Source organism: Methylorubrum sp. GM97, from assembly GCF_024347855.1.
Lineage (GTDB): Bacteria > Pseudomonadota > Alphaproteobacteria > Rhizobiales > Beijerinckiaceae > Methylobacterium > Methylobacterium extorquens.
In genome coordinates, this window is record NZ_AP025942.1 from 5,050,943 (window position 1) to 5,107,775 (window position 56,833).

General features: G+C 69.4%; 48 protein-coding genes and 3 pseudogenes (1 of these 51 only partly in view). 25 read left to right on the top strand and 26 right to left on the bottom strand.

The genetic code is table 11. The annotated features are described in order from the left end of the window. Nucleotides 1–279: 279 nt before the first annotated feature. Nucleotides 280–1,239, bottom strand: coding sequence for a LysR family transcriptional regulator (locus MSPGM_RS23425; protein WP_003601639.1), 960 nt, complete (start codon nt 1,237–1,239; stop codon nt 280–282). A 96-nt stretch (nt 1,240–1,335) separates the two neighbouring features. Here MSPGM_RS23425 and MSPGM_RS23430 point away from each other — a divergent pair, with 96 nt between their 5' ends. Then, nucleotides 1,336–1,587, top strand: coding sequence for a hypothetical protein (locus tag MSPGM_RS23430; protein WP_003601638.1), 252 nt, complete (start codon nt 1,336–1,338; stop codon nt 1,585–1,587). 142 nt (nt 1,588–1,729) lie between these two features. Here the strand turns inward: MSPGM_RS23430 and MSPGM_RS23435 are convergent, their stop codons facing one another. Next, entirely contained in the window at nt 1,730–4,909 is a 3,180-nt protein-coding gene (locus MSPGM_RS23435) for an efflux RND transporter permease subunit (RefSeq protein ID WP_003601637.1), read from the bottom strand. 2 nt (nt 4,910–4,911) lie between these two features. Continuing rightward, nucleotides 4,912–6,017, bottom strand: a pseudogene (locus tag MSPGM_RS23440) (efflux RND transporter periplasmic adaptor subunit). Nucleotides 6,018–6,264: 247 nt separating this feature from the next. On the opposite strand from MSPGM_RS23440, the gene MSPGM_RS23450 reads away from it, so the two are divergent. Together MSPGM_RS23450 and MSPGM_RS23455 are read left to right on the top strand one after the other, a co-directional pair. Next, nucleotides 6,265–6,678, top strand: a complete 414-nt coding sequence (locus MSPGM_RS23450) for a hypothetical protein (protein WP_003601635.1) — start codon at nt 6,265–6,267, stop codon at nt 6,676–6,678. A 99-nt stretch (nt 6,679–6,777) separates the two neighbouring features. Continuing rightward, nucleotides 6,778–7,299 (top strand): hypothetical protein, encoded by a 522-nt coding sequence (locus MSPGM_RS23455; protein ID WP_003601634.1) that lies wholly within the window; start codon nt 6,778–6,780, stop codon nt 7,297–7,299. Nucleotides 7,300–7,311: 12 nt separating this feature from the next. Here the strand turns inward: MSPGM_RS23455 and MSPGM_RS23460 are convergent. Next, nucleotides 7,312–9,149: pseudogene (locus tag MSPGM_RS23460) on the bottom strand (pyrroloquinoline quinone-dependent dehydrogenase). Nucleotides 9,150–9,339: 190 nt separating this feature from the next. Between MSPGM_RS23460 and MSPGM_RS23465 the strand changes: the two are divergent. Beyond that, nucleotides 9,340–9,612, top strand: coding sequence for a hypothetical protein (locus MSPGM_RS23465; protein WP_003601632.1), 273 nt, complete (start codon nt 9,340–9,342; stop codon nt 9,610–9,612). Nucleotides 9,613–9,655: 43 nt separating this feature from the next. Here the strand turns inward: MSPGM_RS23465 and MSPGM_RS23470 are convergent, their stop codons facing one another. The 6 genes from MSPGM_RS23470 to MSPGM_RS23495 form a co-directional block, all read right to left on the bottom strand. After that, on the bottom strand, nt 9,656–10,801 hold the full coding sequence (locus MSPGM_RS23470; RefSeq protein ID WP_003601631.1) for a sensor histidine kinase: 1,146 nt from the start codon (nt 10,799–10,801) through the stop codon (nt 9,656–9,658). A 299-nt stretch (nt 10,802–11,100) separates the two neighbouring features. Next, nucleotides 11,101–11,487, bottom strand: a complete 387-nt coding sequence (locus MSPGM_RS23475) for a hypothetical protein (protein ID WP_003601630.1) — start codon at nt 11,485–11,487, stop codon at nt 11,101–11,103. Between the two features lie 141 nt (nt 11,488–11,628). Further along, entirely contained in the window at nt 11,629–13,980 is a 2,352-nt protein-coding gene (locus MSPGM_RS23480) for a xanthine dehydrogenase family protein molybdopterin-binding subunit (protein ID WP_003601629.1), read from the bottom strand. Further along, on the bottom strand, nt 13,977–14,453 hold the full coding sequence (locus tag MSPGM_RS23485; protein ID WP_003601627.1) for a (2Fe-2S)-binding protein: 477 nt from the start codon (nt 14,451–14,453) through the stop codon (nt 13,977–13,979). Before MSPGM_RS23485 ends, MSPGM_RS23480 begins: the two co-directional genes overlap by 4 nt. Nucleotides 14,454–14,879: 426 nt before the next feature. Further along, entirely contained in the window at nt 14,880–15,224 is a 345-nt protein-coding gene (locus tag MSPGM_RS23490) for a hypothetical protein (protein WP_003601624.1), read from the bottom strand. A gap of 255 nt (nt 15,225–15,479) precedes the next feature. After that, on the bottom strand, nt 15,480–15,677 hold the full coding sequence (locus MSPGM_RS23495; protein WP_003601622.1) for a hypothetical protein: 198 nt from the start codon (nt 15,675–15,677) through the stop codon (nt 15,480–15,482). Between the two features lie 346 nt (nt 15,678–16,023). Here MSPGM_RS23495 and MSPGM_RS23500 point away from each other — a divergent pair, with 346 nt between their 5' ends. Then, complete coding sequence (locus MSPGM_RS23500) at nt 16,024–16,269, top strand: hypothetical protein (RefSeq protein ID WP_003601620.1); 246 nt, start codon at nt 16,024–16,026, stop codon at nt 16,267–16,269. A 158-nt stretch (nt 16,270–16,427) separates the two neighbouring features. Here MSPGM_RS23500 and MSPGM_RS23505 read toward each other — a convergent pair whose 3' ends face one another. After that, nucleotides 16,428–19,376, bottom strand: coding sequence for a phosphoenolpyruvate carboxylase (locus tag MSPGM_RS23505; RefSeq protein ID WP_015857564.1), 2,949 nt, complete (start codon nt 19,374–19,376; stop codon nt 16,428–16,430). 126 nt (nt 19,377–19,502) lie between these two features. Between MSPGM_RS23505 and MSPGM_RS23510 the strand changes: the two genes are divergently transcribed. The 7 genes from MSPGM_RS23510 (at nt 19,503) to MSPGM_RS23540 (ending at nt 26,170) form a co-directional block, all read left to right on the top strand. Further along, nucleotides 19,503–20,069, top strand: coding sequence for a hypothetical protein (locus tag MSPGM_RS23510; protein ID WP_003607132.1), 567 nt, complete (start codon nt 19,503–19,505; stop codon nt 20,067–20,069). Further along, entirely contained in the window at nt 20,066–20,938 is an 873-nt protein-coding gene (locus MSPGM_RS23515; RefSeq protein ID WP_003607133.1) for a hypothetical protein, read from the top strand. Before MSPGM_RS23510 ends, MSPGM_RS23515 begins: the two co-directional genes overlap by 4 nt. 8 nt (nt 20,939–20,946) lie before the next feature. Further along, nucleotides 20,947–22,620, top strand: coding sequence for an SDR family oxidoreductase (locus tag MSPGM_RS23520; RefSeq protein ID WP_015857565.1), 1,674 nt, complete (start codon nt 20,947–20,949; stop codon nt 22,618–22,620). Further along, nucleotides 22,617–23,057, top strand: coding sequence for a cupin domain-containing protein (locus tag MSPGM_RS23525; RefSeq protein WP_003607598.1), 441 nt, complete (start codon nt 22,617–22,619; stop codon nt 23,055–23,057). Before MSPGM_RS23520 ends, MSPGM_RS23525 begins: the two co-directional genes overlap by 4 nt. 134 nt (nt 23,058–23,191) lie before the next feature. Next, a complete protein-coding gene (locus tag MSPGM_RS23530) occupies nt 23,192–24,409 on the top strand; it encodes a Gfo/Idh/MocA family protein (RefSeq protein WP_015857566.1) in 1,218 nt (405 codons plus the stop codon). Nucleotides 24,410–24,506: 97 nt separating this feature from the next. Continuing rightward, nucleotides 24,507–24,950, top strand: coding sequence for a DMT family transporter (locus MSPGM_RS23535; RefSeq protein WP_003601895.1), 444 nt, complete (start codon nt 24,507–24,509; stop codon nt 24,948–24,950). A gap of 332 nt (nt 24,951–25,282) precedes the next feature. Continuing rightward, nucleotides 25,283–26,170 (top strand): LysR family transcriptional regulator, encoded by an 888-nt coding sequence (locus MSPGM_RS23540; protein WP_003601894.1) that lies wholly within the window; start codon nt 25,283–25,285, stop codon nt 26,168–26,170. A 5-nt stretch (nt 26,171–26,175) separates the two neighbouring features. Here the strand turns inward: MSPGM_RS23540 and MSPGM_RS23545 are convergent, their stop codons facing one another. Next, entirely contained in the window at nt 26,176–27,198 is a 1,023-nt protein-coding gene (locus tag MSPGM_RS23545; RefSeq protein WP_003601893.1) for a zinc-binding dehydrogenase, read from the bottom strand. A gap of 361 nt (nt 27,199–27,559) precedes the next feature. On the opposite strand from MSPGM_RS23545, the gene MSPGM_RS23550 reads away from it, so the two are divergent. Further along, a complete protein-coding gene (locus MSPGM_RS23550; RefSeq protein WP_003601892.1) occupies nt 27,560–30,769 on the top strand; it encodes a GAF domain-containing protein in 3,210 nt (1,069 codons plus the stop codon). 67 nt (nt 30,770–30,836) lie between these two features. On the opposite strand, the gene MSPGM_RS23555 is transcribed toward MSPGM_RS23550, so the two are convergent. The 7 genes from MSPGM_RS23555 to MSPGM_RS23585 form a co-directional block, all read right to left on the bottom strand. After that, a complete protein-coding gene (locus MSPGM_RS23555; protein WP_003601891.1) occupies nt 30,837–31,121 on the bottom strand; it encodes an SH3 domain-containing protein in 285 nt (94 codons plus the stop codon). Nucleotides 31,122–31,132: 11 nt separating this feature from the next. After that, nucleotides 31,133–31,906, bottom strand: a complete 774-nt coding sequence (locus tag MSPGM_RS23560; RefSeq protein WP_003601890.1) for an SDR family NAD(P)-dependent oxidoreductase — start codon at nt 31,904–31,906, stop codon at nt 31,133–31,135. Further along, nucleotides 31,903–33,189, bottom strand: coding sequence for a beta-ketoacyl-ACP synthase (locus MSPGM_RS23565; protein ID WP_003601889.1), 1,287 nt, complete (start codon nt 33,187–33,189; stop codon nt 31,903–31,905). Before MSPGM_RS23565 ends, MSPGM_RS23560 begins: the two co-directional genes overlap by 4 nt. A 126-nt stretch (nt 33,190–33,315) precedes the next feature. Beyond that, the gene (locus MSPGM_RS23570) at nt 33,316–34,461 is read right to left on the bottom strand and encodes a beta-ketoacyl-ACP synthase (protein WP_003601888.1); all 1,146 of its coding nucleotides are present in this window, start codon (nt 34,459–34,461) and stop codon (nt 33,316–33,318) included. Then, a complete protein-coding gene (locus MSPGM_RS23575) occupies nt 34,458–34,922 on the bottom strand; it encodes a 3-hydroxyacyl-ACP dehydratase FabZ family protein (RefSeq protein ID WP_003601887.1) in 465 nt (154 codons plus the stop codon). The genes MSPGM_RS23570 and MSPGM_RS23575 overlap by 4 nt, the downstream gene beginning before the upstream one ends. A 28-nt stretch (nt 34,923–34,950) precedes the next feature. Next, nucleotides 34,951–35,247, bottom strand: a complete 297-nt coding sequence (locus MSPGM_RS23580; protein ID WP_003601886.1) for an acyl carrier protein — start codon at nt 35,245–35,247, stop codon at nt 34,951–34,953. Between the two features lie 205 nt (nt 35,248–35,452). Further along, the gene (locus MSPGM_RS23585) at nt 35,453–35,941 is read right to left on the bottom strand and encodes a hypothetical protein (RefSeq protein WP_003601885.1); all 489 of its coding nucleotides are present in this window, start codon (nt 35,939–35,941) and stop codon (nt 35,453–35,455) included. 189 nt (nt 35,942–36,130) lie between these two features. Between MSPGM_RS23585 and MSPGM_RS23590 the strand changes: the two genes are divergently transcribed. Together MSPGM_RS23590 and MSPGM_RS23595 are read left to right on the top strand one after the other, a co-directional pair. After that, nucleotides 36,131–36,448 carry a diguanylate cyclase domain-containing protein gene (locus MSPGM_RS23590; protein ID WP_003601884.1) on the top strand — a complete coding sequence of 106 codons (318 nt, stop codon included), beginning with the start codon at nt 36,131–36,133 and terminating at the stop codon, nt 36,446–36,448. Between the two features lie 42 nt (nt 36,449–36,490). Beyond that, nucleotides 36,491–37,570, top strand: coding sequence for an AI-2E family transporter (locus MSPGM_RS23595; protein ID WP_003601883.1), 1,080 nt, complete (start codon nt 36,491–36,493; stop codon nt 37,568–37,570). Between the two features lie 4 nt (nt 37,571–37,574). Here MSPGM_RS23595 and MSPGM_RS23600 read toward each other — a convergent pair whose 3' ends face one another. After that, nucleotides 37,575–38,444, bottom strand: coding sequence for a Kdo hydroxylase family protein (locus MSPGM_RS23600; RefSeq protein WP_015857569.1), 870 nt, complete (start codon nt 38,442–38,444; stop codon nt 37,575–37,577). Between the two features lie 229 nt (nt 38,445–38,673). Between MSPGM_RS23600 and MSPGM_RS23605 the strand changes: the two genes are divergently transcribed. The 3 genes from MSPGM_RS23605 to MSPGM_RS23615 are packed head-to-tail and all read left to right on the top strand — an operon-like array spanning nt 38,674 to nt 39,868. Next, nucleotides 38,674–39,108: a DNA-directed RNA polymerase sigma-70 factor gene (locus MSPGM_RS23605; RefSeq protein ID WP_003601881.1), complete on the top strand. Its 435-nt coding sequence runs from the start codon at nt 38,674–38,676 to the stop codon at nt 39,106–39,108. Between the two features lie 4 nt (nt 39,109–39,112). After that, nucleotides 39,113–39,526, top strand: coding sequence for a cupin domain-containing protein (locus tag MSPGM_RS23610; protein ID WP_003601880.1), 414 nt, complete (start codon nt 39,113–39,115; stop codon nt 39,524–39,526). Between the two features lie 45 nt (nt 39,527–39,571). Then, a complete protein-coding gene (locus tag MSPGM_RS23615) occupies nt 39,572–39,868 on the top strand; it encodes a hypothetical protein (protein ID WP_003601879.1) in 297 nt (98 codons plus the stop codon). Nucleotides 39,869–39,942: 74 nt separating this feature from the next. On the opposite strand, the pseudogene MSPGM_RS23620 reads toward MSPGM_RS23615, so the two are convergent. Further along, nucleotides 39,943–40,412 (bottom strand): annotated as a pseudogene (locus MSPGM_RS23620) (Hsp20 family protein). 182 nt (nt 40,413–40,594) lie between these two features. Here MSPGM_RS23620 and MSPGM_RS23625 point away from each other — a divergent pair. After that, nucleotides 40,595–41,587 carry an alpha/beta fold hydrolase gene (locus MSPGM_RS23625; protein WP_015857570.1) on the top strand — a complete coding sequence of 331 codons (993 nt, stop codon included), beginning with the start codon at nt 40,595–40,597 and terminating at the stop codon, nt 41,585–41,587. Between the two features lie 705 nt (nt 41,588–42,292). Next, nucleotides 42,293–44,692: a hypothetical protein gene (locus MSPGM_RS25435; protein WP_003604404.1), complete on the top strand. Its 2,400-nt coding sequence runs from the start codon at nt 42,293–42,295 to the stop codon at nt 44,690–44,692. 166 nt (nt 44,693–44,858) lie between these two features. On the opposite strand, the gene hisN is transcribed toward MSPGM_RS25435, so the two are convergent. The 5 genes from hisN to MSPGM_RS23655 all read right to left on the bottom strand — a co-directional run bounded on the left by hisN (nt 44,859) and on the right by MSPGM_RS23655 (nt 50,734). After that, nucleotides 44,859–45,650, bottom strand: coding sequence for a histidinol-phosphatase (gene hisN, locus MSPGM_RS23635; RefSeq protein ID WP_003604405.1), 792 nt, complete (start codon nt 45,648–45,650; stop codon nt 44,859–44,861). Nucleotides 45,651–45,705: 55 nt separating this feature from the next. Next, nucleotides 45,706–47,739: an AI-2E family transporter gene (locus MSPGM_RS23640; protein WP_003604406.1), complete on the bottom strand. Its 2,034-nt coding sequence runs from the start codon at nt 47,737–47,739 to the stop codon at nt 45,706–45,708. A 240-nt stretch (nt 47,740–47,979) separates the two neighbouring features. Further along, nucleotides 47,980–48,762: a LamB/YcsF family protein gene (locus tag MSPGM_RS23645; protein ID WP_003604407.1), complete on the bottom strand. Its 783-nt coding sequence runs from the start codon at nt 48,760–48,762 to the stop codon at nt 47,980–47,982. Nucleotides 48,763–48,772: 10 nt separating this feature from the next. Then, nucleotides 48,773–50,071: a nicotinate phosphoribosyltransferase gene (locus tag MSPGM_RS23650; RefSeq protein WP_003604408.1), complete on the bottom strand. Its 1,299-nt coding sequence runs from the start codon at nt 50,069–50,071 to the stop codon at nt 48,773–48,775. 159 nt (nt 50,072–50,230) lie between these two features. After that, entirely contained in the window at nt 50,231–50,734 is a 504-nt protein-coding gene (locus MSPGM_RS23655; protein ID WP_003604409.1) for a pyridoxamine 5'-phosphate oxidase family protein, read from the bottom strand. A 149-nt stretch (nt 50,735–50,883) separates the two neighbouring features. Between MSPGM_RS23655 and MSPGM_RS23660 the strand changes: the two genes are divergently transcribed. From MSPGM_RS23660 to MSPGM_RS23680, 5 genes are all read left to right on the top strand, one after another. Beyond that, nucleotides 50,884–51,156, top strand: a complete 273-nt coding sequence (locus MSPGM_RS23660) for a hypothetical protein (protein WP_003604410.1) — start codon at nt 50,884–50,886, stop codon at nt 51,154–51,156. A gap of 91 nt (nt 51,157–51,247) precedes the next feature. Beyond that, the gene (locus MSPGM_RS23665) at nt 51,248–52,375 is read left to right on the top strand and encodes an Mrp/NBP35 family ATP-binding protein (protein ID WP_015857573.1); all 1,128 of its coding nucleotides are present in this window, start codon (nt 51,248–51,250) and stop codon (nt 52,373–52,375) included. Next, nucleotides 52,372–53,016, top strand: coding sequence for a molybdenum cofactor guanylyltransferase MobA (gene mobA / locus MSPGM_RS23670; protein WP_003604671.1), 645 nt, complete (start codon nt 52,372–52,374; stop codon nt 53,014–53,016). Before MSPGM_RS23665 ends, mobA begins: the two co-directional genes overlap by 4 nt. A 323-nt stretch (nt 53,017–53,339) precedes the next feature. Beyond that, complete coding sequence (gene gyrA / locus MSPGM_RS23675) at nt 53,340–56,075, top strand: DNA gyrase subunit A (RefSeq protein ID WP_003604672.1); 2,736 nt, start codon at nt 53,340–53,342, stop codon at nt 56,073–56,075. A gap of 221 nt (nt 56,076–56,296) precedes the next feature. Continuing rightward, nucleotides 56,297–56,833, top strand: the 5' portion of a protein-coding gene (locus MSPGM_RS23680) for an outer membrane protein (protein WP_003604673.1). 288 nt of this gene lie beyond the right edge of the window; 537 of the gene's 825 nt are visible here — the first part of the coding sequence; the start codon lies at nt 56,297–56,299; the stop codon falls past the right edge of the window.

Here is a 56,833-nt window from a genome sequence, read left to right on the forward strand (position 1 = left end):
GCATACTTTCGGAATTTGGTGGAAAAGATGCTGGCTTTCTATAATCTAGGCCAATCTGGGCGGGCACAAGGCGTCGGTTCAAGTCCGGCCACTCCGACCATTCATTGCCGAGACCGCATTCCCGCCGGGGAACGATGCCGTCTCGCACCCCCCCTCTCTCTGCCGCCGTGATGCTCGCGACCGCCTTCAGGCCGTTGCCGAGGCGATGACGCCGGTGCACGGCTGATGCGGGAAGCCCACGGCGCCTGAGCGACGCCGCCATCCGTCATCCCGAAGGGATCAATCGGATGTCGCGTGAGAGCCGTCGGTCGGCGGCCGGGGATCGGATTTGCGTAGCTTTATGATGGTCTCCCGCAGCCAGCGCTGACTGGGAATGGCGTCGTTGGACGTGTGCCAGATCATCGAGATGGAGACGTCCGGCAGCGTGATCGGTGCCGGGCTGACGGTCAGGCCCATGCTGTCGGCGAAGAAGCGCGCGAGCCGGGCGTGCATCGTGGCGATGACGGGGGCTTGCCGCACCACGAAGGGCATCACCGAGAACCGCGGCGAGGTCAGCGCGATGACGCGCTTGCGGCCGATCTTGGCCAGCGCGTCGTCCACCACGCCGTGGGCGCTCTCGACCAGGCTCGTGAGCAGGTGCGGGAGCCGCACGTAGTCGTCGAGCGAGATCGGCGCCGTCACCCCAACCAGCTCGGCGTTGAAGATGCAGAGGTAGCTCTCCTTGTTGAGGATGCGTCGCTTGTGGTGCGTCTGGCCCTGCTCGAACACGCCGATGCCGAGATCGACCCGCCCCGTATCGAGGTCGTCGAGGATGCGGTGCCGATCGACCGTGTGCAGCAGGAGCTTCACCCCCGGTGCCACCGCCTGCAGATGCGCGATGAGGGTCGGCATCAGGAGCACCTCGGTCGAGTCCGGGATGCCGAGGGTGAAGGTGAGGTCGGCCGTGGCCGGATCGAAGGCAGCCGGCGGCGTCGTGATCTCCTGAATCTGGGACAGTGCCGCTTGCACCGGCCCCAGGAGCGCCAGCGCGCGCGGCGTCGGCCGCATGCCGTCGGGCCCCCGCGTCAGCAGCTCATCCGAGAAGGCGGTGCGCAGCCGCGCCAGGGCATGGCTCATCGCGGACTGGCTGATGCCGATCCGTCCGGCTGCGCGGGTCACGCTCCGCTCCGTCAGCAGCGCGTCGAGGGCGACGAGCAGGTTGAGATCGAGCCGGGATAGATGCACGTGATCGATGCGCATTATGAAATCGATCCATTTGATTCATGGGCCATGACCCAGCACATACAGTCTCACGAAGCGACGGGGAGCCCGCCGCACGAAAAGAGGCTGATCTCGATGTCCAAGACCTTTCTCTCGCTCACCACCGCCGCGTTGGCCTTCACTGCGCTTGCCACGGTGCCCGCCCGCGCCGCGGAAATCGGCGGCGCCCACAACGTCAAGACGGTCGGCGCGCTGACCCTGGAAACTCAGGGTGTGGCCACCAGCGATCTCTCGGTCCACCGCCAGGGCGGCTTCGCCCTCCCCGGCTCGGTCCAGTGGATCGATACACCAGCCGATCAGGTGAGAACCCGGCAGGCCGCCTTCTGAGCCGGCGTCGTGAGACGCCTAGACGGAACAGATGACCCTCCGGCGCCAGATGGCGCCGGAGACGTTTTAAAAGGGTACAGGATAGGCCCGCGGGCCAACGCCCCGTCAGAATAGGAAGCGGGATCTCGCATCCGTCCGACGGTCACAGCGCGCCTTCCGCGGGCTTGAACCGGGCGAAGCGCAGGGCCAGCATCGGCAGCACGGCGAGGTTGAGCAAAGTCGAGGTCGCGAGGCCGCCGAGGATGACCAGGGCCATCGGGCCCTCGATCTCCCGGCCGGGTTCACCCGCACCGAGCGCCAGCGGCAACAGCCCGAGGCCGGTGACGAGGGACGTCATCAGGATCGGCACGAGACGGTCGGCGGCGCCCTCGATGGCGGCCGCGAGGTTCCAGGGCCGCCCTTCCACCAGCACCAGATGCTCGTAATGCGCGACCATCATGATGGTGTTGCGCAGCGAGATGCCGAACAGGGTCACGAAGCCGACGATCGAGCCCAGCGAGATCACCGCGCCGCTCAAGGCCACCGCCAGCACGCCGCCGACGAAGGCGAAGGGCAGGTTGACGAGGACGAGGGCAAGATTGGTCAGCGAGCCGGTCACGACGAGGAGCAGGAGCACGATCCCGAGACCGGCGAGACCTGCGTAGAGCGCGAGTTCGCGCCGCGCCTTGGCCTGCGTCTCGGCCGCCCCCCCGAATCCGATATCGATGCCCGAGGGCTGCGCGACCTCGCGGGCGATCTTCCGTTTCGCGGCCTCGGTGAAGGAGGCGACGTCGCGCCCCTCCACATTCGCGGTCACGACCCGCACCCGCTGCGCGCCGATATGGCCGACGGCGTAGCGGCCGGCGGTCTCGTAGATGTCGGCGACCTGGGCGAGCCGGATGTAGCTGCCGCTCGGCGTGCGCAGCGGCAGGTTGCCGAGCGTCGAGAGGCGCGTGCGTACGATCGGTTCGAGCACGACGACGACGTTGAACACGGCGTTGCCCTCGTAGGCTTGGCCGACGATGTCGCCCTGATAGGCCGTGCGCACGATTTCCAGGACTTCGATCGCGTCGAGGCCCCAGTGGCGCAGGTCGGTCGGGCGCAGGCTCACATTGACCTGGGGCAGGCCCGGCGGCGACTTGAGCTGGACGTCGGCCGCACCGCGCACCTCGGCGAGTTCGCGCGCCACGTCGCGGGCGGTGGCCTCGATCCGGTCGAGATTCGTGCCGGTGACGCTGATCACGACCGGCGCGGTGAACCCTGAGACGACCTCCTCGATGCGCTCGGTCAGGAAGGTCTTGAGCGAGAAGCTCGCGCCGGGCGTCGCCGCCATCAGTGCGCGGATGCCGGCCTCCGCCCGCTCCTGCCCCTCCCCGTCGAGGCCCGGTTCGAGGTCGATATGGATCTCGCTGTCATGCGTGCCGCCGAGATCGTAGCCTGCCTCGGCGCGCCCGACCTGCTGGGCCACCGCGCGCACGCCGGGCACCGCCTTCAGCCCCGCCGTGATGCGCCCGCCGAGCCTCAGCGTCTCCTGAAGGGAGGTGCCGGGGGCCGAGGCCATGTGCAGGATGAGATGCCCCTCCTTGAGGTCCGGCAGGAACACGCCGCCGAAGAACGGCACCGGCAGGGCTGCTACGAGCGTCAGGGCGAGGCTGGTGCCGAAGACGAGACGCGGGTGACGGTTGAGCCGCGCGAGCCCGCTGATATAGACGCCCCGCACGCGGCGGCTGACCGGCGGCTCGCGGCTCGGCAGGTTGGTGCGCCCGGCGAGCAGCAGGCGGGCCAGTGCGGGCGTGACCGTCAGCGCCACGGCGAGCGAGGTCAGCACGGCGAGGATGTAGGCCAGCGCCAACGGGCCGAACAGCCGACCGGGCACGCCGGTCAGGGCCAGCACCGGCAGGAACACGAGCAGCACCGCGAAGGTGGCGTAGGCGACCGAGACGCGCACTTCCAGGATCGCGTCGAGCACCACCCGTGCGCCGGGTAAGGGCGCGGCGGCGCGGCGGTTCTCGCGCATGCGGCGCATGACGTTCTCGACGCCGATCACCGCGTCATCGACCACTTCGCCGATGGCGATGGCGAGGCCGCCCAGCGTCATGGTGTTGAGGCTCTGGCCGAACAGGCCGAGCATCAGCACCGCGCCGATCAGGGAGAGCGGGATCGCCGTGGCGCTGATCAGCGCCGTACGCCAGTCGGCCAGGAAGACGAACAGCACCACGACGACGAGGATGCCGCCGAGTGCCAGCGCCTGGACCACGTTGTCGGTAGCCTGCGTGACGAAGCTCGCCGGGCGGAACAGGTCGGTGCGCAGGGTGGTGCCATCGCGCTCCAGCCCGGGGCGCATCTCGGCGAGCGCCGCCTCGACGCCGGCCGTCACGTCGAGGGTGTTGGCGCCGTATTGCGCGCCGACCATCAGCAGCACGCCCGGTTTGCCATCGACGAGGGCCGCGCTGATCGCCGGCTCCGGCGCCACCGCCACGTCGGCGACGTCGCCGAGCACCACGCTCGCCCCGCCCTCGTTGATGAGCACGGTGCGCGCCACCGCCTCCGGGGTCAGGGATTGCCCTTCGGTCTGCAGGGTGATGCGCTGGTTGACGGTATCGACGAAGCCCGCCCCGCGCACGCCCGTCGCCTTGCGGCCGGCCGAGAGCACGTCGTTCAGGCCGATGCGGAAGCGCACCAGATCCTGCGGCCGGACCTGGATACGGATCGAGCGGAGATCGCCGCCATAGACCAGCACCTCGCCGACGCCGGGGGCGGCGAGCAGGCGCAGGCGCAGACGCCAATCGGCCACCGTGCGCAGGTCCATCAGCGACTGCGTCGGGGAGGTCAGGCCGATGAGGAGGACCGAACTCGTCGAGGAGGTCAGCGCCGTCATGGTGGGGGGCAGCACGCCCTGCGGCAACCGCGCGGTGATGGAGGCCAGACGCTCGTTCACGAGCTGGCGGGCCCGGTAGATGTCGCTGCCGGAGGCGAAGGTGGCGGTGATGACCGAGAGGCCCTGGATCGAGTTCGAGCGCATCGTCGCCAGTCCCGGCAGGCCGCTGATCGCGACCTCCAGCGTCTGCGTCACCAGGGTCTCGACCTGTTCGGGGTTGAGGCCGGGCGCCTCGGTCTGCACCGTCACCGTGGGCGGAGCGAATTCCGGGAAGACGTCGTATTTGGCCGAACCCAAGGCGACGATGCCGTAGACGGCGAGCGCCAGGACCAGCGCCAGGACGATACCGGGCCGGCGCACCGCGAAGGCGACCAGGGCGGCCTGAGGGCCCAAGGTCACGGGCGCAGGGGAGAGGCCCGGCGGATCGTCGCGCGCCGGTCCGCGTGCGGGCCGTTGGTCGAGCATGCTCAATCGTCGTCCGCATCCGAGGACTGGATCTGCCCCTTCAGCTCCTCGGAGAGAACCGCCTGCGGCCCGGTCACGACGATCTCCGCCTCCGCGCCGAGATCGTCCACGACGTAGGCGTCGGCCGAGATCGGCGCGTCGGCTCGGAGGGGATGGCGCGCAAAGGCGTCGTCGCCGACGCTCCGGTAGATCCAGGCGCCGCCCTGCCAGTGCACCACGGCGCTTTCCGGCACGGCGATGCCCGTCGTCTCGCGCTCCGAAGTCAGGAAGGCGAGCGTGCTCATGCCCGGCAGGAGCCCGCTGTTGCCGGCCACGGTGTAGAAGTAGCTGACGCCCTGAATGCGCTGGTCGGTCCGGGTCGCGGGCGAGACGTAGCGCAGCGCGACGCGCTCGCTCTGCGGCGGCACCTCGGCATGGGCCGTGCCGGGCGGCGCCCGCAGCGTCTCGCCGGGCGGCAGCGTCACCTGCACCAGGAAGTCGGTGCGCTCGATCAGCCGGGTGATGACGGGCGAACGCTCGATGATGGCCCGCCCGATCACCGTGCCCCATTCCTGCTGCGCGGTGGCCGCGAGGGTCCGGACCTGCGACTGCGCCGCGGCGAGCGCCGCCTCGTCCGTGCGGAAGGTGCCCTCGGCCGTCTCCAGCTGCACCTGTGTCGCGTACTGGCCGAGGCTGCGCGCCCGGGTGTAGGCGGCGCGCGAGACTTCCGCCTTGGCTTCGGCGGTCTGCAACTGCGCCCTGGCGCTGGCGTAGCTGTTGGTGAGTTCCGTGACCCGCGCGAGATCGAGGACCGAGCCGAAGGCCTGGACCTCGATGCGGTGGGGCATCCGCTTATGGCGCGCCGTTGCGACGCCGATCCGCGCCTGCTCCGCATCGGTCAGCCGCACGACGGCCTGACCGCCTTCCACCGCGACTCGCGAGGGCGGGGGCTCGGTGCGGTCGGCGGCTGATTCGCCGCGGGCGTCGTCACCCCGGAAAACCGATCATGCAGGTCCGAGAGGATGGGGCCGGCCTTCACGCGCAGGCCGATGCCGGCTTCGGTCAGCGTGAGCGCACCGAGCGCACCCGCGCCGAGCGCCAGCCCCACGGGCAGGACGACCCGCCGCATCACCACGCCTCCACAGCCCTCGCGTTCTCTGCGCGATTTGCCACTTTTGCCCGGTTTGTTCAGCGTGGTCTACCGGGTTCTTGTGGCTTGATCCGCTTGGAACGGGACAGCGCCGCGACGGCGGCGGAAGACGCGCCCTGTCGGCGCGTCGAACGGTTCTGCGCGCCCGATGTCACCCGCCGGTACTGGACAGGCCGGTGCAATCCGCCGATGACAGCTAACCTGTCCAAGAGAGTCGTTGAGAGCCGTGCGCGCGGTAAAGAAGTTTCTGAAGAAGCTGAGTCTGTCGGCCCTGACGACGCGGCGAGCGCCGTCGTCGATCGTTCGCACCCCGCTGCCGGGCTTCGATCCGATCTATTACCTGTACTGGTATCCGGACGTGCGCGCGTTTCCGCAGGGGCCGCTGGTCCACTACATCCATTACGGCTGGCGCGAGGGCCGTGACCCGAGCGCCGGGTTCAGCGGCGAGGGCTACCTGAAGGCCAATCCGGACGTGCGCGAGAGCGGCTGCAATCCGCTCGTGCATTTCGTCGAGTGCGGCCTCGCCGAGGGCCGGAAGGGCTGGCAGAAGAATCCGGACGCGCCGCCGCCGAAGCCGCATCCGATGGGTTACCAGTCGGGCAAGCTCCTGCCGCCGCCGACCCGCCCTGCCGGCAGCTGAGGCCCACACCGGAACCGGTCTGCAAACCTGGTCCTGTTGACGAGAGGGGCCGGCTGTGGCTGTAGGCCCCATTGCGTCCCGTTTGGTTGAGAATCCGTCATGTCCGAAGGCGATACGCTGGCCAAGGCCCTGGCCGATGTCCGGCAGCGGATGACCGATCTCCAGGCTGAGTACGACCGCGTCTCCGGGGAGCTGACCAAGCTCCGGGCCGCGGAGAAGTCCCTCGCTTCCATCGTGGAGGGTGGCCCCTTGGAGCTGGTCGCGAGCGGGCGCGGCGCGGTGGCACCGGCGTTTCCCGGTGAGGCGCGTTCGACCCGCGGCGGCGGACGGGGTAGCCGCGGACCGCGGGCCAACTCGGCCAAGGGGCGGCTGAAGGCTCTCCTGGAGGAAGCCGGGCCGCAGGGCCTGTCGCATGCCGAGATCTCGCGGCGCCTGCCCGATGTCGCGCCCAACACGCTCAACACCTATCTCAGCGTCATGGCCAATAGCGGTGAGGCGGTGCGCCGCGGCGACTTCTACGCGGCCGGAACCCCCCGCCCCGCCTCCGACGAGACGCGGGAGGACGAGGCGGACGCGCACGAGCCGGATGATGGGGACGAGGAACCTGACGCCGCGGAGTGAGGCGCAGGCCCGCTACTCGGGCAGCGCGAACACCACGAGCGCGTCGCCCGTGCCGAAGCCCGACCCCTTGGTGAAGGAGGCGCCGCCCGCGGCGACCGCCACGTATTGGCGGCCCTCGACGGTATAGGTGACCGGCGGTCCGCCGATCCCCGCCCCGCACTGGAAGCGCCAGAGGATCTCGCCGGTCTTCGCGTCGTGCGCGTCGAGATGGCCGTCCTCCTCGCCCGAGAAGACGAGGCCGCCCGCGGTGGCGAGAGTGCCGCCGGACAATCGGCTTCCCGCCTTACGCGACCACGCCACCGCCCCGCCCTGCGCGAGATCGACCGCGGTCAGCGTCGAGAAGGTCGGCTCGCCCTTGGCTTCCCCCGTCTCGGTGTAGCGGATCTCGCCGCGTCCGCCCGCGGCCGGCGCGGTCTTCACCGTGTAGGTCGCCGCCCCGTGCCGCACCTGAGCGAAGGCGCGGCCGCTGCCCGCATCGTAGGCCACCGGATGCCAGGAGACCGCCCCGAGGGGGCCAGGGCTGACCACTGTACCCTCCGGGCTCGGGGCACGAACAGGTTCTTGTGGGTGATGAGCGGGGCGGATTTGGCGATGAGCCGCCCGTCGGCGCGGTCGTGGACATAGATCCAGCCGAGCTTGCTCGCCTGCGCCACCGCCTTCACCGAGCCCTTCTCGGTCGGGTAGTCGAGGAGGAAGGGCGGGCTCGCGACATCGTAGCCCCACTGCTCGTGCGGCACCTGCTGGAAGTGCCAGCGCAAGCTGCCGGACTTCACGTCGAGGGCGACGAGGCTCATCGTGTAGAGGTTGTCGCCCGGGCGCGTCAGGCCGAAATTCTGCGGCGCCGGATTGCCGGTGCCGAGATAGATCAGCCCGAGATCGGCATCGTAAGCCGGCGTCATCCAGAGCGAGCCGCCGCCGACCTTCCAGGCTTCCCGGTGCTCGGGGGCTGCGGCCTTTTCCGCGGCGATGTCGCGGTGGAGCGGGAGGCCGTCCGCGGTCTTCTCGACGAAGCCGCCCTCCCAGCCGTCGGCCTTGGTGACGTACCAGCGCCAGCGCTCCTCGCCGGTCTTCGCGTCGTAGGCGGCAAGCCAGCCGCGCCGGCCGTAGCCGCCCTCGATCCCGACCACCGCGCCGCCGTCGAGCCCACCCTTTTCGTCCTCAACATGGAGTCCGTAGCCCGCCCCGGTCACCCCGACGATGACGAGGCCGTCGGCCACCAGCGGCGGCATCTTGAAGCCGAGGCGGCTCGAACCTTGGACCGGCTTGTCGCCCAGGCTCGCCGCGAGCGCCGAGGCGGTCTCGGACTCGCCCTCCTCCGGCCGCACCGCCTCGCGGTCCCAGACCAGCCGGCCGGTCTTCGCGTCCAGCGCGATGACGCGCCCGTCCATGGTCGCCTCAAAGACGAGGCCGCCCGCGACCGCCACGCCCCGGTTCGAGGGCGGGCCGAAGATCTTCTCCGTGCGCGCCTTGTGGGTATAGGTCCACAGCGTCTTGCCGGATTTCGCGTCCAGCGCCGCGACGTGGTTGCCCGTGGTCGAGACGTACATCACGCCCTCGATCACCACCGGCTCGGCCTGGAAGGTGCCGGTGATGCCGGTCTGGAAGATCCAGGCCGGGCGCAGGCGGCCGACATTGCCGCGGTCGATCTGCGCCAGCGGCGAATGATGGGTATTGCTGGCATCGCGCCCGAAGGCCGGCCAGTCGCCGGACGGCCGGACGGTTTCCTGCGCGGAGGCAGGCCCCGTTGGCAGAAGGTTCGCCGAAACGAACAGCAGGGCGGCGAGGCCGGCGCGTCCCGGATTCGGATGCGTGCTCCGGCGCTCGGCAAGCGTCTTCGTGCGGCGTGTCACTCTGCTTCTCCCGTGCTTCCCTTCCTGGTTACGGTGGGGCGGCGATCCTGTCGAACGGCGAAAGCGCTTTGGCCGCACGACTTTCTCGGACCCAACATCCGTTTGCGTGGTTCTTCCATCACAGACCGACCGCCGGCCTGCTCGACGGGCACTCAAACGGCGGTCCAATCACTCGATACGTGAGGACTTGATGCGAACTCTGATCCTGGCCGCGACGCTTGCGGCTTTCGCGGGCCCGGCCTTCGCCCAGACCACGGCACCGACGGCGCCTCAGTCCGGTGCCCCCGTGTCGGGTGGCCAGAACAACACGGGCGCCGATACGAACGTCACCATCCCGCGCGGCAGCACCGGGGCGGACACGGTGCAGACCAATTCGGCGGCCGGCGGCAATGCCAACCAGCCCTCGCGTGCGGTGCCCCAGGGCAGCGGCGGCGGCGGCAGCGGCAGCGCCGGGGGCAACTGATTCTCGAAGCGTGACCCGGGCCGGTGCTCTTACCGGTCCCGGATTACCCGCGCGGCGCCATCCGCAGCTCGAACTGGGCGCCCTTGCCCGGCCTCAGCGTCAGCGTGCCGTCGAGTTGTCGGGACAGATTGCCGACGACGCGCATCCCAAGGCTCGCACGGGTTTTCAACGGGTCGAAGCCCGGCGGCAGGCCGATGCCGTCGTCGCAGACCGAGACGGTAAGCCCGCCATCCTCGCGCATGACGGCCTCGACGCGAATCTCGCCGTGCCCGTCGGGATAAGCGTATTTGATCGCGTTGGTGACGAGTTCGTTCACGAACAAGCCGAGCGGAATTGCGAGATCGGCCGGCATGGTCACGGCTGCGGCGCGGCAGACCAAAGCATGAGCGCCCGCGGTTTCCGTGAGCTTCTCGCATAAGGCTTCGAGGAAGCCGGCGACGTCGATGCGCGTGAGGTCCGGCTGACGCCAGAGCTGGTCGTGGACCTGGGCCACCGCCTCGACGCGGGCGCGTGCGTCGGCCAGAGCGCTTTTCACATCCTCGTTGTCGGTGCCGCGCGCCTGGAGCGCGAGAAGCCCCGCGACCACGGCGAGGCTATTCTTGACCCGATGGCTCATCTCGCGGCTCAGCAGGTCCTGCCGCTCCAGGGCGACCTTGAGCTGCGCCTCCGAGCGCTGACGCTCGATCGCGCTGCCGAGCAGGTTGGCGAAGCCCTGCATGAAGGCGATGTCGGCAGGGCCGAACATGCCCTCGCGGGTGTCGTCCACCTCCAGGACGCCGTAATGCCCCTCGCGGTTGGTGATGAGCACGTTCACCGCCCGGCGGATGCCGTGGCTCGCCATCAGTTCCGGCGTGCGAAAGCGCGTCTCGTTCTCCAAGTGATTGGAGATGACGGGGCGACCCGTCTTCAGGGCGTAGCCCGCGGGCGAGGCGAGGTCGGCGCCGACGACGGCGCGCCCGATGCAATCCGGCTCCCAACCGATGCCGGCGCATACGAGGAGCATGTCCTGCGTCGGCTGATATTCGAGTGCCTTGCAGAACTGCGCGTTCATGCCCTCGGCGCAGAGTTCGGTCGCCCGCTGCAGCAGCGGCAGCAGTTCGGTTGCGCGCAGGGCCTCGACGCCGAAATCGGACAGGATCGCCTGCTGGCGCAACCGGAGGTCCAGAACCTCCGGTGAGATCTCGGTCATGCGGTCGTCTCTGGGTTCCCGAAATGGGGGCTCACGCGCGAACAATGCGCGGTTGCAGACGACGGTGTCGGCAATGTGAGAAGGTTGGGTGCGCGGAGGAAAAGGGAAGGACACATGGGGGCGGAAAGGCGCGATTGGTCCGCTCCCTCCCTCCGTAACCCGGTCGAACCTTCAGAACGCGATGCGTTCCGCTCCTCGAGATCATCCTGGATATCGGATCCAGGACGATGCTCGAGCTTCCCGTTTACGCATCATTTTTTCGAAAAGCCGGCCGCCACCTTTCGGAATGATGCGCTGGCTCAGGGCTTGGCGTTGAGGAGCTTTTCCGCGCGGGCGATGGCAGCCTCGCAAGCCGCAGCGTCGCCCTTGCCGTCGGCCGTGCGGGCCTCTTCCAGGGCCACCCGGGCCTGCTGAGCCTGATCGCCGCCCTTTCCGGCTTCCGCCGACTTTTCCGGGGGCGCCTCGCGCGTGTCGGTCTGGCCGCCGGTGCCGGTCTGGCCTTCGCCCTCACGGTGAGCCGCGATGGTCTTGCTGCCGGTCGAGGCGGCGATCGAATCCGAGGCCTCGGACTTCGCCCGGCCGTCGAGTTTGGCGATCTTGTCGGAGCAGGGCGAGGCGAGCACCGGGCCGGCCAGCAGGATTCCGGCCAGCGACAGGCCGAGGGTGAGGCGGGCGGTGGATGTCATGAAGCGTGGGTCCTCGTGCAACACAGATGCCTGTGAAAGTCGCGGAGGGGTCTGAGAGTTGCCGGCACGGCCGATCCTCGTCCCCTCGACCTTCGGACGGCGCCCTCCCCCGGTGAAGGGGAAGGGCGCCGGCCGGCGACCTCAGGTGCTGAGCTGGTCGCGCAGCGGCAGCTCGCGCACCCGGCGTCCGGTGGCGGCGAAGACCGCGTTGGCGATGGCCGGCGCGACCGGGGGAACACCCGGCTCGCCGACGCCGCCGAGCGGGCTGTCGTAGTTGTTGGACGGCACGAGATGCACCCGCACCACCTTCGGGGCGGCGTCGATGCGCAGAACCTCGTAGCCGTCGTAGTTCGACTGCTCGGCCCGGCCGTTCTTGAAGGTGATCTTCGAGGTGAGGGCGAGGCCCATCCCCATGACCACCGCGCCCTCCATCTGCGAGCGGACGCGCTCCGGGTTCACCTGCGGTCCGCAATCGACGGCGATATCGATGGCGTGGACCTTCACTTGGCCCTTGTCATCGACCTCCACCTCGGCCGCGACCGCAGTGTAGGTCACGAAGCTGTAGTGGCCGGCGATGCCAAGGCCCCGGCCCTTCTCCAGCTTGCGGCCCCACTTGGCGCCGTCGGCCACCGTCTCGATGACGCGGCGCAGGCGGCCGGTATCGACGGGGTAGCGCTTCGGATCCTCGCCGTAGTTCCAGACGTCGCCGATCTCGGTCGGGTCGATCTTCCGGGCGGGGCCGATCAGCTCCAGCAGGTAGTCCTTCGGGTCGCGGCCCGCGGCATGCGCGAGTTCGGCCACGAAGGACTGGATCGCGAAGGCGTGCGGGATGTTCGAGACCGAGCGGAACCAGCCGATCCGGGTATGGGCGGAGGCTTCCGGGTTCTCGAACCGCAGGTTCTTCAGCGCCAGCGGGTTGTTGACGAGGCCCATGCCGAGCTCGAACGGCAGCTCGTGCTTCGGGTCGGGCGCGAAGATCGAGCCGATCGTCGGCGCCACCGAGCGGTGGAGCCACGCCACCGGCATGCCCTTCTCGTCGACGCCGGCCTCAATCCGCTCGACCGAGATGGTGTGGTAGTAGCTGTGCTGGATGTCGTCCTCGCGGGTCCAGACCAGCTTGACCGGCTGACCGTCCATGGCCTGCGAGCAGAGGGCGGCCTCGACCACGTAGTCGGGCTTCGACTTGCGGCCGAACCCGCCGCCGAGCAGCGTCACGTTCACCCGCACCTTGTCGGCGGGCAGGTTGAGGCGCTTCACCACTCGGTCATGGGCGGCCTGCGGCCCCTGCGTGCAGGCCCAGATCTCGCAGGCGCCGTCCTTGATGCGAGCGACCGCGGCCGGCGGCTCCATCGGCGCCTGGGCGAGGTGGGGCACGAAGTACTCCGCCTCGAACTTCGCCTTGGCGGTCTTCATCGCGCCATCGACGTCGCCCGCGACCCGCACGACCTTGCCGGGTGCGCGGGCAGCCTTCTCCAGCTCCTTGCGGAAGGCGGTGGTGTCGTAGGACGCGTTCGGGCCGTCATCCCAGGTGATCTTCAGGGCCTCGCGGCCCTTCATCGCCGCCCAGGTGTTCTTGGCGATCACCGCGATGCCGCCGAGCGGCATGAACTCGGACGGGATCTCACCGCCCTCGATTTTGATGATCTTGACGACGCCCGGGACCTTCTTGGCCTCGGTGTCGTCGAACGAGACGACTTTGCCGCCGTAGACGGCCGGACGCGCGACGAGGGCGTAGAGCATGCCGTCGAGCTTTACGTCGAGGGCGTAGATCGCCTTGCCGGTGGTGATGTCGTGGTTGTCGATCAGGCCGATCTTGCCCTTGCCGATGTAGCGGAAGGCTTCCGGCTTCTTGAGCTGCACGCTTTCGCGGGCCGGCACCGGCAGGGCGGCGGCCGCCTCGGCGACGTCGCCGTAGCCGAGCGTACGGCCGGACTTGGCGTGGGTCAGGACGTGGTTCTCGGCCTTCACCTCACCGGCCGGCACGCCCCATTGCTTGGCGGCGGCCTGGATCAGCATCAGCCGCGCGGCCGCACCCGCATGGCGGAAATGCTGAAAGAAGTGGCGGAGCGAGCGCGAGCCGTCGGTGTCCTGGTTGCCGAAATGAGTCTCCTCACCCCAGGCCTGGACCACCTTCACCTTCGACCAATCGGCCTCCAGCTCGTCGGCGACGGTGAAGGCGATCGAGGTGCGAACGCCCTGGCCCATCTCGGAGCGGTGGTTGGTAACGGTGACGGTGCCGTCCTTGGCAATCGCGACGAAGACCTTCGGATCGTCGCTCCAGCCGTTCGGCATGCCGTCGGCGCCGAACTTCTTCGCCTTCTGCTCCTCGGTCTGGCCCTCATCGGCCTTGGCACGGTCCGAGAGCGAAAGGGCGAGCACCAGGGCGCCCATGCCGCCGAGGATGCCGCGGCGGCTGACATTGTCGATCCGGACCGGGCCGGCGGCGTTCTGCGAGGCGGCGAGTTCGGCCATCAGCTTGGCTTCGTGAATCACAGGCGATCTCCCTTGGTGGCGGGCGCCTGACCGGCAGCCTGATGGATCGCGGCGCGGATGCGCGGATAGGTGCCGCAGCGGCAGATGTTGCCGCTCATGTTCTCGTCGATCTGCTGGTCGGTCGGCTTCGGGCTGTCCTTGAGGAGGGACGCCGCCTGCATGATCTGACCGGTCTGGCAGTAGCCGCACTGAGCGACATTGAGGTCGCGCCACGCCACCTGAACCGGGTGATTGCCGTCGGGCGAGAGCCCCTCGATCGTCGTGATCTCCTGGCCTTCCGCCGCGGAGACGGGGGTGATGCAGGCCCGCGCGGCGGTGCCGCCGAGATGGACCGTGCAGGCGCCGCACTGGGCGATGCCGCAACCAAACTTGGTGCCGGTGAGGCCGAGTTCGTCGCGCAGATACCAGAGCAACGGCATCTCGGGATCGCCGTCGAAGCTGCGTTCGGCTCCGTTGACCGTGAGTTTTATCATCGCTGTCATCTGCCGTTTCAGGATGGAGGGCGCGCGAGCGGAGGGAATGCCCGCCCGGCGGCCAGATCGATCTGCCGTCCCCAGGGATGCCGTACCGGGACCGGCCCGAAGCCCGACAGGCGGGTGGGGCGGTGCCGTGGCGACCGGTTTCACGGGCAAAGCCGTCCGGCTCTTGGTGTGCCTGCCGTCGGCCACAGCGTTTTCGCTGCGCCACGACAATGCGGAGGCCGCAGGACGGCCTCAACTGCATTTCTTATCTGGAATTAATCAGAACTGGGATGCTCTGGCAATCGCGCGACTCGGTTGTGTCCGTCACATCGGGGTCGCGGGGCGGGTATCTGCCGCGGTCCGGGCGATCGCCTGAAACCGTCTGTGCGGTCGCGCACACGGGCTCTGTAGCAAATGCTGGTTCGGTCGGCCCGATGCTCACCGACGCTCGTGCTCGGCTCTCAAGGCTGCGGGTAAGGCCGTGTACCACGCGGCGTAGGGCGTGTTGGCGATCATGCGCCGGTTGAGGTCGGGTGCGCCGTCCGTCCACCAGACCGGACCGCGCTCGCCGAGCCCATGCTTGGCCGCATCCACGGCCGCGCGGGCGCGCACGAGTGCCGCCTCGTCGCTGGAGCGCTTGGCGGCGCGCACGGCGCGGCGGGCATCCATCAGGTCGCGGACCAAGCGGTCGCGCTGCGTCGGCTCGAGATCGGGCCGATGGCGCCGCCACAGCCGGCCATGCACGACGATGTAGCGCCCATCCGGCGTTTCCAGCACCCGCATCGCCGCTCCTTCGCCCTGATTGGTGGCGTGCATTCTCAAGCGCATTCCGACGAAGTGGTCACGGTTCGTCGAAGGAATGCGCGTCAAACAAGGACTGAGAGTCGTATCGGCCCAGATGCAGGCCGGCCAAATACGACTCTTAAGACACCCTGTCGCCGATCCCGAATTCTGCGACCGCGACGGTCTCGCGGAGGTATCATGAGAGGGATCGAGACGGGGACGCGTGGCCTCGGGTGAAGGTTCCGGGGCGGCGCCTCAGGCGAAGTCGCCGATCTTGTCGGCGACGACGTCGGGCGCGGTCACCGAGGCGTGGCCCGCCTGCCAGAGACGGTGATCGTCCGAGCCCGACGCATGCGGGTTGCTCTCCGCCTCCTCGCGCCGCTCGCCAGCCCGGCGGCCATCGCGATAGGCGGGCTCCTTGGTCTCGTCCCAGTCGATGCCGATGCCGTCCATGGTGCCCCCTCCTCTCGCGACCCGCAGCCCTCGCGCCGGCAAAATGTATCGCTGCCCGCGCTGATGGCGAGGGGCGCGCCGGAACAACCGCGCCACGCTGCCCGCCAAGCGCGGTTTGCGTTCGGACGGGGTTCACTTAAGCCGCGCTTGGTGTCTCTCACAGAACGTCCGGCGCACCGTCATCCCCGATGGGGTAACGGTCGGTGACCGGGCGTTTCGTGAGACACGCTGAAGGCTGCCTTCCGCCGGAGACGGGACGGGGTGGCGCGCGTTTCATCCGTGAATCCGCATGGCCGGCCCGGCCGGCAGGATCACCCAACACCGAGTACGGCCCCGAGGACGCCCGATGAGTCGCCTGGACGAACTGAAGAACGACCCTGCCTTCCGCCAAGCCGTCCTCGCGGTGCGCGGCGCGGCCAGCACCCTGAGCGGGCGGGCGATGACCCACGAAGAGGCCGAGCTGCTGGTGAGCTTCGCGCTCGCCACCTACGCCAATGCCGGCGGCCTCGCCGAGCCGAGCCTGAGCCGGCTCGCGCGCTTCGCCGGCAAGGTCGAGCCCCATGAGAGCTTCGAGAGCATGATGAAGCACTGAGGCCGGCTCGAGCGCATTCCGACGAAGCGGTCGCTGGCTCGTCGAAAGAATGCGCGTCGCGACAATGACCCAGAGCCGTATCCGGCCTGACGCAATCAGGTCGGATACGGCTTTTGGGGGGCAACGAGCCCCCTTGCTTTTGTCCTTGCCTCTCGCCCTCAGCCGAACGCGCCAACCTCGTGCTGGATGATCCCCGAGATCTCCCGCACCCGCTCGAACATCCGGCGGATCGGGCCGAACAGCGTGTTGTGCTCGGTCTCGTAGGTGCCGACGTCGCGCGGGCCCGGCGGCTCGCCGAAGTTCAGGCCGAGCGTCGGGTCGGGCGTCACGGGGTAGATCTCGTCGAGCAACTTCAGGCAGCCGTCGATGTCGAGGCGCAGGAAGCGTTCGAGCAGCGCTTCGCGGGTCAGCCCGGCCTGCGGGCGGAAGCTCGGAATGTGGGCGGCCAGGAACCAGATCCGGTGGATCAGCGCGAGGCGGATCGCGTGGAGCAGGGCGAGCCGGGTCGACATGGTCGCGAGATCCGGCGCCGCCGCCTGGAGCGAGAGACCGTCGCAGGTCAGCCGTCCGAACAGGCGGCGCAGGTCGGGCGAGAGGTTCAGCCGCTCCAGCGCGGCGGCGATGGTGACGAGCTCGTCGCGCCGGGCGTCGCGCCGGGTGCGGCGGGCCCGCTCCAGCCACACGGCCGGATCGAGCGTGTCGATATAGGCGCGCATCACGTCGAGGTCGCCGACGCTGGCGGCGTGCTGAACGAGGCGGAAGGCGCGGGAGAAGCGCACCGAGTTCGTCCTCATGTGGCGGAACAGCTCCGGCGCCCGGTGCGCGGCGCGGCCGACGCCGTGCAGCGAGTTCGCGAGATAGCCGAGCTGCTGCAGGATCGCGTTGTTGGGGATCGCCCGCATCTGGCGCGGATGGGTGATCGCGGCCGGTCCGCCGCCATCCGACTGGCGTGCGACGGGGCGCGAGCCGGTGCGGTCGATCAGGCTCGGGCCGAAGGTGCCGAGAAGTGCCGCGTAGCCGCGGTCGTCGACCAGGGTTTCCATGTCCTGGCGCACGACGCGGAAGAACTCGGCGGCAAAATCCGCCTCCTCGTAGATCGGATCCGTGGTGGGGGCCGCGGCCCGGTCGTTGAGCGCGTAATCGGCGAAGGCGTCGTCCTCGGTCAGCGCGTCGGCGAAGACGTGCTCGGCGATGCGCGCCACTGAGGCGCCCGCGAGTTCGGGCGAGCCGAACATCAGGTAGCCGTCCGAGCCCTGGAAGCTCGATTCGAGCCGCTCTCGGATGCCCGCCTTGGCGTTGCGCTGGCGCGCATCCTCCGGCGCGAGATAGGCGAGGCGGTCGCGCAACGAGGTTGGATGGGCGCCGCGGCCGATCGATTCGCCGTGGGTATCGAAGATGACGAGTTCGATGTCCGACAGGCCGTTCTGCGTCATCAGCTCGGTGATGCGTAGGCGCAGGCGCTCGATCCAGAAGGTGGCGGCCAACTGGCCGACATAGCGCCCGGAATCCGAGTAGCCGAACTGGACCGAGAGCCGGCCGAGCCGCTTGAGGTGGGCGCGCCAATGCGGGTTGCGCAGGGCGTCGTCGAGGACGCGGATGCCCTGTTCGAGCGCGCTCGCGGTCTCGAACAGCGGCGTGATCTCGAGCTTGTCCGAGATGCCGTAATGGCGCGCGAGCCAGAGCGCCGCGAGCAGGGTGTAGCCGGTCTCGGTCTCGGCGATGAGGAAGCGCACCGGGTGGGTGCCGTCGACATGCTTGAGGATCTGCGTGATCGTCATCATCAGCCGCGCGGCCGAGGCGCGCTCGGCGGCGAGTGCCCCGAAATCGACGGGCACGGGGCGCACGTCGTTAAGCAGCGTGTTGATCGCCGAGAGGTGCGAGCGCCTCTGCGCCGCGTCGGTCGGCTCGCCCTCCAGATCGATGACCCGGCGCACCGCGTTGTGGATCTGGCTGGCGTTGAGCCGGAAATGCGGCAGGGCGTTCGAGAGGCCGTGGGCGGCAATGCCGGAGCGCAGCACGGCGATGGTGCGGCGGTCCGCATCGGTCTCGGCGGCACCGATCGCGGCGGCCAGCCCGGCCAGGATCGGCCCGGCATCGGTCTGCGCGCGCTCGCGCTCGATGATGAGGGCCAGTGCGAAGCGGTGGACCGCCTCCAGCGAGGGCTTGGTGCCGAGCAGCGGCGCGCCCGCGAGCTGACGCTCGACGGCATCCCGCGCGCCCGCGGTCAGCTCGCGCACCACGCGGGTGGCGGGGATGTTGGGCAGCTCGCGCATCAGCCGGTCGAACTGCATGCGCTTGGAAATCAGCCGGTAGCGCATCGTGTCCCACCAGCCGATATCGGTGCGACCGTCGGTGTCGCAGCCGACCCAGCTCGCGATGGCCAGCGGCTTGGGCACCAACTCAGTCCAGCGATCCGGCCAGCGGGCGCGGGCGGCATCGAGGATCGCGCCGTTAAAGGCGTCGATCGCCGCGCGGCCGTGGTTGGCGGCGACGCAGGCCTGCTCGAACTCGTCGTCGAGGCTGATCTGCGGATCGGGCCGGGTCGAGCGTGCGGCGGCCTCGCCGATGACCGGCGCGCGCCGGTCGGCGTCGGCGAGCGAGGCGGCCCGCGCGATCAACGCGGCCACGGCCCGCGGCATGCCGAAGGTGGGATGCGCCGTGAACACCGCCGCAAAAGCGGTGCGGCCGACGCGCTCGCGGAACGTCTCGAAATCGCCCGAGCCCCGCGCCACCGCCGCCACGAGCCGGTTCGCGACCTCGACCGCGGGCGCCGCCTCCCCCGTGGCGGCGTCGGCGTCGAGGCCGACATAGGCGCGCAGTCGCTCGGCCCGGTCTGTCAGCGCCCGCCGCCGCAGGGTGGCGAGCAGCGCGTCGAGATCCGGTTCGCCGATCTCGTCCCGGTCGAGTTGGCGGGTGATGGCCAGCGTCACGGCGAGAACGGGGTTGCGGAACGGGTCCTCGCTCGCCTGCTCGCGGGTGCGGGCGACGAGGTCGAGAAGTTCGGCTTCCAAATCGCGATCCGCGGGCCGTGCGGGCGCGGCCGTCGGGTGCCCGGATGCGTGCGTCGAGGGCTGCGGCGGGCCGGAGCGGGGGTCTTCGAGGGGCATCGAGCGTTCCTGGACGTGAGCGGCCGGTGACCGTCGGACGGCGGCGATTACGCGGTTCTCACCCTTCGGCTCGAGACGCAAGGACCGTTCCGGCAAGGGGGGTAGACCGGGTTGTGGAGGGGCGAGATGTCGGCGGGATCGCACGGCCTCGATCGCGAAACGGGCCTCCGACCCTCGCCCTCTCCCCGCGCGCTGGCTCGGCAAGGCCGAAGCCTGCTGCGCGTGCAACGGCGCGCGATCCGGTCTAAGGTCGGTCCGATCATGGAAACCCTGGTGATCCTTGCCGCGGCGGCGGCGACCCTGCTCGCCTGCGTCTTCGTGGTAACGCTCTCCAAGGGGCCGCGCCGGCCGCCCCTGCGCCTTCCCCGCGAGGAGGAATGGGACGACGATGCGGACGCCGTCGTGAAGGCGCTGACCCCGTCCCAGCCCAGCCCGATCGACCGCGGGGCGCAAGTGCTCGACGCCCGATTACTCGATGCCCAAGTGATCGATGGCTATATCATTGACGGTCACGTCATCGACGGCGAAACGGTCGATCCGCCCAAGGGCGGAGAGCCCCGAAAGTTCCAAGCGGAAGAACTCGATAGCCGGATGCTCGATCAACTTCTCGACCAGCAGAACCAAGTGCTGAAGCAGGCGCTCGAGCCGGACGCGCTGCGGCCGTCCGAGACGAAGGACCGGGCAGCCCGATGAGGCGGGTCGGCCTGCTCGCCGCCCTTGCGGCGACCTGGATGGCGCTTGTTCCCGGCCTGGTTTCCCCGGTCGTGGCACAGGACGAGGCGGCCCCGGACCCAGCCCCCGCCGAGGCGGTGCCGGACGCGCCCAAGCGCAAGATACGGCCCAAGCCTCGCCCGAAGCCGCAGGCCAAACCCGCGCCGGCCGAGACCGCACCCGCGAAAGCCGCCGACACGCCGCCCGCCGAGCCGGCCGCGAGCCCGATTCCCTCCGCCGTCCCCTCGCCCACGGGGATGAACTTTGCCGCACCGCCGGTTGCCTGCGATCCGGGCCAGGCTGTCCGCTATCAGGGCGATAAGAACCTCGAGCTGTGGGTGACCCGCAGCGGCCGCATCACCATCGACAACCCCTTGCGTCCGCTAACGCCCGACGTGACCCGCGTGCTGCAGGTCGTGGTCGCCGGCAAGGTCGCCACCGCCTACGGGCCGGACCTGCTGTCCCTGCGCCGTGGCGCCTCGCCGGCCACGCTGGAGGGGACCATCGGCGGCCGGATCCAGTGGGATGCCTCCATCGTGGCCCTCCCCGACAGCCTGCCGATCAACGCGGAGACGGGCAAGCCCCTGGCCGAGCTGCGCTTCCTCGAATGCGGCACCGCGCCCTCGGGCAAGCTCCTGCCGCCGCCGAAGGCCCGCCGCATGGCGCCGACCCCCGAAGCTGTCGCAGCGGAGGCTGAGAAGGCCGAAAAGGCTGCCAAGGCCGCCGCGCTTGCGGCCGCGAAAGCCGCGAGCGTGGGCCGGGCGGTGCAGCCCCCGACCGGCGGCGCCCCGCAAAATCTCACGCCGCCGCGGATGCCGGGCTCGGCCTTGCCGCAGGGGGCGATTCCCTGAGCGGAGCCGTGATCCTCGTGGTGGGCGGGGCCGGCGCCTTCGGGTCGCGGCTCGTCGCCGGGCTCGCCGCGACCACCGATCTCCGCGTGATCGTTGCCGGCCGCGATGTCGCCAAAGCGGAGGCCGTGGCACGCACCGTGCCGGACGGACGCGGGCGGGCGGCACGCCTCGACGCGACGGAGGTCAGTGCGGGTGAGTTGCTGGCGCTCGGCGCGACGGTCGTGGTGGACGCGGCAGGGCCGTTCCAGGGCGGGGCGCCGGTGCTCGCCCGCGCGGCGATCGAAGCGGGCCTGCCCTATCTCGATCTCGCCGACGGCCGCGACTTCGTGGCCGCCTTCCCCGCCCTCGACGCGGCAGCGCGGGCCAACGGCGTCGTTGCGCTGACCGGTGCCAGCTCGACCCCGGCCCTGTCGAATGCGGCGCTCGACGCGCTCACCGCGGGCTGGCGCACGGTCGAGACGGTGCGGGTCGCCATCGTGCCGGGTAACCGGGCGCCGCGCGGCCTCTCGGTGATGCGGGCGATCCTCTCCTATGCCGGGCAGCCGGTGCGGGTGCTGCGGGCCGGCACGTGGCAGAACCGGCCCGGCTGGGGCCTGCTCAGCCGGATCGCGGTGCCGGGCCTCGGCCGGCGCTTCGCCAGCCTGTGCGAGACGCCCGACCTCGACATCCTTCCCGCCCGTTTCCCCGCTTTGCGCACGGCCCTGTTCCGCGCCGGGCTCGAACTGCCCCTGCTGCATCTGGGCCTGAGCCTCGCGAGCCTGCCGGTGCGCTGGCGGCTGCTGCCCTCGCTCGTGCCCCTCGCCCGCCCCTTCCTGGCGATCGCCGGCTGGCTCGACCGCTTCGGCAGCGACCGCGGCGGCATGAGCGTCGAGGCGCTGGGAACGGACGCGACCGGGCGGCCGGTCCGCGCGGTGTGGAGCCTCGTCGCGGAGGCCGGCGACGGGCCCTATGTCCCGACCCTGCCCGCGCTCGCCGCGATCCGCCGGCTCACCGATCCATCCGCCGCACCGATCCCGCCCGGTGCCCGCCCCTGCGTCGGCGTGCTGTCGCTCGAGGCGATCGAGGCGGAGATGGCGCGCCTCGCCATCCGCACCCGCTGCGACATCGATCACCCCGCCCCGCTGTTCGCGCGGGTGCTCGGGGACGGCTTCGCGCGGATGCCCGAGGCGTTGCGCGCCGTGCACGGCGCGGTGGGCGATGGCGCCTTTCGCGGCCGGGCCGCGGTGGTGCGCGGGCGCGGCCCCTTGGTCGCGCTCGTCGCCGCGCTGTTCCGGTTGCCGCCCGCCCTGGAGGATGGGCCGATCCGCGTGACGATGGAGCCCGACCTCGACGCCGGTTCGGAACGCTGGACGCGCCATTTTCCGGATCGCCGCTTCTCCAGTCGGATGCGGCGCGCCGGCCCCGACGGGAGCGGGCGGGTGCGCGAGCATTTCGGCCCGTTCGCGATGGATCTCGCGGTGAGGGCCCATGCCGACGGGCTCGACATGGCGGTGACCGGCTGGCGGTTCGGCCCGCTGCCCCTTCCGCGGTTCTTGCGGCCGACGACGCAGGCCAGCGAGCGGGTCGATGCGCAGGGCCGCTTCCGCTTCGACGTGGCCCTGTTCCTGCCCTTCCTGGGGCTGCTGGTGCATTATCGCGGTTGGCTGGTCCGCTGCGACGAGAGGGAAGAAGAAACGCCATGAGCGACACGCAGACGGCCGCGCAGGTGATCGATGCCCTTGGGTTGAAGCCCCACCCGGAGGGTGGGCATTACCGCGAGACGTTTCGCGACCCCCGCACGGTCGAGGGGCGCTCGGTCGGCACCGCGATCTATTACCTGCTCGGGGTCGGCGAGACCTCGGCCTGGCACCGGGTGGACGCCGCCGAGATCTGGCACTGGCATGCCGGCGCGCCGATGGTGATCACGATGAGCCCCAACGGCCACGACGCCTCCGCCCACCATCTCGGGCCCGACCTCCTGCGCGGCCAGCGTCCGCAACTCGTGGTGCCCGCGGGTCACTGGCAGACGGCGACCAGCCTCGGCGCCTGGACGCTCGTCGGCTGCACGGTCTCGCCGGGCTTCGAGTTCTCCGGTTTCGAGATGGCGCCCGAGGATTGGCGCCCGACCCCGCGGAGTTGACGGGCAACCGGAGGTCCGCCCAGTGCGCTGTTCTACCTTGAGTTGATGACATCATGACGCAGCACGGAAAGCGCGAGTCGGGCGTTGCCGGTTAAGGCCGCGACGCCTTCGACCCTTTGCCAGGAGACCTCCGTTTGCGCATTCCCTCTCACTCCCGCCGCCTGTTCCTGGCCGGAGGAGCCGCCGGCCTCGGCGCCGCCATCGCCGGCAGCCGGGCCGCCGCGCAGGGCGGCGGGAGCGGTATCCCGACCGGGCCGGTCGGGCGGCCCGAGCCGAAGCTGGAGGCGGAGCCGCCTCTCCCGCTCGACCGCCAGGTCGGTTGGGCGGTGGTCGGCCTCGGGGATTACGCGCAGGGTTATGTCCTGCCCGCCCTCGCCCGTGCCCGCCGTTCCAAGGCGGTCGCCCTCGTCTCCGGCAGCATCGAGAAGGCGAAAGGCGTGGCCGCGCGCTACGGCTTGAAGGAGAGTGCGCTCTACGGCTACGACACCATGGGCCGGCTCGCCGAGAATGACGCGGTCGGTGTCGTCTACATCGTCACGGCCAATTCCACCCATGCCGAGCTGGCGGTGAAGGCGTTCGAGGCGGGCAAGCACGTCTTCTGCGAGAAGCCGATGGCGAATTCGCCGGCCGAGTGCCAGCGGATGATCGACGCCGCCAAGGCCGCCGGCCGCAAGCTGATGATCGCCTACCGGGCGCATTGGGAGCCGCACAACCTCCGCGCCAAGGAGATGCTCGACGCGGGCGAACTGGGACAGGTCTGGTTCGCGACGTCCGACCATCACCGGCCCCTCGACCCCGCGCTTCCCCGCGACCAGTGGCGGATGAAACGGTCGGTGGCCGGCGGCGGCTCGCTGGTCGATATCGGGATCTACAGCCTCAACGGGCTGCAATGGTTCTTTGGCGAGAGCCCGAACGCCGTCGCGGCGTCGATGCAGGCACCGCCCGACGATCCCCGCTTCGCGGAGGTCGAGAACGTGTTCACCGCCGAACTCGCCTTCCCCTCGGGCCGGCGGGCGACGATTTCCTCGGGCTACATGGCCAACAAGAAGCGGATCGACCTCTGGGGCGACCGGCTCGTCGCCACCCTCGATCCGGCCACCGCCTACCAGGACAACCGCCTCGTCGTCTCAAACGCGAAGCGGGCAGAGGAAATCCTGACGAAGGAGACGAGTGCTGCCCAGTTCACCGGCGAAATCGACCATTTCTCGCAGGCCGTGACGGAGGGCACGAAGATCAGCACGCCCGGCGAGATGGGCCTGCGCGACGTGCGCCTGATCGAGGCGCTCTACCGGGCCGCCCGCGAACGCCGCTGGCTTGATCTCAACCCGGACATGACCGTGCGCGGCGCCTGATCGTCTCTCACGAACCCCCGCACCGCCGCGCCCGGATGGGACACGATCGGGGGTCGGGCGTTTTTCGAGGCTTTCCGACACCCAGTGGAGCCGAACGATGCCGTTTCTCATCGCCGCCGCGGCCGCCATCGCGGGTATCCTCAACACGGTGCAGTCGGGCGCCAACGCCTCTCTGAACAAGGCGCTCGATCAGCCGATCCTCGCGGCCCTCGTCGTCACGGCGGCCAACGTCGCGGTTTATCTCGCGGCCGCGCCCTTCATCGGGATCGGCTGGCCGGGGAGCCAGCGGATCGCGGGCGTGCCGTGGTGGGCGTGGCTCGGCGGGGCGATGGGCGCGACCTACGTGCTCGCCACGATCTTCATCGCCGAGCGGCTGGGTGCGGCCGTGTTCACGGGCATCACGGTGACGGCCGCCATCATCACCTCGGTTCTGCTCGACCATTTCGGCTGGGTCGGGTTCGCCCAGCACACCGCCGACCCCTGGCGCATCCTCGGCTGCGCGCTGATGATCGGCGGCCTCGTTCTCGTCTGCCTGCGCTGACGCGGCGGCCCGTCGCTGCCGGGAAGCACCTTGCCGGATCGCGTGACGCCGAGATCGGCCAGAAGCCGCTCGTCGAGACCGGACAGGTCCTCCGCGATCGGCTCACCCCGCCGGTCGCGCGAGGCCGTCGGCCGGTATCGGTGCCATCCGGCCACGAGGCGAGCGATCTCCCGCTGCAGGGTCCGTCCAATCCATCCGATCATGTCTGCCTCCGCTGTTGCGACGGACAGGATGGGGCGTGGCCCGCGATGAATCGAACGAATTGATTTTACGGAAACGGTGAGGAATGCTCATCGCAAAGGCTAAGCCGTGGCAGCAGGATCATCGTCGCCGTGAATGCGCCCAATCCCTCGAACCTCGATCTCGATCTCATCCGTACCTTCGTGACGATCTGCGAGGCCGGCACCTTCGCGCGCGCGGCCGAGCGGGTCGGGCGCACGCCCTCGGCGATTAGCCTTCAGGTCAAGCGCCTGGAGGAGCGTCTGGGCCGGGCGCTGTTCCTGCGGCAGCCGCGCGCCGTCGTGCCGACGGCGGACGGCGAGGCGCTGCTCGGCCTTGGCCGGCGCCTGCTCGCCTTGAACGACGAGGTGGTGACCTTCTTCGATGCGCCGCCGATGGAGGGACGGGTGTGCTTCGGCGCACCCAACGATTCCGGCCTGTTCGCCCTGCCGGCGATGCTGCGCCGCTTCGCGGCCACCCACCCGCAGGTCGAGGTCGATGTCCGGCTAGATGCGAGCCGCCTTCTGGTGGAGGCCATCGCCGACGGCGCGCTCGATCTCGTGCTCTTTGCCGGCCATCTCCCGTCGGACCGCGCGGCGCAGGTGGTCCATTCAGAGGATTTGGTCTGGGTCGGCCTGCGCGGCGGCCTCGCGGAGGCGCGCCGGCCCCTGCCGCTCGCGCTCTGCCAGAGCGGCTGCACGTGGCGGGCGGCGGCGCTCGACGCGCTCGATCAGGCGGGTATCGCCTACCGGGTCGCCTATACGAGCGAGCATTGCCAGGGACAGATCGCGGCGGTGGAGGCGGACCTCGCGGTGGCGCCGCTCCCGTTGAGCGTCGCGCGGCCGCCCTTCCAGCGGATCGCGGCCCTGCCGCCGCTCGGCAGCTACGACGTGCTGATGCGCCTGCGCGACAATGCCGGACCGGCGGCGCGGGCGCTCGCGGGCCATGTGGCGGACAGTTTTCGCGATCTTCCCGGCCTCGGCAGCCGGCTCTTCGCCTGAACGCGTCAGAGCGTCACGAGAATTTTTCCGAACACCTTGCGCGATTCCAGGCGCTCCAGGCCGCTGGCGAAATCGGCGAGCGGCAGCACCGTGTCGATGACCGGGGTCAGGCCGGCGGCCATCTTGTCGAGGCTCTGGCTCATGTTGGCGATGCGGCAGCCGAACGAGCCGGTGATGCGGTATTGCTGCTGGAACAGCTGCATCAGGTTCATCTGCACCGACACGCCGGAGGTCGAGCCGCAGGTGACGAGCCGCCCACCGCGCTTCAGGCAGAGCAGCGAGCCGTTCCACGTCTCGGCGCCGACATGCTCGAACACCACGTCCACGCCCTTGCGCTTGGTCAGCCGCCGCACCTCGCCCTCGAAGCGCTCCTCGCGGTAATTGACGACGTGGTCGGCGCCGAGCGCCTTCGCCTTCTCGCCCTTCGCGTCGTCGCCCACCGTCGTGTAGACGGTACAGCCGATCGCCTTGGCCATCTTGATCGCCGCCGTGCCGATGCCCGAGCCGCCGGCATGAACGAGGATCGACTCGCCCGGCTCTAGCCGTGCGTTGTCGAACAGCATGTGCTGCACCGTGCCGAAGGCGATGCCGGCGCAGGCCGCCTGGACGTGATCGACGCCCCCCGGCACCCGCACCACGAGGCGGGCCGGCAGGTTCACCCGCTCGCGGGCGAAGCCGTCGAGATGGAAGCCCATCACGCCGGAGACGTCCTCGCACAGGTTATCTCGCCCCTCCTGGCAGGCGCGGCATCGGCCGCAGGTCAGCGCGCCGTAGGGCACAACCGCATCGCCGACGGAGAGCCCCTCGACGCCCTCGCCGACCGCCGCGATCTCACCCGCCGCCTCCGCGCCGACGGTGAGCGGCAGCTTGCGCTTGGCGAAGGCCATGCCGCGAAAGCCCCACACGTCGATGAAGTTGAGGCCGACCGCCCGGACCCGGATCTGCACTTCGCCCGGTCCCGGCGCGGGCGGCGGCTCGACCTCGATGAGGCGCAGATCTCGGTCGCCGAAGAGCTGGAGGGCTTGCATCAGGATCGAACTCGTCTGGCGTTGAGGAAGGACTGGCGCGGCGTACGAACCGGGCCCGGCCGGGGTCGCCCGACGCCGTACCGCGAAACAGCGGGCGCCGGGAGCCCCCTCCGGCCGCAGCGCATCGACGATGCGCCGACCGGTTCGACGGACGGCTCTTCTCGATTCCGCGAGACACCGTTGCGCGATTGACGCGGGGCGCCAGGTGACTTTTGGATCAGAGCATGTCTTTCACATAAGGATGTGTCGAGTAGGCAGCGAGTGGCCAACCGGTGCGGGAATGTCCGCGTGTATTCGTGCCTACGATTGGGCACGGACACCTCTTGGCGCCATTGGTGATTGGCCGCAGAGTCTGAGGACGATGGTCGAGTTGATGCTCGGCTCTCCTTTGCCGGCCGCGATCGCCTGGGGTCCTGAACTTACGGTAATCTATAACGACGGTTTCGACGCGATCGACAACTTCAGCGATCCGCCGCCCCTTGGTCGCCCATTCACGAAAGTCTGGCCAAAGCCGGAAAGCGACGGAATCGTCGACTCGATACGACAGGGGCAGGCCCGTCAGATCATTGATCGCTACTGGGATCTTCCCGCGCGGACGGAGCGACCCTTCGGCTGGTTCACGTCCCAGTGGACGCCGCTGCGGGACGAAGCGGGAGGCTTCGCCGGGTTCTATCTCGCGGCCTTCGAGACGACCGATCGCGTCCTCGTCGAGCGGGCCTTGCTCGAGCGCGAGGAGCAGCAGGCCTTCGTGCTCGGCCTCAGCGACGCGCTGCGCCCCCTGGCCGATCCGCTCGAAGTCCAGGCCGTGGCCTGCCGCTTGCTCGGCGAGCACCTTCAGGCGGACTACACGTACTACCTCAACCTGTACGAGGCGGAGGGTTTCGCGATCATCGCACAGGATTTCGCGCGCGCGGGTCTCCCCTCGCGGGCCGGGAAATATCCCCTCAGCCTCGTCGGTTGGGCAATGCCCCATCAGGGCCAGGGCCAGCCGATCGCGATCACGGACGTGCAGACATCCCCCCTGGTCCCGGACGACTGCCGGGAGAGGGTGCTGGCCGACCGTGTCGTGAGCCTGCTCGGCATTCCGCTGGCGAAGCAGGGCCGCCTCGTCGGCGCACTTGCGCTCTCCATGACGACGCCGCGAGAATGGACCCCCGCGGAGATCGCGCTGGCCACCGAGATCGGCGAGCGCACCTGGGCGGCGATGGAGCGGGCCCGCGCGGAGAAGACGGCGCGCGAGGCCGACATTCGCCTGCGCACCCTGGCCGATGCCGCACCCGTCCTGATCTGGGACGCGGATTCGAGCGGCACGATCCTCGTCAACGACCACTATCTCGACTTCTTCGGTGTCAGCTTCGAGGCCGTGGCGGGGTATGGCTGGCAGAAGTTCCTGCATCCCGAGGATGCCGAGCGACACCTGTCTCTCTTCCAAGAGGCGTTCGCGCAGCGCCATTGCTTCACCGACGAGGCCCGGCTCCGCCGCGCCGACGGGCAGTACCGCTGGCTCAGCACGTCCGGCCGGCCGTTGGAGGACGGGCGCTTCGTCGGCGTCTCGATCGACGTCACCGAGCGGCGCCTCGCCGAGCAGCGCGTCAGGCGCAACAACGCCGTCCTCCAGGCGATCAACCTCGTCTTCAGCGAGACGCTCGGCGCCTCCTCGGAGGAGGAATTGGCGCGCATCTCCCTCGAAGTCGCCGAAGAGCTGACCGGCAGCGCCATCGGCTTCATCGGTGAGATCAATGAGACCACCGGGCGCCTCGACGGCCTGTTCTTCAGCGATCGGAGCCGGGCCCGCTACGCCGCGCACGCATCGGAGGGGGATGACGGCTTCCCGATGGGCAAGTCGGCGCTGGGGCTTGCGATTCACGGCATCTACGGGCGGGTGTTGCAGGATGGCGCGGGCGTCATCGTCAACGATCCCGCCTCCCATCCCGACCGCGTCGGCACGCCGGCCGGCCACCTGCCGCTGACGGCCTTCCTCGGCGTGCCGCTGAAGCAGGGTGACCGGACGCGGGGTCTGATCGGGCTCGGCAACCGCCCCGGCGGCTACCGGCCGGAAGACCTTGAGGCGGCGGAGGCGCTGGCGCCCGCGATCTGGCACGCCCTGCGCAGCAAGCGGGCGGAGCTGCGCCTGCGCGAGAGCGAGGAGCGTTTCCGGCAATTCGCCGAGGCTTCCTCCGACGTCCTCTGGATCCGCGATGCGGAGACGTTCGAGATGGAGTTCGTCAGCCCGGCGCTGCGGACAGTCTACGGCATCGAACCCAACGTGCTCGGCCCCGAGATCAGGCGGTGGGCCGGCCACATGCTGCCGGAGGATCGCGAGAACGCCCTGCAGAATCTGCAGCGGGCGGCGACCGGCCAATCCCTGCTGAACGAGTTCCGCATCAAGCGGCCGAGCGACGGCGCCTTCCGCTGGATCCGCAGCACGCTGTTTCCCCTGCGCGACGAGCAGGGCCGGGTGCGGCGCATCGGCGGTCTGTCCTCCGACATGACCGAGGCCAAGCTGCTGATCGGGCATCAGGCCGTGCTGCTCGCCGAATTGCAGCACAGGGTGCGCAACATCATGGCGGTGACCCGCTCGATCGTCGCCCGCACGGGCGAGCGGGCGGAGACCGTGTCCGATTACGCGTCCCTGGTGGGAGGGCGCCTCCTGACGCTGGCCCGCGTCCAGGCCCTGCTGACCCGCTCACCCAATGCCGGCGTGCCGGTCGCTACCATCGTCCGCGACGAGATCGACGCCCAGGACCTGCGCGCGGACCAGTACGATCTCTCGGGACCCAAAATCGAACTCTCGCCCAAGGCGGCGGAGATCCTGACGCTCGCCGTTCACGAACTGGCGACCAATGCCCTGAAATATGGAGCCTTGTCGGTGCCGGATGGGCGCGTGCGGGTGAATTGGTCCTCGTTCGAGAAGAGAGGCGAGCCCTGGCTCGGCTTCGATTGGGCGGAGGATGGGGTGTCGGAAGCGAAGATCGCGGATGAGCGTGAGGCGAATCGTCGCACCGGTGCTCGCCGTGGTTTCGGCCGCGAACTGATCGAGGGGCGCCTGCCTTACGAACTCGGGGGGCGCGGTCGCCTGGAGATCGGCCCGGAGGGGGCGCGGTGCCGCCTCGAATTTCCGCTCCGCGATGGCGCCAGCATTCTTGAAACCGATGCCCCGCAACGAGCGACCGTGTTCGGAGGAGCGCTCGACATGACCGGCGAACCAGATTTGAGCGGCTATCGTATCCTCGTGGTGGAGGACGATTACTATCTCGCCACCGATACGGCACGCGCGCTCCAGGGAGCGGGCGCGGAGGTGGTCGGCCCCTGCCCCAGCGAGGAGGCGGCGCGCGAGGCGCTCGATGAAGGCGCGCTGGCAGCGGCGCTGGTGGATATCAATCTCGGCTCAGGGCCGTCCTTCACCCTGGCGGCCCTGCTTCGGGAGCGCGGCGTGCCGTTCGTGTTCATCACCGGTTACGACGAGGGGGTGATTCCGCCGGATTTCGCCGATGTGGAGCGCCTCCAGAAGCCGGTCGAGCTGAAACGCGTCGTCAATTTCCTCGCCGACACGCTGCAGGCGGCGCAGTGAGACCCTCACTCCTCGCAGTTCGGGGACGCCGCGTCAGTCTTCGTGGTCCGGGACGTCGGCGCAGGGCTCAATCCGGCGTCAAGTAGCGCCGCCGCGCCCAGCCGAGGGTGCGGTCGAACTTCACCCGGCACCATGTCAGCCCGCTCGGCGTCTCGTTGGTGCAGCCGAAGCCGAGCACCCGGCGCCCGACCGGGATCTGTCCGAGGGCCGGCGCACCCGCATCCGGCGTCTCGCGGATCGTCAGGCTGTCGTCCCGCGGCAGGCCCTCGACACGGAAAGGCTCGGCGCCCCAGGCTGAACCACCGCCTGCGAGCAGCAGGGCAAAGGCGAGGCGGGGCAGGGAGCGAGACATCGCGGGCCGGTTCAGGTGCGGTGGATGCCCATCATCGCGGTCAACCCGCCATCGACGGGCAGCACGGCGCCGGTGATGTAGGCCCCGCCCTCCCCGATCAGGAAGGCGGCCATCGCCGCGACCTCTTCCGGCTTGGCGAAACGTCCGAGCGGGATCTGGCGCTCGATCCCCTCGCGATGGCTAGCATAGGCCGCCAGCATCTCGGTATCGATGAAGCCGGGCGCGATGACGTTGACGGTGACGCCGCGCTTGGCCGACTCGATCGCCAGCGTGCGGCAATAGGCGATCAGGGCGCCCTTGGTCGCCGCGTAGGCGGCATTGCCGGCATTGGCCTGAAGCGCGGCCACCGATCCGATGGCGACGATGCGGCCGGCGCGCGCTCGGATCATCCCACGCACCAGCGCCTTGGCGATCCGGGTCATCGACCAGAAGTTCACCTGCATCGCCGCCTCGGCCCGCTCACGGTCGAGCATGGCCGCCAGGGCGTCCGCCGACTGGCCGGCATTGTGGACGTAGCCGTAGAAGCCCTGGCCCTCGGCCCACTCGCAGAACGCCTCCACCGCGTCGCGGTCCGACAGGTCGAGGGCGCGGGCGGTGACGCTACCTTCGCCGTGCATCGGCACGAGTTCGTCGGCGAGCGCCTGCGCCCGCTCCGGCGAGGAGCGGTAGGTGAAGGTGACGGTGTGGCCGGCGGCCGCCAGGGCGCGGACGGTGGCCGCACCGAGACCGGAGGCGCCGCCGACGACGAGGACGGATTTTCTTTCGTCGCTCATGTCCGCACTCATGCCGGCTCGTCTCCCAGGACGAGGCAGGTGTTCTGCCCGCCGAAGCCGAAGGAATTCGAGAGGATCCGCGAGACGCGGGTGTCGCGGGCGGTCCCGACCACGTCGAGGAGCAGCGCCGGATCGGGCACCGCGTAGTTGATGGTCGGCGGGATGCGCCCCTTCTGGATCGTCAGCAGCGACACCACCGCCTCGATCGCGCCGGCCGCGGTGAGCGTGTGGCCGATCATCGACTTGTTGGAGGAGATCGGCAGGCGGGCCACCCGCTCGCCGAACACCGCCGAGCAGCCGAGCGCCTCCATCTTGTCGTTCTCCGGCGTCGAGGTGCCGTGGGCGTTGACGTGATCGATGGCCTCGGGCGTGACGCCGGCGTCGTCGAGGGCCGCGCGCATCGCCGCGATGACCGGCGCCCCGTCGGGGCTGGAGCGGGTCCGGTGGAAGCCATCGCCCTTCTCGCCGCAGCCGAGGACGTAGCCGAGGATTTTCGCGCCGCGCGCTCGCGCCGACTCGGCACTCTCCAGCACCAGGGCGGCGGCGCCCTCGCCCATGACGAAGCCGTCACGGTTCTTCGAGAACGGCTTCGAGGCGCCCTCCGGCGGATCGTTCTGCGTCGAGAGCGCCGAGAGCAGCGAGAAGCGGATCAGCGATTCGGGATTCACCGAGCCGTCGGTGCCGATGCAGAGCGCGGCGTCCATCTCGCCCCGGCGGATGGCCTCGACGCCGAGCTGGATCGCGGTGGCGCCCGACGAGCAGGCCGTCGACAGCGAGATCGGCGAACCGCGGGTGCCGAACCGGTCGGCGAGCCGGTCGGCCACCGTGCCGAAGATGAACAGGTCGTGCCACGCGTCAAAACGGCGGGACGCGGCGGCGCGCTGGAGGCCGGCATAGGTCACAGCATCCGGTTCGCCCGCGGCCTCCGCCAGAGCCTGCCGCTGCGGCCATTCCATCTCGACCGGCGGCACCGCCACGAACAGCCCGCCCGGAAAGCCCGCGCCGATGCCGGATTGCGTCACCGCCTCCTCGGCCGCCACCATGGCGAAGCGCTCGGACAGGAGCGGGGCCACCAGGGGGTCGGTGTCGAGGAAATCGACGGTGCCGGCGATGCGGGTGCGCAGGCCCTCGGTGGGGAAGCGGCTGATGGCGCGGATGCCGGAGCGTCCGGTCGTCAGCGCGTCCCAGTTCTCGGTGGCGCCGCGGCCGAGCGAGGTGACGATGCCGAGGCCCGTCACCGCGACGAGCGGGCGTCCCAGGGCATCGTGGGTGGAGGAGGAGCGCGGTTCTGGCATCGGGGCCTCAGACCATGGTTTCGGCCGGCACGCATCCGGACCGCCGCGGTGGCGGTCTCCGAAGCGGCGGGCACTCGTTCTCGCATCGCCATCGTCCCGAAAGCCGGCAGCCCTCGGGATGATGCGCTAGATCCTCACGACGCGGATCACGCCCTCGCCGCGGCGGTGGCCGACCGAGGTGACCGCGACCTCCGCGGCCGATCCTGCGGCGCAGAGTGCGGCGGCCAAGGCCGCCCCGAACGGGGCCGCGACCTCCATCGGATGGCCGATCATATCGCCCGTGGCGCGGATGCGCGCGCCCGGCAGCGCCGCGTCGAGTCCGGCGATCTCCTCCGCCGCGAGGTCGGCCAGACCGGTGGCGCCCGAGAGCACCACGTCCGGCCGCTCGATCCCGGCCTCGCCGATGAGGCGGGTCAGGCTCGCGGACACGCTGCCCGGCGCGCGGGCCACCCGGTCGTTGGCTACCGGCATCAGCCGGGCCAGGGCCTTCGCACCGCGGGCGGCGGCGTGTTCGGCTGCTTCCAGCACAAGGAAGGCGGCGGCGCTGCCGAGCACGAAGCCGCCCGTGCCCTCGGCCCCCCGCTCGAAGACCGGCCGGTAGGCGGTCTTGAGAAGGTAGCCGCCCATCTCGTGGACGACCATCACGTCGGGCCGCTCGGCGTTGTAGGAGCCGCCCACCATCATGGTGTCGACCTGGCCCGAGGCGATGCGGGCATGACCGATGCGCAGGGCATCGACGCCGCTCGACTCCTCGCCCATGAAGGTGCGCGAGGCGCCGGTGACACCGTGGACGATGCTGATATTGCCCGCGAGCAGGTTCGAGAGCTGGGCCAGGAACAGGGTCGGCCGGAGGTCGTTGAGGAGCCGCTCGTTGAGGAAAGCGCCGGGATCGTTGGTGCCGCGCAGGCCGGTGAGGATCGCGCCGTCGACGGCGTAGTCGCGTTCGCCACCGCCCGCCGCCACCACGAGCGGCAGCGCCGACTTGAAGCCCGCATCCTCCTTCACCCCGGCCGAATCGAGCGCGAGGCCGGCGGCGTAGACGCCGAGCCGCTGCCACGCCTCCATCTGCCGCTGATCCGACTTCTTCGGGATCTGCGCGTCGAGGCTCACCGGTGCCACCGGGTGCACCGGATAGGGCGCGAACGTCTCCGCATCCGTGCGCGGCGGCGCATGCGAGGCGAAGGCGTTCAGGTGCGTCTCGATCCCCTCGCCCGCGCAAGAGACGAGGCCGATCCCGGTGATGACGACGTCACGGGCCTGCGGACGGCTCACGGCTGGGCTCCATCCAGAAGGCCGATCTTCCGGGCGCGTTCGCGCATCGGCGCGTCGAGGCCGGCCGGAAACGGCATGGTGCGGAATCGCAGCTCCGCATCGCACAACGCCTTGCCCTCGTGGCGGATCGCGGCCTTCGTCACCGCATAGCCCGAGCCGTCGTGCTCCAGGGTCGCCGTGATCTCAAGGGCGGCCCCCGGACCGACGAAGGAGCGGAAGCGCGCCTTGTCCACGGCCATGAGGAACGGCATCTGCGCGAAGTCGAGATGGGCCAGCACGAGGTAGCCGGAGGCCTGTGCCATGGTCTCGGTGAGCAGGACGCCCGGCACCAGCGGGTGGCCGGGGAAATGTCCCTCGAAGACCGGGCTCGCCTCGGGCACGAGCGCCCGCGCCTCGATGCGGCCGGCGGCGCGGTCGAGCCGCACCACGGAGTCGATCATCTCGAAATATTCGAGCCGCATCGCGCGTGAATCCCTGAAGCCCGACGGATCAGGCCTTGGCGGCCTTCTCGGCGACCAGAGCGTCGATGCGTGCGCAGAGGTTCTTCAGCACGAAGTACTGCTCGGCCGGAACCTTGCCCTCGTTGACTTCCTGGGTCCAGCGCTCCAGCGGCAGCTTGATGCCAAAGGCTTTGTCGACCGCGAAGGCGATGTCGAGGAAGGCGAGCGAATCGATGCCGAGATCGTCGATGGCGTGGCTCTCGGGCGTGATCTTGTCACGCGGGATATCCGCCGTCTCGGCAATGATGTCCGCGACGCGGTCGAAGGTGGCGGTCTCGTTCGACATTAGGGCTGGCCGCTTTCTTGATTCTTCATATCCGGCGTCGCCAACCCCTCGCACGGCACGCCCCCAAGACGCCCGAGCCGGTCTGCGGCCCCGCTTCGCCGCCGGTTCCCGATGGCGCTTATGAAAAGATCGCGACCCCTTACACGAAGCGATGGAGCACGGGCAACCTCGGGCGTTGCGGCCGGCCCGCCTCCTGCCCTGGCTCTCAGCCGGCCGAGCGGCTGAGGTCGAGCGCCGGCGCACGGGTGTCCGCCCCCTGCCGCGGACGCTCGCGACCGATGCGGCGGCCCTCCGCCGGCGCCGTCCGCTTGCGCTCCGCCGTGCGCGGGCGCACCAATTCGCCGAGCGCTACAAACTGGTCGTTGTGCCGCTGCCCCGCATCCTGAATGCCGAAGCCGAGTGCGAAGGAGCGGGCGAGATCCGCGTCGGCCGCCACACCGTAGCGATCGAGGGCGGCCAGGAAGACCCGCCGGAAGCCCAGCGGCGCACACCACGCCTTTTCCGCAAGCTGCATCGGCCAAGTCCACAGCCCGTCGCCGCGGCGGCTGGCGATCTCCTCACGGGCAATGAAATAGCCGCTTGCCGGGTGCTCGAGGCCTTCCTCGAGAATGCGCCAGTCGCGGTCCGGGGACGGCTGCCGCGCCGCAGGTGCCGGCCGGTCGAGCCCGTCGTCGTCGAAGCCGATCTCGATCATGGAAGCCTCCTGCCTTGCGGGCTGCGCCGGGGCAGCGAATCAGTCCGGAACGTTCCATGAACAGTGCGTCTGGGCGGCGAACAGGTCAAGCCTTTGTTCGTAGTTCGTTCCAATTCTCGCCGGGTCCTTTGCCGGTTTGCGTGCGCGTTGGACAAGGCGAGGCAACCAGTCTCGGTGGGAGCAGATAAGATGCCGCCCGGCATCGTGAACATGGGCTCGGAGGCCTGCCTCATCCGACTTTGCGGCGACGAGTTCGTGCTGCTCGTATCCGAACGAAGCCCGGCCGAGGCGCGCTGGCTCGCCGAAGAAATACATTGCGCGGTCGCTCGTGTGGACGACCTTCCGGCCTGGACCATCAGCCTCGGCATCGCCGTGGTCGAGCCGGGCGAGACGGACGTTTCCGCCGCCATCGAGAGGGCCGACCGCTCCCTCTGTCGCGCCAAGGCCCGGGGCGTGACCGTGCCGCGGCCTGAAGCCGCCTCTGGATTGCCGCTGTGCCCGCCATAGGTCGCTCGCGCCGACACATCGGCGGAACGGAGTGAGGCGGCGATGGGCGGCACGGATCGGACGGAACCTGAGCTCGCCCGCAGCCAGAGGGTGCTGCGCGCTCTCCTCGTCGCGGCGCTGCTGGCGCTCGGCCTCTACATCCTGTCCGGCTTCCTGAGGGCGCTGGTGTGGGCGGTGGTGCTCGCCATCGCCCTCTGGCCGCTCTTCGTCCGCGCGCACCGCCGCTTCCCGCCGGGGCGGCACAACATCCTGTGGCCTGCCGTCTTCACCGGCCTCGTCGCTCTGGTTCTGCTACTGCCCATCGCCGTGCTGGCGGTCGAGGCGGGCCGCGAGGCGCACGACCTCCTGGCCTATGCCCGCGAGGCCGAGCGCAACGGCATCCCTGTGCCGGATTTCGTCGCCCGCCTGCCCTATGGGGCTGCCGCCGTCACCGATTGGTGGAACGCCCACCTCGCCCATGCGGGACTGGCGCACGAACTGAGCGAGCGGCTCAACACGACCTCGAACCGGGACCTCACCCGCAGCCTCGGGGCGGGTTTGGTGCACCGGGCGGTGCTGTTCGGGTTCTGCCTGCTGGCGCTGTTCTTCCTGTTTCGCGAGGGCGATACGGTGATCGCGCAGTCGCTGCGGGCGAGCCATCGCCTGTTCGGGCCGCGCGGCGAGCGGGTGGCGCGCCAGATGGTGGCCTCCGTCCATGGCACGGTGGACGGGCTCGTTCTCGTCGGGATCGGCGAGGGCTTCCTGCTTGGGATCGTCTACGCCTTTGCCGGCGTGCCGCACCCGGTGCTGTTCGGAGCGCTCACTGCGGTGGCCGCGATGATCCCCTTCGGTGCGCCGCTGGCTTTCGGCCTCGCCGCCGTGCTGCTGCTGGCGGGCGGGGCGGTCGTCCCCGCCGCGATCGTGGTGGCGGCGGGCTTCGTCGTCACCTTCGTCGCCGACCATTTCGTGCGCCCGGCGCTGATCGGCGGCACCACCCGCCTGCCCTTCTTGTGGGTGCTGCTTGGCATCCTCGGCGGCGTCGAGACCTTCGGCCTGCTCGGACTGTTCGTCGGCCCGGCGGTGATGGCCGCTTTGATCCTGCTGTGGCGCGAATTCACGGAAGGGTCGGGGGAGCCCGCGTGACCCCTCAATGCTTCAGCGGCCGCCCGAGCTTCTTTGCCAGGATCCGCTGCGGGCTCTTCTCGGGGTCGGCTTGGTCGGCGACCGCGATGTAGGCGGTCTGCTCCAGCATGTAGCGCCCGCCCATGGCGCCGTGCATCACGAGGTCGGAGAAGGTCACCCAGGTCTCGCCGGGCTGGAAGCGCACATCCGCCTGGGGCGCGTTGGCCTGATAATCCAGGTCGCGCTTCAGGGCGTCGTGGAGGTGCAGCATCAGGTGATCGTATTCCGAGCGCTTGGCCTTGGTGATCTTGAGCGCGGCCAGCACGCTCGCCGAGAGGCCGGAATAGCCCGGGAGCTTCGGCAGGAATTTCTCGGCCATCGAGCCGAAATCCTCGCCGACCCGCCACAGCCGCGGCTGCCCCTCGGCGTTGATGTTGCGGAAGATGCGCAGGATGCGCCGCTCGCCGATCGGGTTGGAGGGGAAGGCATCGACATGCATGCGCGTGTCGTCGCGCCGCCAGCTCAGCTTGCGCTTGTCGACGTCGAACGGCCGGTAGGAGGTGCCCGCGAGCGAGACCTTTTCGCGGTAGGCCGGGAGATAGGTGTCGATCAGATTTTCCGCGAAGCGGCGGTAGCGCACCAGGAGGTCGCGCAGGCGCGCCTGCTCCTCCGCGCTGCCGGCTCCGCCTCGCAGTTCGGCCGTCTCGTTGCGGATCGCGACGTTCTTGGCCTTGCCGTCGGCGAAGGGGCGCTCGACGAAACGCTGCTCGAAGGCGTCGAAGGGGAAGTCGAGGTCGCGGAAGACGAGGACCGAGCCGCTTTCCAGCGCCTCGACAAGGCCGGGCGCGCCCGGCACCGCCTCGGCGCGGGAGACGGGAAGGACGGGGCTGATCATGGCTGGCATTTCCCGCACGATTGGATGGTGCGCGGTGTAACCGACCGGCTCACGCTCTGCCAACATGCCGGCCCGGTGCGGCATCGGGTCGGACCTGACGTTTTGTGGTGGACGAGAGCGTCCGTCCGCTTGCCCCGTTGCTCATGCGCGCGTCTCCTGATCCGCAACCTGGGGCATGGGCGGAGCGTTCTCTCCGCGAGAACGTCCGTTCCCGGACGAGGAGCCGGCCATGGCGACGCTGAAGGAATTCGAGGAGGCTCTGCGCGAGCACGGCATGCACATGGCGCTCGCCCTACTGGAGCGCCTGCGCGAGCGTGACCGCCAGACCCGCACCATCCGCCCGGCCCGGCGCCTCACCGGCCAGAAGATGACGCCCGATCTCGCCCGCGCGATCCTGGAACTGCACGCCTCCACCGGCATGACGCAGCAGGAGATCGCCTTCAAGGTCGGGGTGAACCAGGGCCGGGTCAACGAGGTGATCAAGCGCGGCAAGTGGCTCGACGACGATCCCCACGCCCCCGAGGCGGTGGCGCGCGACAAGGCGAAGGCACGGATGCGCGCCGACCCCAAACCCCGTCCGAAGCCCTCGGTTCGCAAGGAGACGCCGCGCGCGGCAAAGCGGCCGGCCGCCCCCCAGGGGCAGTTCGCGTTCGGGGACATGTAGCGCCATGACCGGCACGGGCGCGGCGCTCTGCCGGGTGGTGCGGCCCGGCAAGGCCTTCATCGGCAAGCAAGGATTGTCCTACGCGCCCGGCATCTCGGCGGAATCGGCGGGGGCGACGGGCCTTCACCTGCAAATGGTGACGATCCCACCCGGAGCGCGTGCCAAGGCCCATAAGCACGAGGGCCACGAGACCGCGATCTACGCGCTCGCCGGCACCTCCTGCACATGGTGGGGCGAGCGGCTGGAGCACCACACCGAGCTGCGGCCCGGCGAGTACTTCTACATTCCGGCCGGCATGCCGCACCTGCCCTACAATCCGAGCCCGACCGAGCCCTGCACGGCGCTCATCGCCCGCACCGATCCGAACGAGCAGGAAAGCGTGGTGCTGCTGCCGGAGCTCGACGGGATACATCCGTGACGGGCACGGTTGAGGAATCGGATTTCCTCTCGCCGGACCTCTTCGATGCGATGCGCCCTGGTTTGCGTAGCTCTGCTCGCCGGCATCGGGCCTGCTCTGGCGCAGCGCCCCTCCACCACGAACCTCACCTGCGCCCAGGCCCGCGCCGTGGTCACGCAGCAGGGCGCGGCGGTGCTCGGCACCGGCGGGCCGACCTTCGACCGGTTCGTGCGCGACCGCTCGTTCTGCGAGGCGACCGAGATCGGTCGGCGTGCCTTTGTGACGACCCGCGACAATCCCGGCTGCTTCGTCGGGTACACCTGCTACGAGCCCGGTCCCGGCGACCGGTTCGGGGATTTCTGACCCAGAGATGTGAAAACGCCCCGGCCTCGACGGCCGGGGCGCTCCCCTGCGGGGTCAGCCTTGCGGCTGAACGGTTACGCGGCCTGCTGGACCGAGCCCTCGATCACCGGCTGGCTCGACGGCCGGCTGGCGATCTCAATGCGGCGCGGCTTCTTCGCCTCCGGGACCTCGCGGACGAGATCGACATGGAGGAGGCCGTTCTCGAGTACGGCGCCGGTCACCTGAACGTGGTCGGCGAGCTGGAAGCGGCGCTCGAAGGCGCGGGCGGCGATGCCCTGGTAGAGAACCTCGGCGGACTTGCCCTCGGCAGGCTTGCGCTCACCCTTGATGGTGAGGGCGTTCTCCTTCACCTCGATCGACAGGTCGGCCTCGGTAAAGCCGGCGACCGCGACGGTGACGCGGTAGACGTTCTCACCGGTGCGCTCGATGTTGTAGGGCGGATAGGTCGGTGCCGCCTCGGTGCTCACGAAACCGTCGAGGGCCGAGAACAGGCGGTCGAAACCGACGGTGGAACGGTACAGGGGGCAAGATCGAACTGACGCATCACATATCCTCCAGAAGAAGCAACATGCTCGATGTATTCGGGTCCGCCCGTGGGCCGGACCGTCGCGCCGCCGTCTCGGCCGGCGCATCGATGATATTGGTGGGCTCCAAAAACCGTGCAAGGGTCTGTTTGCGGGGATTTCGCGTGAGCTTGAGCAAAAATTTTTTCGAGGCGCGCCCATCGTGCTGACCCTGCGTCCCACCCCCGGTAATCCGGTGCCGCCCGGCGCCCGCCTCGTGCCGGTCGAGACCGCCGACGGCGTCTCCTTGCGGGCCGCGACGTGGCAGCCGACGACGCGGGGCGTGAAGGGCACGGTCTGCCTGCTTCAGGGCCGGGCCGAGTTCATCGAGAAGTATTTCGAGACGATCAGCGACCTGCGTGCCCGCGGCTTCTGCGTGGTCGCCTTCGACTGGCGCGGCCAGGGCGATTCCGGCCGTCAGGTCCGCGACGCCCACAAGGGCCATGTCCGCCACTTCGATGATTACCGCCTCGACCTGAAGGCGATCACCGAGACCGTGCTCGTGCCGATGATGCCCGAACCGCATTTCGGGCTCGCTCATTCCATGGGCGGGGCGGTGGCGCTGACACTCGCGGCGGAGGGCCGGCTGCCGTTCCGGCGGCTCGTCACCGTCGCCCCGATGCTGGCGATCCGCATGGTGCGCTGGCCGGCGGGCGCCTCGCTGCTGGCGCGGGGCCTGCAGCGGCTTGGGCTCGGGCGTTGCTACATCCCCTTCGGCACGGCCGTCTCGATCGCCACGAAGCCGTTCGCCGGCAACCGCCTCTCGACCGATCCGGTGCGCTACGCCCGCAACGCCGAGGCCGCCCGCGCGGTCGGGGCCGGTGCGGTCGGCGATCCGACCATCGCCTGGCTCGCCGCCGCCTTCCGGGCGATGCGCCGGCTGGCGGACCCGGCGCTGATCCGGCGGATCCGCACGCCCTGCCTGATCGTCGCGGCGGGCGCCGACCCGGTCTGCAGCACGCCGGCGGTCGAGCGCTTCGCCGCCCGGCTCAAGACCGGGCACCTGATCGTGCTGCCGGGCGCCCGCCACGAGATCCTGACCGAGTGCGACGCGGTCCGCGCCGATTTCTGGGCGGCCTTCGACGCGTTCATTCCCGGCCATCTCGTCCATTCGGCCGCCGGCGAAGCCGCTCCTCACGCCACCGTCGCCGGCTGAGCGGATCGGGCTTCGCGGGCGCCGTCCGCCCGCGGCGTTGGCGGCCGGCCACGTCCGACGGCGTGGTCGCAACCTGCGCGAATGCAGGCTGGTTTGCACTTCGCTGGCGTTAAACGTGTTTTCCCGGAGCACCGCGCGGGCTTGTGGATCGGTTTCCGCTTCGATCGAGCGGAAACCAGGTCGACCGGGCCGCCGGTTGCGCCGCGCGCGCGTAAAGACCTCGTCATCCGGTTCGCCGGGATGCGATCCGGTCACGTCGGATTCGCAGGTCTGAAGCGTTCTCGATCGGAATCTGCCGCCCGCCCTCTCGGCGCGTTCAATGTCCGGACTGCGTCGGCCCTGCATCCCATAGTAATGCCCGACGGCTGGTTCGATTTCGGATTTTCTATTTCGCTCCTCGCACGTCCCAGGTCCGCAGCCTGTCGAAGCGAACTCTGTTCCATATTGCCGTCAAGCCATCAGGTTATTCAAATATAAATTTGGGATCTACATGATTTCTCATGTGATGATAGGCGAATAATTCAGTTAAAATCCGAATTTGTAGGTCAATCGCTTAGGAGCATCTTCATACTAGATTGCGATTCATCCAGCTTCTTGTTGGTCAACCTCGGAGCCGGCCTGTCACAAGCCGACTTAGAGTTGCCCGACGGCGGCGGAACAGCGAAGCGATCCGGAAGCAGCGCGGATGGCTCGGAGGATGAAAATATGGCGAAAATCTCGGTCACCTGGGCCAATGAATACTCGATGGGGTTGGCCGGGTGGCAGGCTGGTCTGATCCTCGCGACGGCACAGGCGGCTGCCGACGCTTGGGGCAAGTACATCCAAGTCGAGAGCACGTTCGATATCGCGATCGGGATCGGCAATGTCGGCGGCGCCCTCGCCAACGGCGGCCCTCAATGGACCTGGAACGGGAGATGGTGGGAAAACACCCCCATCCTGAAGGCCCGCGAGGGGTATGACCCGAACGGCGGCGTGCAGGACGCCAACCTCACGCTCGGTGAGCATACGTTCCGCGATTGGTTCTACGATCCGACAGGTGTTGCGGCCGCGCCCGGCAACAGGTTCGATGCCTTCACCATTTTCCAGCACGAGATCGGCCACGGGCTGGGCTTCCTCGAATTCCCTGCCACGGTCGGAGCCAACGGGCTGCTCCTCTTCAATGGTGAGAACACGCGGACGGTTCTCGGCGGCCCGGTCGTGCTCGATGGGGCCCGGGCGCATGTGTGGGGATCCGAGGATCTCATGGACCCCTATCTCGGCTGGGGCCAGCGGTCCTACATCTCGGACCTCGACCTGGCGATGCTTCAGGACAAGGGGATGCCGATCTCGACCGAGCGGGCCGACAAGATGTGGCTCGGCAACCGGGCTGACACCTTCTTCGCCTATGGCGGTGACGACTGGATCGACGGCGGCTGGGGCGACGACAAGCTCTTCGGCGGCGTGGGCAACGACACGCTCATCGGCGGGGACGGGAACGACGCGCTGGACGGCGGCGTGGGCAACGACACGCTCATCGGCGGGGACGGGAACGACGCGCTGGACGGGGGCGCGGGCGACGATACGCTTATCGGCGGAAATGGGGGCGACACGCTGGAAGGGGGCGAGGGCATCGACAGGGCCGTGTTGACCGGCCGGAGCCAGGACTACGTCGCGCTCTACGGCGCCACCGGCTCACTCGCCATCAAGCACCTCGGCTCCGGCAGCATCGACACGCTGACCTCGATCGAGACGCTGAACTTCGACGACACCGTGCTCGGCATGCCGGGCCTCCTCGCCCATCTGCAACAGCGCTTCGGGCCCGTACAGGCCGGCAAGGCGCCCTACGAGATGGCCCTGAACGCCGCCGCGGACGACGCCTACCGCCCCGACATCCCCGAGATCGACGGCGCGTTCAGCGTCACCGCGCGGGTGCGGTTCGACGACCTCGCCGGCGGCCATTTCCAGCGCGTCTTCGATACCGGCAACGGTCCGGACAGCGACAACATCTGGCTCGGTCAGGTCGGCAACGGCCGGGACATGGCCTTCGAGATCCTCGACGGCGCGATCAAGCATAGCATCACCGCCAGGGACGGCATCACCCAGGGCGTCGAGGCGCGCTGGACCGCCGGTGTCGACGAGCGCGGATGGATGTCGCTGTACAAGGACGGTGTACTCGTCGCCGAGGGTCAGGGGGGGGTGCCCCGCGACCTGACGCGCGCGAAGGATCTCGTGGGCCAATCCAACTGGGCGCAGGACGCCGCGCTGAAGGGCAGCATCTACGACCTGACCTTCAAGGACGACCTGCCCGACATCCACGGCGCCTTCACCGCCAGTGCGACGGTCCGGTTCGATGATCTCGATGCCGGCGCATGGCAGCGCGTCTACGACATCGGCAACGGTGCTGGCGCCGAGAACGTCTTTCTCGGCCAGATCGGCACCTCCAGCGACATGCAGTTCATGATCCTGAACGGCACCAACTCCGCCAACATCGTGGCCAAGGGCGCGATCGTCGAAGGCCAGGAAGCGACCTGGACGACCAGCGTCAACGAGACCGGTTGGATGCGCCTGTTCAAGGACGGCGTACTCCTGGCCGAGGGACAGGGCATCGTCCCGAAGGACGTCGCGCGGACCAACGAGTTCGTCGGCAAGTCCAACTGGACATGGGACAAGCCGCTCGTCGGCGAGGTGAGCGACCTGACGATCACGCCGTTCAAGGGCATCCCGGAGATCGACGGCGCCTTCAAGATGTTCGCCGAAGTCCGCTTCGACGATCTCGCCCACGGAAACTATCAGCGCGTGTTCGATACCGGTAACGGGCGGGACAGCAACAACATCTGGCTCGGTCAGGTCGGCAACGGTGACGACATGGCCTTCGAGATCCTCACGGGCGCCACGAAACACCGGATCACGGCGGCGGACACCATCGTCGAGGGTGAGATGGCGAAGTGGCAGGCCAGCGTGGACGAGGCCGGCTACATGCGCCTGATCAAGAACGACAAGCTCGTGGCCGAGGGCCAGGGCGCGGTTCCGCTGGATGTGCTGCGCACCAGCGATCTGGTCGGCCAGTCCAACTGGTCGTGGGATACCGCGCTGGCCGGACAGGTGAAGGATCTGATCTTCGCCTGAGCCGGTCGCCCATCGCCGGGGCGGACCGACGTCCTCGGCGATGGGCGGGCATGACAAGGATCATGACAAGGACAAATGCGAGCCGTTCCCGTTCGCCGTTGCGATCGGGGCGGCTCGTCCGCGTCGTGCGATGATAACGCGGCGTCCTTCCCTCTGGGGCGGGGCCCTAAGGGTTGAGCACCTTCAGCGCGGCGTCGTGCAGCCGGCGGTCTCCGGCGGCCACGATCCGGCCGCCGCCGGTGGCCGGGCCGCCGTCCCAGCTCGTGACGACGCCGCCCGCGCCCTCGACGATGGGGATCAGCGCGACGATGTCGTAGGGCTTCAGCCCCGCCTCGACCACGAGGTCGATCTGGCCGGCGGCGAGCATGCAATAGGCGTAGCAGTCGGTGCCGTAGCGGGACATCTTCGCCTGCCCCTCGATCGTCCGGAAGCGCTCGGCCTCCTCCCCTTCCGCGAACAGGCGCGGGTCGGTGGTGGCGAGGATGGCGTTGCCGAGCGCCTCGTTGCGGCGGGTGTGGAGGGGGCGTTCGCCCGTCGCGGAGCGCACGCTCGCGGTCTTGCCGTCGCCGAGGAAGCGCTCGCCGAGATAGGGCTGGTGCATCAGGCCACGCACCGCCGCGCCGTGATGGGTCAGCCCGATCAGCGTGCCCCAGGTCGGCAGGCCGCTGATGAAGGCGCGTGTGCCGTCGATCGGGTCGAGCACCCAGACGCATTCCGCATCCGCCCGCTCCGAGCCAAATTCCTCGCCGAGGATGCCGTGGTTCGGCAGCCGGTCGTTGATCATCCGCCGCATCACCGCTTCCGCCGCGCGGTCCGCCTCAGTGACCGGGTCGAAGGCGTGGCCCGTCCCGTGGGACTTGTCGTCCAGGCCGAAATGCGCCCGGAAGAACGGCAGGATTGCCGCTCCGGACTGGGTGGCGAGGTCTTCCATGAACTGGGCGAGATCGACGACGCTCATCGAGGGGCAGCCTCCCATTGACGGGCTGAGACGAAGCCGCCCTCAAGCCGTCCCGTCAAGCCGGCTCGGGCAGGGCCTGCCGCGGGGGCGTGGCCGCATCGCTCCGCTCGGACCAGTCCGGGCCGCCCTCGTTGCGGGCAAGGGCGAGGATCGTCTCGATCAGGTCGCGCAAGGAGGTGACGTGGTCGTCCGCGCCGATCTTGGCTCGCACCGCGTCGTCGGCGAGCATCGGCTCGTCGAGGCGCCACAGCCCGGCGACGATCGGCACGGTGTCGATCTTCTGGCGCAGCCGCGAGACGAGGCGGCGCAGATGGGTCGGCTCGCCGGACAGCGCCAGCGAGATCACGCAGACCGCTTGAGCCGGACCCGGCTGCCACTCGGCGATGCGCACCCGGGCGACCTCGGCGAAGGGCACCTGCCGGGTGCCGAAGCCGCGCTTGCGCAGGAGCTGGTCGGCAATGGCGGTCGCCGCCCCGTCGAGGAAGCCGCGGCCGGAGACGAGAAGCACCGCACCGTCGGCCTGCCACGCGGCGGGCAACTCGTCGGGGTCGGGGATCGGCTCGTTCTTGCAGGCGCTCTCCCCGTCGCCAGCAGCGCCGGCCCCGTCGAAGAGGCGGGTGGGTTTGGAGGCCGGATCGGGCACGGCATCCTCGCGGTCCTCCAGATCCTCCACCAAAGCCGTGATCGAGGCGCGGATCTCGTCCTTCTGGCTCGGCGTCAGCACGCCGCGGGCGGCGTCGCGGGAGGCGAGTTCGAGACCCTTCAGCACGACGTCGTCGTAATAGGCCGAGAGCGAGCATTCGCGCAGGATCAGGTCGGCATGTTCCTGCGCCTCCTCCGGGTCGTCGGCGAGCATGCGCTGGTAGAAGTTCTCGATCGGCGTCAGCGCCGGGCGGTTGCTGAACAGCACGTCGAGGAATTCGAGCCGATCGACGTGGCGCCCGAGCACGACGAGGCAGACGGTGAGCGGCGTCGAGAGCAGGAGGCCCACCGGTCCCCAGAGCCAGGTCCAGAACAGGGCCGAGACCAGCACCGAGAACGGCGAGACGCCCGTCGAGTGTCCGTAGACCAGCGGCTCGATGATCTGCCCGACGATGGGCTCGACGAGGGCGAAGAGCAGGAAGGTCGACAGCACCATGCTCCAGCCCGGATCGACCGCCGCCGCGAGCGCGATCGGCAGGACCGCCGAGAGGAAGGCGCCGATATAGGGCACGAAGCGCATAACGAGGGCGAAGATGCCCCACAGCACGGGGCTCGGCACGCCGATGATCCAGAGCCCGACGCCGATGACGACGCCGAAGGCGGAGTTGAGGGCGAGCTGGCCCAGGAAGTAGCGCGAGAGCCGCCGGGCCGCGTCGTCCATCGCCACGGTCGTGCGGTGGAGGTCGCTCGAACCGGCGAGCCGGATCAGGCGGTCGCGCAGATCCTCCCGCTGCATCAGGATGAACAGGAGCACGACGAAGACGATGCCGGCGGTGGCAAGCGGCTGCGCCACCGGCGCCAGCACGGTGGTGGCGAGTTCGAGCGGGCCCGGGCGGCGCTCCTCCACCTGGACCAGGAGCGGCTTCGGCGGCTCCGGCTCGGCCTTGCGGTTACTGTCGCGGGCGGCCTGCTGCTTGGCCTTCTCGGCCGATTCCTTGCTCTCCTCGCCGCTCTGGTGGATCGCCCGGTTGATGTTGGCGATGTAGTCCATCGTCTGGCCGAGCGTGCCGGCCCGCAGCCCCTCGATCTTGCGCTCGACGGTGCGCTGGTAGCGCGGCACGTCCTGCGCGAGTTCGGCGACCTGCACGCCGATGACGGTGGTCACCGCAGCGATGATCCCGGCGGCGAGCAGCACCGAGACCAGCACCGCGAAGGCCCGCCCCAGCTTCAGCCGGCGCAGGAAGTTCACCAGCGGGCCGAGCACGAAAGACAGCAGCACCGCGATCGCGATGGGGATCAGCACCTCGCGCGCGAAGAAGAGGCCCGCCACGATGATGGCAAACACGACGAGGGAGGAGGCGAGCGGACCTTTCGGCGTCTCGGCCGCGGAAACACGCGCCGGGCGCGGCGGCACGATGAAGCCCTCACCGGTGGATATACGCTTCATGTCAGGCCGGGCTTCCTCTCACGCCACGCTTCATCCGAAGGCCCGACGGATCGCGTCGCGATGCGGGCCTCGGTCTCGCTCACAAGGGTCCGCGCGCGCTCCGCACGACGAGCCGCCGTCTATCCGGGCGATCGTCGTCACGGGCCAGCGCATGGACCAGCGCCCGGAGGCACCTGAGCTCAAGAAACCGTGAGCGGGCTGAATTCGATCCCTGAAACGTCGCCGTAACGGATTCGTCCCTCAGGACGTCGCAGAGGGTTCGGCGAAGGGGCGCAGGCTAAAGCCCGCCCGCTCAAGCTCGGCCCGGACCGCGCGTGCCATGGCGAGCGCCTCCGGGTTGTCGCCGTGGACGCAGACCGTGTCGATCGCGACCGGAACGCGCCGCCCGCCGAGCGTGAACACGGCGCCCTCCCCGACCATGCGGGCGACGCGCGCGGCGGCCTCACTCGCATCGTGGATCACCGCACCGGGCGAGGCGCGGGGGGCGAGCGTGCCGTCCTCGGCATAGGCGCGGTCGGCGTAGATTTCCCGCACGAGGCGCAGGCCGATGCGCTCGCCGGCCCGCTCGGCGGGAAGCCCCGGCATCACGACCAGGGCGAGATCGGGATCGACACCGGCCACGGCACGGGCCAGCGCTTCGGCGATCGCCGCATCCTCGTTCGAGAGGTTGGCGAGCGCCCCGTGCGCCTTGACGTGGGTGACGCGGGCGCCGGCCAGGGCGGCGCAGGCCTGGAGCGCACCGATCTGATAGGCGATGTCGCGCTCGATTCTTGCGGGACTCTCCTGGATCCGGTTTCGGCCGAAGCCGCGCAGATCATGGAAGCCGGGATGGGCGCCGATCGCCACGCCTCGCGCCTTCGCCGCAATCACCGTCTCGACCATGATGTCAGGGTCGCCCGCATGGAAGCCGCAGGCGACGTTGGCCGAGGTGACGATGTCGAGCAGCGCGGCGTCGTCGCCCATGCGCCAGGGCCCGAAACCCTCGCCGAGATCGGCGTTGAGATCGATGCGGGCGACGCTCATGCTTCTGCTCTCACACCGCCACCGCCATTGCGGCCTGCTCCTCGACCCCGAACACCCGCTTGTAGCGCTCCACCTCGGCTGCCGGCCCCTGCGCCTTGCTCGGATTGTCGGAGATCTTCACCGTCGGGCGGCCTTCGGCTTCGGTGACCTTGCACACCACCGAGATCGGATCGAGCCGCCCTTCCGGCACGAGGCCGCGGAAATCGTTGGTCAGCCGCGTGCCCCAGCCGTAGCCGATGCGCATGCGGCCGTGGAAATGGGCGTGGATCGCCTCGATGTCGTCGATATCGAGCCCGTCGGAGAAGATCGCCAGCTTTTCGCGCGGGTCGCAGCCTCGCGACTCCCAGAAGGCGAGCGCCTCCTCGCCGCCCGCGATCGGCTCCTTCGAATCGATGCGGATGCCGGTCCAGGCCGTGAGCCAGTCCGGCGCCTTCGCGAGAAAGCCGGTGGTGCCGTAGGTGTCAGGCAAGGCCACCAGCAGGTTGCCGGCATAGTCCTGCTGCCAGTCGGCCAGCACCGCGTAGGGCGCGGCTGCCAGCGCCTCATCGTCGTCTCCGGCGAGCGCGGCGTAGACCATCGGCAGTTCGTGGGCGTTGGTGCCCACCGCCTCGACCTCTCGGCGCATGGCGATCAGGCAGTTCGAGGTGCCGAGGAAGGCGCGTTCGCCGAGGCCCTCGCTCATCGCCTGCACGCACCAATCCTGCCACAGGAAGCCGTGGCGGCGGCGCGTGCCGAAATCGGCGATGGAGAGGTCGGGCAGGCGCTTCAGGCGCTCGATCTTCTCCCAGACGCGGGTCATGGCGCGGGCGTAGAGCACCTGCAGCTCGAACTTGCCGAGGCCCCGCAGCACCGCGCGGGAGCGCATCTCGTTGAGGATCGCGAGAGCCGGCACCTCCCACATCGTGGTCTCGACCCAGGGGCCGTGGAAGGTCAGCGCCACCTGTCCGTCGCGCACCTCCAGCTCGTAGTCCGGCAGGCGAAACGCTTCGAGCCAGGCCATGAACTCGGAGGAGAGGATCTGACGCTTGCCGTAGAAAGTGTTGCCGCGAAGCCAGGTCGATTCACCGCGGCTCAGGCGGATCGTGCGGGCGTGGTCGAGCTGCGCCCGCAATTCCCCGAGGTCGATCTCGTCGGCGACCCGCACGCTCCGGGTGCGGTTCTGGATTCCGAAGCTGACGCGCAGATCGCGGTGACGGCGGAAGATCATCTGCGCCATCAGGAGCTTGTAGAAATCCGTATCGAGCAGCGAGCGCACGATCGGGTCGATGCGGAAGTTGTGGTCGTAGACCCGCTTCGCGAGGTCGATCATGGGCCGTCCGTGTTCGGGGAGTGTCGCCCGAGCTTGGGGCGGATCGCCCCGGCGATCAACGCCGGCGGGCGCGGGGCGTCATGACAAAAAAGGCGCCCCCACCGGAGGCAGGGGCGCCGAACGTGATGGGTAAGGGCGTGAGGCCCGCTCCCAAAAAGATCAGGCGAGGTTGACCTTCTTGGTCTCGGTCTTCGGGCTCTCGCCGGTGAGCGAAGCCTTCACGTAGCCGTAGAGGTGGACCATCGTGGAGGACGGGCTGTCCCAGTACTCGCCCTGCTCGGGATGGATGCGGATCAGGCCGACCTCGGGGTCGTTCTTGCCGTTGGGGAACCAGGTCTTGAGGCTCTCCTGCCACTTCTCGTCGATCAGCTTCTGGTCGCGGATCACCTCGGCCTTGCCGGCGATCGAGACGTAGGTCTGGCTCGACGGATCGGAGTAGGAGAGGTTCACCTGATTGTCGCGGCCGATCTCGGCGGTCTTCGGGCTGTGCAGCTTGGTGAAGAACCACACGTCGCCGTTCTCGTCGATCTCGTTGTTCCACATCGGGCGGCTGTTGAGCGTCCCGTCCTGATCGGCGGTGGTCAGCATTGCGACCTTGACGTCCTTGACCAGCTCGAAGAGCTTCTTCGCGCCCTCGTGGTCGCGATGGTTGCCCTGGTGCATGAGATCCGTACTCCGTCTGTCGTCAATGGCGTGAGCCGGGCAGGCTGAGGACCCATGTCGATGGTCCGCTGCCCGGCGATTGCCTCGACAACGAGCGAGGTCGATCTTGGTTCAGGGGTCGGTCGAAGCTTTGCCGGAGAGTGAAGGGGATGAGGGGTGCGCTGCTGGCCATGCTGCTCGCCGCCGCCGCTTTGCCGGCCTCCGCGGAGGTGCGCTTCGGCTCCGGCGTGCGCATCGGCGGCCACGACTTCTCCAACCGGCGCTCCCGCAGCGTCCATATCGAGCGGGTGAAGCGGCTGCGCGGCCCCGTCGGCTGCCGGCACCTGCGCCGCGGCGTCTATCGGCGCGGCGACGGCTCGGTCGTGCGCGGGCCGATGGAAGAATGCAACCTGATCGCCATTCCGCCGGGACGGCAGCGCTGAGAACACGGCTTGAAGGCTGGCGTTTGGCGCAAGGGTGGTTAGATGGTCGGAAGCGGGATGGCCCGCCCCGGCGCCCGATGGAGCTTGAGTTTTGGCGATCACGCGCGACGACGTGCTGAAGGCGCTCTCGACTGTCACGGTCGATCGCGGCGGCACCACCCTGCCCGATTCCGGCCGCCTCTCGCAGGTGGTGATCGACCCGGGCAACCGGGTGATGTTCTCGATCCGGATCGATCCGAGCGAGGCCGAGCGGTTCGAGCCGGTGCGGCGCGAGGCGGAAGGCCGCGTGCTGGCGCTGTCCGGTGTGTCGAGCGTGCTCGCGAGCCTGACCTCGGAGCGGGCGCCCAACGCCCCGGCTCCCGGCGCGGCGCCGCGTCAACCGGCCGGCGGTCCCGGCGCCCCGCCGCGCCAGGGCAACGCGCTGCCGGGCGTGCGCCACATCGTGGCGGTGGCCTCCGGCAAGGGCGGCGTCGGCAAATCGACCACCGCCTGCAACCTCGCCCTGGCTTTGAGCGCGCAGGGCCTCAAGGTCGGCCTGCTCGATGCCGACATCTACGGTCCCTCCGTGCCCAAGCTTCTGGGGCTGTCCGGCAAGCCGCGGGTGATCGAGGGCAAGACCCTGGAGCCGCTCCAGGCCTATGGCCTGAAGGCCATGTCGATCGGCCTGCTGATCGAGCCGGAATCGGCGATGATCTGGCGCGGGCCGATGGTGCAGTCGGCCATCACCCAGATGCTGCGCGACGTGGCCTGGGGCGAACTCGACGTGCTCATCGTGGACATGCCCCCCGGCACCGGCGACGCGCAGCTCACCATGGCCCAGGCCACGCCGCTGTCGGGCGCCGTCATCGTCTCGACGCCGCAGGATCTGGCGCTGATCGATGCGCGCCGCGGCGTGACGATGTTCCGCAAGGTCTCTGTGCCGATTCTCGGCGTGATCGAGAACATGGCGACCTTCATCTGCCCGAATTGCGGGGCGGCCTCGGCGATCTTCGGCCATGGCGGCGCCCGCCACGAGGCGGAGCGCCTGGAGGTGCCCTTCCTCGGCGAGATCCCGCTCACCATGGCGATCCGCGAGACCTCGGATGCCGGCCGCCCCGTGGTCGCCACCGATCCGGACGGGCCGCAGGCCAAGATCTATCGCGAGATTGCCGGGAAACTCTGGGCCAACCTCAGCGGCGCGCCAGCCGGCCGCGCGGCGCCGAAGATCGTCATCGAGTGAGTCCCGCTCCGGTCCCCGGGTCGGGTATCGGGCCGGGTGTTTTGGGCCTGATCCTGGCCGGCGGCCTGTCGCGGCGGATGGGCGGGGGCGACAAGCCTCTGCGCACGCTTGCCGGACGCACCCTCTTGGAACAGGTCGCCGAGCGGCTCGGCCCGCAATGCGCCGGCGGGCTCGCGCTCAGCGCCAACGGCGATCCGGCCCGCTTCCGCGCAGCGTTTTCCGGCCCCGTCCTGCCCGACACCGTGCCGGATCATCCGGGGCCGCTCGCTGGCATCCTCGCCGGATTGGAAGCCGCCGGTGAAGCGGGCCTCACACACATCGTCAGCGTGCCGGGCGACGCGCCCTTCCTGCCGGAGGATTTCGTCGCGTGTCTCGTCGCGGTCGCGGCGGCGGAGGGCAAGCCGATCGCGCTCGCGGCCTCGGGCGAGCGGCGCCACTTCACCAGCGCGCTCTGGCCGGTGGCCCTGCGGGAGGATTTGCGGGGCTGGCTCGCTTCGGGCGAGCGGCGCGTCGGCGGCTTCATCGAGCGGCACGGGGCGGCGGTGGCGTCCTGGCCGGTCGAGCCCGTCGATCCCTTCCTCAACCTCAACGCGCCGGAAGATCTGGCCGCCGCCGAGGCGCTTCTGGCGCGGGTTCCCTGACGAGCCGGCAATGCACCGCCGACAGGCTCGCGGATGTTGTGCAAGCCCCTCGGAATTCATATTTAAGTAACTGAGACGACGGCCTTTGGCAGGCAGCGGGTCATCCCACTTCTCCCCCCTCATCCTGAGGTGCTGAAGCGAAGCGGAATCCTCGAAGGATCCTCCAGAACACGCGCGGATCGGGAGGATCCTTCGAGGCCGCTTCGCGGCACCTCAGGATGAGGGGAGCGGTTGGGATTGGCGGCCCTTTGACCTGTCCTTGCTAGTCTTCGTCCGTTGGCGTTCCGCCATGGGCGACCGAACGAGAACCCGAGAGAGCGACGTTGGCAGACGACAACGACCAACCCGGCGCCGGCACGCCCCCGCCCGCGACCGACATCAAGCCCGTCTCCATCACCGACGAGATGCGCCGGTCCTACCTCGATTACGCCATGAGCGTGATCGTGAGCCGCGCGCTGCCCGATGCGCGCGACGGCCTTAAGCCGGTGCACCGGCGCATCCTGTTCGCGGCGCATGAGAGCGGGCACCTGCCCGAGCGCCGCTACGTCAAGTCGGCCCGCATCGTCGGCGACGTGATCGGTAAGTACCATCCGCACGGCGACCAATCGATCTACGACGCCTTGGTCCGCATGGCCCAGGACTTCTCGATGCGCCTGATGCTCATCGACGGGCAGGGCAATTTCGGCTCGGTCGACGGCGATCCGGCCGCGGCCATGCGCTATACCGAATCGCGTCTGGCCAAGCCCGCCAGCGCGCTCCTCTCGGACATCGACAAGAACACCGTCGATTTCCAAGCGAACTACGACGGGGAGCACGAGGAGCCGACGGTCCTGCCGGCCCGCTTCCCGAACCTGCTGGTCAACGGCGCGGGCGGCATCGCGGTGGGCATGGCCACCAACATCCCGCCGCACAATCTCGGCGAGCTGATCGACGCCTGCATCGCCCTCATCGACGATCCGAGCCTGACCATCGAGGCGCTCAACGAGATCGTGCCCGGTCCCGACTTCCCGACCGGCGGCCTGATCCTCGGCCGCGCCGGCACCCGGCAGGCCTACGCCACGGGCCGCGGCTCGATCATCATGCGGGCGAAGTCCCATATCGAGGAGCTGCGCAAGGAGCGCGAGGCGCTGATCTTTACCGAGATCCCGTATCAGGTGAACAAGGCGACGCTGGTCGAGAAGATCGCCGAGCTGGTCAAGGAGAAGCGCGTCGAGGGCATCTCGGACCTGCGCGACGAATCCGACCGCGACGGCATGCGCATCGTCGTCGAGATCAAGCGCGACGCCATGGCCGAGGTCGTGCTGAACCAGCTCTACCGCTACACGCCGCTGCAATCCTCGTTCGGCTGCAACATGGTGGCGCTGAACGGCGGCCGCCCCGAGCTGATGAACCTGAAGGACCTGCTGCTGGCCTTCAACGACTTCCGCGAGGAGGTCGTCTCCCGGCGCACCAAGTTCCTGCTCAACAAGGCGCGCGAGCGGGCCCACGTCTTGTGCGGTCTGGCCATCGCGGTCGCCAATATCGACGAGGTGATCCGCCTGATCCGCACCTCGCCGGATCCGAACACCGCCCGCGAGGCGTTGATGGCCCGCGATTGGCCGGCCCACGACATCGCCCCGCTGATCGCGCTGGTGGACGATCCGCGCTACCGCGTGGCCGAGGACGGCACCTACCGGCTCTCGGAGATCCAGGCCCGCGCGATCCTCGACCTGCGCCTGCAGCGCCTCACCGCTCTCGGCCGTGACGAGGTCGGCGACGAGTTGAAGAAGCTCGCCGACGAGATCGCCGACTATCTCGACATCCTGCGCTCGCGCGTCCGTATCCAGGCGATCGTGAAGACGGAACTGGCCGAGGTGCGCGCGCTCTTCGCCACCCCGCGCAAGACCGAGATCATCGATTCCGACTTCAGCGTCGAGGACGAGGATCTGATCGCCCGCGAGGACATGGTCGTGACCGTGTCCCATGCCGGCTACGTCAAGCGCGTGCCGCTCTCGACCTACCGGGCCCAGCGCCGCGGCGGCAAGGGCCGCTCCGGCATGGCGACCCGCGACGAGGATTTCGTCACCCGGCTGTTCGTGGCCAGCACCCACACGCCGGTGCTGTTCTTCTCCGACCAGGGCCAGGCCTACAAGGAGAAGGTCTGGCGCCTGCCGATGGCCGCGCCGAACGCTCGGGGAAAGGCGCTCGTCAACATCCTGCACCTTCAGAACGAGGGCGAGCGCATCTCGACCATCATGCCGCTGCCCGAGGACGAGACGTCCTGGGACACGCTCGACGTGATGTTCGCCACCGCCTCCGGCAATGTCCGCCGCAACAAGCTGTCGGACTTCACCACGGTGAACCGCAACGGCAAGATCGCGATGAAGCTCGATCCGGGCGACCACATCGTCCATGTCGAGATCTGCCGGCCGGAGCAGAACGTGCTGCTCACCACCGCGCTTGGCCAGTGCATCCGCTTCCCCGTGGAGGATGTGCGCGTCTTCAAGGGCCGCGACTCGACCGGCGTGCGCGGGATCAACCTCGCCCAGGACGACAAAGTCATCTCGATGGCGATCCTCAACGCCTTCGACGCGTCCCCCGAAGAGCGAGCCGGCTATCTCAAGATGCGCCGGGCGGTGATCGGCGACGCGGGCGAGGCGGAGGCCGAGCCGGCCGAGGCCGAGGAGGCTTCGGAAGCCTCGGCGATCTCGCTGGAGCGCTACAACGAGATGGGGGCCGCGGAGCAGTTCGTGCTGACCCTGTCCGATCGCGGCTTCGGCAAGCGCTCGTCGTCTTACGAGTACCGGACCTCGGGCCGCGGCGGCAAAGGCATCACGGCGATGCGGGTCAACGCCCGCAACGGCAACCTCGTCGCCTCCTTCCCCGTCGAGGCGTCGGACCAGATCATGCTGGTCACCAATGCCGGCCAACTCATCCGCGTGCCGGTGGACGATATCCGCATCGTCGGCCGCGCCTCGCAGGGCGTGACGGTGTTCAACACCGACAAGGCCGAGCGTGTCGTCTCGGTGGAGCATATCGAGGGCGAGGACGAGAACGAGAACGGCGAAGAGGCAGTCTGATCGAAGGGGCTGCGGAGGGGGCGAAACGGGCCCCTTCCGCAGCTCGGCAGAAGGCTCGATCAAAGTTTTGTGATCGAGGATTATTTTTGGAATTACAGTATTAAACCGAAGTAATGGCGTTATATCGCTGCCGTAACATTGGTGTTGCCGTTATATCATAGTTTCCAGGCCCGACCGTCGGTAGAGAAAGTGCGGCTTTCCTCACACCTTCGGTTCGAGCCTTGCGCAATTCCCTGATCCTCTCCGGCCTCGCGGGCATCCTCCTTTCCGGGACTGCGCTGGCCGCCGACCTGCCGCGCCGCGCCGAGGCGCCGGTCTTCACGCCGATCCCGGTTTTTGCCTGGACGGGCGCCTATTTCGGTCCCAACGGCGGCTACGCCTACACCGAGAGCGACACGCTGCGGACCACCGGCATCGGTGCGCTCCAGGCCAACGTGACCAACGACCTGCGCCGCGCGAATGTCGCCCTGCCGAAGGACGGGTTCAGCTTCGGTGGTCAGGCCGGCTACAACTTCCAGCTCACGCCGGGCACCGGCTTCGTCTTCGGCTTCGAGACCGACGCGCAGTACCTCGATCTGGCGCGCAGCCGCACCGAGACGATCTTCCGCCCCGCCATCAACCCGAACGTCCTGCGCAACGTCTACGCCGCCGACCTCGACTTCCTCGGCACCGTGCGCGGCCGTGTCGGCTACGCCTTCGACCGCGTCCTGGTCTATGGCACCGGCGGCTTCGCCTACGGCACCACCACGCTGGCCGCG

Coding starts and splice junctions, on each gene's coding strand:
- MSPGM_RS23455 (WP_003601634.1), top strand. CDS start 6,778: ATGTCCGAAGGCGATACGCTGGCCAAGGCCCTGGCCGATGTCCGGCAG.
- MSPGM_RS23510 (WP_003607132.1), top strand. CDS start 19,503: ATGTCGGCGGGATCGCACGGCCTCGATCGCGAAACGGGCCTCCGACCC.
- MSPGM_RS23615 (WP_003601879.1), top strand. CDS start 39,572: ATGCGATGCGCCCTGGTTTGCGTAGCTCTGCTCGCCGGCATCGGGCCT.
- MSPGM_RS23610 (WP_003601880.1), top strand. CDS start 39,113: ATGACCGGCACGGGCGCGGCGCTCTGCCGGGTGGTGCGGCCCGGCAAG.
- MSPGM_RS23485 (WP_003601627.1), bottom strand. CDS start 14,453: ATGATAAAACTCACGGTCAACGGAGCCGAACGCAGCTTCGACGGCGAT.
- MSPGM_RS23605 (WP_003601881.1), top strand. CDS start 38,674: ATGGCGACGCTGAAGGAATTCGAGGAGGCTCTGCGCGAGCACGGCATG.
- MSPGM_RS23585 (WP_003601885.1), bottom strand. CDS start 35,941: ATGATCGAGATCGGCTTCGACGACGACGGGCTCGACCGGCCGGCACCT.
- MSPGM_RS23650 (WP_003604408.1), bottom strand. CDS start 50,071: ATGATCGACCTCGCGAAGCGGGTCTACGACCACAACTTCCGCATCGAC.
- MSPGM_RS23550 (WP_003601892.1), top strand. CDS start 27,560: ATGGTCGAGTTGATGCTCGGCTCTCCTTTGCCGGCCGCGATCGCCTGG.
- MSPGM_RS23495 (WP_003601622.1), bottom strand. CDS start 15,677: ATGGACGGCATCGGCATCGACTGGGACGAGACCAAGGAGCCCGCCTAT.
- MSPGM_RS23575 (WP_003601887.1), bottom strand. CDS start 34,922: ATGCGGCTCGAATATTTCGAGATGATCGACTCCGTGGTGCGGCTCGAC.
- MSPGM_RS23475 (WP_003601630.1), bottom strand. CDS start 11,487: ATGACATCCACCGCCCGCCTCACCCTCGGCCTGTCGCTGGCCGGAATC.
- MSPGM_RS23660 (WP_003604410.1), top strand. CDS start 50,884: ATGAGGGGTGCGCTGCTGGCCATGCTGCTCGCCGCCGCCGCTTTGCCG.
- MSPGM_RS23535 (WP_003601895.1), top strand. CDS start 24,507: ATGCCGTTTCTCATCGCCGCCGCGGCCGCCATCGCGGGTATCCTCAAC.
- MSPGM_RS23490 (WP_003601624.1), bottom strand. CDS start 15,224: ATGCGGGTGCTGGAAACGCCGGATGGGCGCTACATCGTCGTGCATGGC.
- MSPGM_RS23525 (WP_003607598.1), top strand. CDS start 22,617: ATGAGCGACACGCAGACGGCCGCGCAGGTGATCGATGCCCTTGGGTTG.
- MSPGM_RS23555 (WP_003601891.1), bottom strand. CDS start 31,121: ATGTCTCGCTCCCTGCCCCGCCTCGCCTTTGCCCTGCTGCTCGCAGGC.
- MSPGM_RS23500 (WP_003601620.1), top strand. CDS start 16,024: ATGAGTCGCCTGGACGAACTGAAGAACGACCCTGCCTTCCGCCAAGCC.
- MSPGM_RS23515 (WP_003607133.1), top strand. CDS start 20,066: ATGAGGCGGGTCGGCCTGCTCGCCGCCCTTGCGGCGACCTGGATGGCG.
- MSPGM_RS23545 (WP_003601893.1), bottom strand. CDS start 27,198: ATGCAAGCCCTCCAGCTCTTCGGCGACCGAGATCTGCGCCTCATCGAG.
- MSPGM_RS25435 (WP_003604404.1), top strand. CDS start 42,293: ATGGCGAAAATCTCGGTCACCTGGGCCAATGAATACTCGATGGGGTTG.
- MSPGM_RS23590 (WP_003601884.1), top strand. CDS start 36,131: ATGCCGCCCGGCATCGTGAACATGGGCTCGGAGGCCTGCCTCATCCGA.
- MSPGM_RS23435 (WP_003601637.1), bottom strand. CDS start 4,909: ATGCTCGACCAACGGCCCGCACGCGGACCGGCGCGCGACGATCCGCCG.
- MSPGM_RS23470 (WP_003601631.1), bottom strand. CDS start 10,801: ATGACCGAGATCTCACCGGAGGTTCTGGACCTCCGGTTGCGCCAGCAG.
- MSPGM_RS23425 (WP_003601639.1), bottom strand. CDS start 1,239: ATGCGCATCGATCACGTGCATCTATCCCGGCTCGATCTCAACCTGCTC.
- MSPGM_RS23560 (WP_003601890.1), bottom strand. CDS start 31,906: ATGAGTGCGGACATGAGCGACGAAAGAAAATCCGTCCTCGTCGTCGGC.
- MSPGM_RS23430 (WP_003601638.1), top strand. CDS start 1,336: ATGTCCAAGACCTTTCTCTCGCTCACCACCGCCGCGTTGGCCTTCACT.
- MSPGM_RS23600 (WP_015857569.1), bottom strand. CDS start 38,444: ATGATCAGCCCCGTCCTTCCCGTCTCCCGCGCCGAGGCGGTGCCGGGC.
- MSPGM_RS23655 (WP_003604409.1), bottom strand. CDS start 50,734: ATGCACCAGGGCAACCATCGCGACCACGAGGGCGCGAAGAAGCTCTTC.
- MSPGM_RS23645 (WP_003604407.1), bottom strand. CDS start 48,762: ATGAGCGTCGCCCGCATCGATCTCAACGCCGATCTCGGCGAGGGTTTC.
- MSPGM_RS23640 (WP_003604406.1), bottom strand. CDS start 47,739: ATGAAGCGTATATCCACCGGTGAGGGCTTCATCGTGCCGCCGCGCCCG.
- MSPGM_RS23465 (WP_003601632.1), top strand. CDS start 9,340: ATGCGAACTCTGATCCTGGCCGCGACGCTTGCGGCTTTCGCGGGCCCG.
- MSPGM_RS23580 (WP_003601886.1), bottom strand. CDS start 35,247: ATGTCGAACGAGACCGCCACCTTCGACCGCGTCGCGGACATCATTGCC.
- MSPGM_RS23565 (WP_003601889.1), bottom strand. CDS start 33,189: ATGCCAGAACCGCGCTCCTCCTCCACCCACGATGCCCTGGGACGCCCG.
- hisN (WP_003604405.1), bottom strand. CDS start 45,650: ATGAGCGTCGTCGATCTCGCCCAGTTCATGGAAGACCTCGCCACCCAG.
- MSPGM_RS23505 (WP_015857564.1), bottom strand. CDS start 19,376: ATGCCCCTCGAAGACCCCCGCTCCGGCCCGCCGCAGCCCTCGACGCAC.
- MSPGM_RS23595 (WP_003601883.1), top strand. CDS start 36,491: ATGGGCGGCACGGATCGGACGGAACCTGAGCTCGCCCGCAGCCAGAGG.